This is a genomic window from Anabaenopsis tanganyikae CS-531 (assembly GCF_029891675.1).
Classification (GTDB): domain Bacteria; phylum Cyanobacteriota; class Cyanobacteriia; order Cyanobacteriales; family Nostocaceae; genus Anabaenopsis; species Anabaenopsis arnoldii.
The window spans coordinates 1-47,068 of the sequence record NZ_JANQDF010000006.1 but is presented as its reverse complement, the minus strand read 5'-3'; the positions used below and the strand labels follow the sequence as shown (position 1 = coordinate 47,068).

Here is a 47,068-nt window from a genome sequence, read left to right as displayed (position 1 = left end):
GGTTCCTGTGACTGGTTTCCAGTACCCATAGTCGCTGTAGTCCGCTGTACTCAGGTCTATGGCAGTGTTATTTAATCCTAGATATTCGTATACTTTCCCTGTGGCTGCTTCTCTGACTCTTTCCCCAAATTTCAGGGTTCTTTGCCCTTCGTTGCTGTTATAGTCGGCGGGGATGAGGTTGTTGATTCCCCCTTGTAATAAGGCGGCTCCGCCGTCGTTGGTGGTAATGCTAGAGGATACTATTTTGCTGTTGCTGTGTATGCCTATGTTGTCTTGGGCTGTGATGTCTGTTTTCCCGCCAATGACACCGCTGCCTATGCCATTCTCTATGTAAGCTGCTACTGTTGTGCTGACTCTGTTGCTGGCGAGGATGCCACTGCTTGCCATACTACTAGCTCCATACAGAGATGAGGCAGTAGACTCGGCTGCGTTGCTGACTGTGGCGTTGATTTGCGCTGCTGATGTGGCTAAAATAGATAAATCATCAGCAACAGTAATTGTCACATTTTTCAAGTATGCTTGGACATCTGCTGATTCCTCTGTTATCCCCGCACTGGTTCCTATTAAGTCATTTAGTGTCTTGTTAAACCAATCACTAAGCCAACCAATGGCGTTAAAAGCTATGGATCTTCCTAGTCCAACTCCATCTACGGGTACTAGTGATTGAGATTCTGCAAAGGCACTGATTTGAGCTGTAGCATCAATGATTGAGGTGTCTTGTGCTTGGATGACAATATCCCCAGTGTTCACTGTTTCTAAGGTACTGTCTTCAATGTATGCCCTGGTGTCACCTAATATGGAGTTGGCTGAATATGTTCCATCAAGTTGAATATTGACAGAAATAAGGGGAGTTTGTGAGCTACTATCAGTGATTTGTGTCGCGGGAGTATTGGCTATGGCTTGCTGATTTTTCTCAGCTTTGAGGTTAATATCGCCATCAATAACTCTGATGCCAGATTTTTGAATATACGCTTGTGTTGTACGGTTTAAGGTATTTACTGTTGCTGACCCAGTAAATCCTAATTGCCCTAAACCTGTGTTTATGTCAATGCTAATGCCTGGAGAAATGGCAGTCGCTTTGGTATTATCCTGTGCTATCAGGGATAATCCCCCATTACCAATTTCTATATTATTACTATCAGTTATATAGGCTTGAATATTTCCGGCAATTTCATTAACTACCTGTGATGCTTGTCCTTTGATGTTAGCATCACTTTGAGCTTTAACTGTGAGTGCGGCTGATTGAATGGTACTATTACTAATCCCAATCTCCACTTGTCCCTGGAAACTGTTATTAATAGATATACCTTGATTTTCTGCGGTGATGGTTGTATTTTCTTGAGCTAAAATATTGATATTGTTGGTGGCAATAATGTTGCTATTGCCAATGTTGACTGTGGCAACACCATTGATAGTATTTGTTGCTAGGCTTGCCGATGACTCATATTTACTTGCTCTAATTACCTGTAAATCCAGATTACTGAGATTTAGTGTGGCGTTATCTAGCTGAATAATTGCTTGTTCGCTGGTGTCAATACTCTCAGAAATTAATGTTCCTTCCGTTTGCGTTATCCCACTGAAATTTCGGGCGGTAATTCCCCCGGCTAAGTTGATTTGTGCTGTGGTTATTCCTGCTGCTATGTTGGCGACGGCGCTAAAGGTGATGTTTCCCGTGGTGGTAATTTGCCCACCAGTGTTGAGGGAAATTTTCTCACCTCGCAGAATGAGGTGAGCACTACCTAATTCTATGCTGGAGTCAATGATAATTTCATCATCGCCATCTAGAGTATCTATGGTTAATGACTGGGATGGTTTATCAAAAGTAATACTGGCAAAGGTTGGTATTTCTCCTATATCAATTAAGGTTAATTTACCGGTATCATCTGTTGTTAATTTAAGTTTGTCTCCTAAGTTGGTGAGAGTAATTATGGTGTTAGTGGAATCATTATTGTATAATGGTTCTGGGAGTAAGAGTCCTGAGTAACTGCTAAGTGTTTCCGTATTAAATATGGAAGCCACTTCTCCCGTTTGAAATTCCAGCAGCCAATCACCACCTAAACTTGCATTTCCCGTTAGGTTATCTGATGCTGCTACATCTGCCCCTGTAATTTCACTAATATTTTGTACGAAAGATTCGCCTAATTCACCGGCCGCTACATTGCATCCATAAAATAATAAGTCACCTTGTGGCAGTAGCGTTTCTCCCCAGCCACTTAGCGCATCTTTGTAATTCCATAAGTTATCGTGAGACAAAAAGGCACTACCTAGCTGTAAAGCACCGGCTTGACCATGACTGAAAATATGGATGGCATCTAAATTACTGTAATCTCGTAATTTCTCGGTAATTTGGGTAATGCCACTGTAATTGCTATCTAAAGCGATCGCCTGGATATTTGCATCCAAATTCTCAATTACTGATTGATAATCATATAACTGGGAATCAACAAAGGCAATTTCTCTGATGGCAGGATGGAAAGGATCTTGACTCTGAGATAATGGATATTCTGTATTAAATGGATTAGTGGTAGGTTGGATGATATCCATAATAAAATAGTAATTAAGTTGATGATTGTGATTTGTATTAGTATTTGATATGGGGAATTATCATCGGAAATATACCGAATTGTCACCAAAAACATTGTTTTTGGTAAATACCCCAATTGATCTGAATAAATTTAATTAAAATTAAACAAGTTACCTATAGAAAGAGAGCCGAACCTCTTTCTAGACTTTCTCCGTCAATGTGTTCTTAATGCTGATTTTATTTAGGCAACTTGTTTAAGTGGAACTACTTGATCATCACTAGTGAATCAAGAGTTAATTAAACTGCATTAAAAACACCTAATTTTTATGTAGGAGCGTTAGCAATTTGTACTTCTTTTTCGTCTTGTGCCTTGGTTTCAGATTCCGGTTGTGTTGCGCCAGTCATACTTTCTAACTGCTCATTAGTAACTTCCAGATTCACCATAGTAGTTGGTGCATTATTGAGAAACTCAACTCCAGTTGCTACCTCACGATATGGACGATTTAAGAGATAGTTGAGTAAGGCATCACGCTGTTCTTGTGTAATTAAGTATACTCTTTTTTGAACCTGTGGCATAAATAACTCCTCCTTTGTTGATACAATGACTAAAGTTTTGTTTAACTTGGTCTAACATGGAAGAATATCGCTTACTCCCCATATTCCTGATTGTACAATTTACATCAAAAGTTTTTTATTTCTAAGTAATTGTAATACTAATTTAGATTCCGAGATATGTCTTTCACAAAATTAAGGTAATTGCTGAACGATGTGGGATTATCGCTACGGATACGGATGTCGAAACTCAACAGTAGTGGTCTGGGTGTGACTATTAGGGTGGTCTAGGGTGTGTTGTCCCTGAATACAACGCATCATAGTCAATTTTAGTAGCCTTGGGACTAACGTTGATAACACACCCTACCCAAATCAAAGGTTTTTGCACTGGGGTGTACACCCCAGCCCCTTTGTAATTTACTTCGACTTGTGTGTACATGGTAGGGTGTGACTGGAAAGAAAAACTTCTGTTAGGCGTGGGATGAGCTTACCTGACTGAGAATGCTTGACTAAATCTCCGAGTTACAGGCTCAATAATAAAAGTTAAAACTGACTTTTGACGAGTGACAATTTCACCATTAGCAACCATTCCAGGAGTAAAAGCCACCTTTTCGCCCTGGACATTTATAGAATGTTGAGTTAGCTGTATTCTGGTGGGGAAAACTAAACCCAGTTCCTCATCTATAATTGCATTAGGACTAACTTGGACAACTGTACCATCAATGGTGCCAAATTCCTGAAAGGGAAAAGTTGCCATTTTCACTTTTGCAGTCATACCTGGACGAATAAAGCCAATATCACGGTTACGAACTTTAACTTCTAATAATATTTCTTCCCCTGTAGGTAAGATTGACAGTAGCTCTTCACCGGCCTGTACTGGGCCGGGGGTGGCTTTAACTTTGTAGATTGTACCTGTAACTGGGGCTTTGATAGTTTCCCCTGCTTGCTGTTTTGTTGCTTGTTCAAGTTGACCGTTGATATTGCTGAGTTCTTCTTGGCGCTGTTTGATTTGGGTTAGAATTTCACTTTGGCGCTCAGAGGCTAAACGCTGGGACTGTTGGCGAACTCCTTGATAGGCTTGTTCTGCTTGACGCATTTCTTGGGATTGGGCGGCAATCTCTCTTTTTAAGGATGCTATTCTGTCTTTAATCTCAGTTAATCTATTTTGGGCATTAATTACTTCATCCTTTGCTCTGGTCATGTCTGTATTGGCGCGATTTAATCTTTCTTGCGCCTCTAAGTAGTCAATTCTTGGTAATGCACCCGGAGCAATCAGAGTCCGGAGATTTTCTTCTCTTTCTTGAGCGATCGCCACATTTTTTTCTATTGAAATAACGACATTTTGCGCGTTAAGTAAATTAGTTTGGGCATTTTCAAAGCTGCTTTGAGCGTTGACTAGGTTTTCTTGTAAGCGCAGAGAGCGTTCTTGTATCTGTGCAATAATTGCTTGTTGGCGATTGGCTTCTGCTTGGGTGACAGCTTGACGTGCTTGGTAATCTGCAAGGCGGGATGCTAAAAGTTCATCTTGTAGTTTTGTCCCAGTATCTGTAGTACCAATGCGTTCGGCTTCTAAGCGCTGTAAGTCTTGAGAGATTAATTTTGCTGATTGGGTGAGGCGATTAACATCTGTTTGCTTCAATTCTGGGTCACGTTGAATCAAAACTTGATCTTTAATAACGTGATCGCCCTCTTGTACCTTGACTTTGACAATAGAGCCTCCAGTTAAAGATGTTACTGGTCGCACCTGTGTAGAGGCGATTAATTCCCCCGGTGCGATCGCCACTTCATCTATTTGAGAGAAATTTGCCCAGGCGATCGCTCCAAATACCACCAAGCTCAGTGTTCCTGCCAAAACCCTGGTATATAGTGGGGGCAATTCCTGTACAGCCTTACCCACTTCATAAGATAGTTGGTCTTCTGGTTTAGCAAATTGTTGTTTTGTTTGACGCGCTTGAGCAGCATTTGCGAGTAAGGAATATTTCATAAAATTTTAGATTATGGGGGAATGGGGAATGGGGAATGGGGAATGGGGAATGGGGAGTGGGAAGTTTATTCTTCCCTAGTTCCTGATCTCCATTCACCCACTAATTCAAACTGCAAGATAGCGGCGCAGAAAATTCTCTAAAGTTTCTAAGTGAAAATTGAAAATCCTCTCTAAGTTAGCTATTTCATCTTTTCGACAGAAAAATTCATTGGCCAGCAATGTGCGATAAGTTCCTAGAGCTTGTTGTGCCTGGGTATTAAATAAACCCAAGGTAGACCGTAACCCATCAACAACGAATAGGGGAGAATGAATGACTAAAGGTTCCTTATTGAAGACGCGACTAAAAATGCTGGGAATATCCTCACGCAATAAAATCTCCGGACCTCCCACTGGTAATATTTGGTTGCATGCGCCCTCAACTCTGACTGAATCCACTACTATTCTGGCTAAATCATCAGTACTAACAACCGAACTACGGTTTTTAGGATCACCAACGAGCAGATAAAAACCTGTTTCGCGAAACTGTTCTGCCAATGGTAGTAAATTCGATGCTAATCCAGAGGGGCGTAAAATTGTGTAATTCAAGCCACTAGCTTCTAAATATTTTTCTACTGCTCTTTTGGCTTTGAACACGGGAGCATCTTCATAGCCTCGTTCGGCTCCTAATACTGAGATAAAGACAAAGTGCTTAACTTCATTAGCTTTTGCCTGATCAATGAGTTCAATGTTGGCGCGATAATCCAAATAGAGGGAGTCACTATCAGAACCGTGGGCGCTGATAATGTAATCTACACCGCGACAAGCTTTTGCAATATCCTGGTCTTGTCGCAAATCACCGATGAAGATTTCTGCTCCTCGGTGTTCTAACTCGTTATAACGGGAAGTGAGGCGGACAAATGCTCTCACTGACTTTTCTTGTAAGCGTAGGAGTCGCACTACTCGGCGACCAATTCCTCCCGTTGCTCCAGTTACCAGAAACATAAGGATTTTGGGTGATGAATTCCATCTACACCCTAATCTAAAATTCGACAATTACAGGAGTGTGGTCGCTAGGTTGGGGCAATTTTCTGGGGGTAGGGTCAATGATGCAGCTTTTGGCGCGTTCATAGAGTATTGGGGTGAGATAATGATGGTCAATTCGCCAACCCATATTGCGCCTAAAAGCTGCGGCGCGATAGTCCCACCAACTATAGTGTCCTCCTTGGGTGGTAAACTTACGAAAGGCATCAGCAAACCCCAAATCTAAGATATCTCGTAAAGACTGGCGCTCTGGTTCGGATGCCATGATATGATTGTCTGTATTAGCTTTTTCATGAATGTCTTCGGCAGCTAAGGCAATGTTAAAGTCACCACACATACAGAGTGCAGGTTGTGAAAGTAAAAGGGTGTGTAAATACTCCCTTAGCACCGTCAGCCAGCGCAGCTTAAGCTCGTATTTTTCGCTGCCCACGGCCGAACCATTGGGGACATAGACATTTACAATCCGAATACCATCAATGACTCCTGTAATCACGCGCTTCTGCACATCCCATACTGGGTCAATATTGGGTAGAATTGGTGTGAAACCGGCGGTAATATTGCTAAGTGGTTGACGACTAATCATCGCTACACCATTATAAGCTTTTTGTCCCGAAAAATAAGTATGATAGCCCAATTCTTCTAAAGGCGATCGCGGAAAGTCCGCATCTACAACTTTTGTTTCCTGTAAACAGAGGACATCAATGGGATTTTCCCTTAACCAAAATATCACCTGTTCCAGGCGAGTGCGAATTGAGTTTACATTCCAAGTGGCAATTTTCATTTTCTTATGGAAAAAAATATTAATTTTTGATTAGTTTTGGCAGGAATTATTTTACATGACTCTAGTTAATCTATTTTGGTTAACTTATGGTTAATAAAAATTACAAATATCTGAGATTTTTAGTATGAATAGCTACACCAAATATTATTCTGTAACTGCCAATACAAAAAATACTAACTATGGCATGATCCCCAAGGTAGATGCAACCAGTCTCAATTCAGGTATATTCTAAAGACATGGCTGCTAATTAGCCATTGTTGATCTGGGAAACTCTCTTGGTAATGGTTAATTATACCCTTAACTAACATCGGCTTCCCAAAGGTTAATGCGGTCAATTTATATCAGAAAAAGTAAGTACGAATTTTCTGTTTTGAGAAGCTGATGTAAATACTTATTCTGAGTAATTCTTCACCACGTAAACCGAAACAACTGATGAAGATCGCTCAACTCGTTCCCCGAAGGGAAAGAGTTCCGCTTTGGTATCAACTCCCACCGCCCACATCTTGCACAATCCTTATTATCCGAGATACTCAAAAAGTATTTACCTACTATCGCCAGCAACCTTATGTCAGTATTAGCAAAGCCGGTCAGCGAATTAAACTTAACTATGTCGCTACTTATAAAGGTATAGAAGCTCAGGATTATCCCTTCATAGTCCAACCAGAAAAATCCTATTATCTGGCGTTTTTAGGCCGCTTTTGTGTTGGAAAAGGGTCTTAAACAGGTGATCGCCATTGCTAAACAAACTGGTTGGCCTTTGAAAATAGTTATTTAGATACAGATCAGCTCAGATTTTAACTAAAAATTTTTTTCCAACTTTTAAACAACTTTACTTGAGGAGGATCCTATGAATATGATGTCTAACATCTGTCCGTGTTGCGGTGGTTCCCTCCTGCGTCATATCCGTCATAATGAATTGTATTGGTTTTGCCAATCCTGTCGCCAAGAGATACCTATGTTAACTGTAGCTCGTGTGGTTCGTACGACCGGTGAAACTCACCATGAGGCTGTACCTCAAACTACACTCAGAGACTAGGGAGAATTTCTCATTGTCTGCCACAATCTGATAAAATCAAGTGTAAATAACTAATTAGGTTCCAAGCTGTGTTAGCAGCATTACTCTACGGTCAAGAAGATTTACGCTTAGAACAGGTGGCTGAACCCACCCCCACCACTGGTGAAGTGGTGATGAAAGTGGGTGTAGCAACCACCTGCGGTACAGATTTAAAGGTTTGGCGGCGTGGTGGCCATGCCAAAATGCTGCAACTCCCCACCTTGTTTGGTCATGAGGCTGCAGGGGAAATTGTGGCTGTGGGTGCTGGTGTGAGAGATTGGCAAGTTGGCGATCGCATTGTCGCTAATAATTCCGCACCATGCATGAAATGCTTTTTTTGTCAACGACAGGAGTATTCTTTATGTCCTAATATCACCTGGAATAATGGCACTTTTGCGGAATATCTGAAAATCCCTGCGGCAATAGTACAATATAATATGTTCAGGGTTCCCGATGAGTTGCCTTTATCCTTAGCATCTATGACCGAACCTTTAGCCTGTGTTTTGCATGGTGTGGCTCGTTCTGATGTCAAACCCCATGACCGGGTGGTTGTGTTGGGAGATGGGGCGATTGGGTTGATGTTTGTGGCTGTATTAGCTCAGACATCACAAGTTATCCTGTGGGGAGGTAATGACCACAGACTGAAAATAGGTCAACAACTGGGAGCAACACACACATTTAATTATCATCACATCCCCGATATTCCCGGTGTAGTGAAAGAACTTACTCAGGGATGGGGTGCTGATGTGGTAATTGAAGCTACTGGGGTGCCAACTGTCTGGGAAACCGCCATCACTTGCGCCCGTCCTGGTGCAACTGTGAATTTATTCGGTGGTTGTCCCCGAGACACAACTATTACAGTTGACACAGAAAAGTTACATTATAGTGAATTGACCTTAAAAGGGGTATTTCATAATACACCGGAATATGTGCGGGCAGCCCTTTCACTCATAGCTAGTGGTAAAATACCTTTTGAATTGTTAATCAGTCAAGAGCGATCGCTACAAGACCTAGAACAGGTGTTTTACCAGATGAAAGCCCGTGAGGTGATTAAAGTGGCTATGATTCCTGGTCTTCCCTAAGACAAACCTATATTTGATAGGTAAAATTTATCACTTATATTGTTTTGGCAGTAGCACAACAGTCAAAGTAGGTAGGCGGGGTTGTCAGGATAGCCACACCACAAGATTTATGATATTAGGATATTTACTGGATCGACCAGAAATGCCGTAATTAATATTGTTTTTTGCTTCAACCATGAAAATTTTGACCATAGAAACCCTATGTACTGAAGCTGCAGTGTTTTCAGTCGCTGAGTCTAGACACCCAGAACCATTACTTTACGGTGTTACTGATGGGAAAGCAATTGGAACATATCTAGAGCAGAAATTTAAGCTCTATCTCAAACAGAAGTATGATTTTGTTCAGGGTAATTCAGCTAGTGGTATTGACTTTCCCCAGTTATTAGTTGATATTAAAGTCACAAGCATTAAACAACCACAGTCATCGTGTCCTTATAAATCTGCAAGACAAAAGATTTTTGGACTGGGATATGGACTAATCATCTTTGTTTATGATAAGACAGACAACAGTACAAATCAGACTGCAAATTTAAATATTCAGCACACAATTTACGTCAGTACAGAAAGAACGGCAGATTTTCAGATGACTCGTGGAATTCGGAGCATCTTGGAAAATCAAGGTAATAAAGATGACTTGATTGCTTTTATGTATGATAGAAATTTGCCTGTTGATGAAATTGAAGCATCTAACATCGCAGACGAAATCCTGCTTAACCCTCCCTTGCAAGGATTTTTAACTATTTCTAATGCCTTGCAATGGCGACTACAATATGGAAGAGTTATTGAGCGTGCTGGACAAGAAAAAGGCATAGTTGCTGTTTACAGGGCTAACCAATGATTCAGACTGGTGATCAGACAAAAATAGAATATGGAGATTTCCAAACCCCGGTGGAACTCGCTCAAGAAGTATGTCAGCAGTTGATAGAAATTGGTGTTAATCCAGATGTGATTATTGATCCTACTTGCGGAGTTGGTAATTTTATTAAGACTGCTGCACGTTTATTTCCATCAACTAAAAAGATTATTGGAGTAGAGATAAACTCAGATTATTTACAGAATGCACACACGGAAAAACTATTTTTAGAAGATAACAGGATTGAGCTTAAAAATGCCAACTTCTTTGAGTTTAATTGGTTATCATATGTAAATAAATTGCATGGAAAAATTCTCGTGCTTGGTAATTTTCCCTGGGTGACTAGTTCGCAACAGGGAGGAATTGGTGGCACAAACCTACCCAAAAAAAGTAATTTTCAAAATCACAGAGGCTTGGACGCTATAACTGGTAAGAGTAACTTTGATATTTCCGAATGGATGCTAATTCAGTCTATACAATGGCTACAAGGGCGTAATGCTTACCTAGCAATGCTTTGCAAAACTTCCGTTTCCAGAAAGTTATTGGGCTACCTTTATTCTAATAATCTTAATTTGGCTGACTGTGCAAGTTATAGCATAGATACAAAAAAGTATTTTGATGCATCTGTGGACGCCTGTCTATTCTTCTGTAAATTTGATTCAACCTCTAAAAACTACTGCTGTAATGTATTTAGTAGTTTGAGAAGCTCAGAATATTATACAATAGGTTATCGCCATAATCTCCTCATAAGAGATATAGTTTCTTTTGAAAAATTCAGTCAACTATATGATGTCAATCATCAAAAGAAATGGCGTTCTGGGATTAAACATGATTGCTCGAATGTCATGGAGTTGCGTAAAAATAATAATATTTTTGTAAATGGACTAGGAGAAACTGTTGATATTGAAGAAACTTATGTGTTTCCTTTAATTAAAGGTTCGGATGTGGCTCAAAATCGTATAAAAAATACTGATCGATATCTCCTAGTGACTCAGAAATTTGTTGGTGAATCAACTGACTCTATAAAACATTTAGCTCCTAAAACCTGGAGTTATTTAGAGTCTCATGCAAGTTATTTAGATAACCGCAAGAGTAAAATATACAAAAGTAATCCCAAGTTTTCTATCTTTGGTGTTGGTGCGTATACTTTTGAACCTTGGAAAATTGCAATTTGTGGTCTTTATAAGAGGTTAGAATTTCGGTTAATTAGCCATATAGTTAGTAAGCCTGTCGTTTTTGATGATACTGTTTACTTCCTGAGTTTTGATAATGAGGAGACTGCACACAAGACCTTTGATATGTTGAGTTCTCCATCGGTAATCAAGTTTTATTCATCTCTGATTTTTTGGGATGAAAAGCGACCAATTAAGTCCAGCATCTTAAACAGCTTAAACCTAACACTTGTAATGGAAAAGTTGGATGCAAAATACCTAAAAATGACAAGACTATGAGCAGGGACTGGAATTAGATATGTTGGTTTTTGCAATTCAACCACAGATGAACACAGATACGTAATGTTAACTTCTAACTAGAAATCTGTTAATTCTAAAATTCCGCCTGAATTTGTCTAACTACTGTCAGCGCTGAGTAACTGACCCCAGCTGTACCTTCTCCTGGATGAGTCGAGTCACCAACTAACCATAAATTCTGGATGGGTGTACGATTGGCAAAACCAAAGGGGCCAAAGGTGGGTATTCTTTGACCAATACCACCAACCATACCCCGATCGCGCCCTGTGTAATGAGCAAAGGTGCGGGGTGTAGCAGCTTCTACATGAATAATGGTTTCTGGTTTGAGGTAGAAATATTGGCCAAGACGAGCGATCGCATCTTCTGTATACTGTTGTTTTAACTGTTGATAATTCTCACCTTGCCACCAGGGTGTAGGATCGACAAATGATGAAGCGATAATTGTGGCTTTACCTTCGGGAGCGCGTCCATCTCCGGGGTGACTCACGGAAACAAACAAAGAATTATTTTCACCAATCGGGCCGTTAACATCATACAAAAATTGTAAATGGGGGGGACAACCGGGGGGAATAGCACTTATATCTACCCCTAAATAAACCACAAAAGCTCCCGAAGCTGGGGGTAATTTTTCCACACGCTTTTGATAACCAGCAGGGGCTTTTTCTCCCAATAGTTGCACTAAATTTTGCACTGTGACGTTAGCAACTACATGATCTACTACTTCTGTCCAGACTTCACCTGTTTTCTGGTTTCTAATGACTACAGCATTGGCTTGATCATTTTTTACCTGAATTTGTTCCACAGTATGGCGCATTAATAACTTACCACCATCTCGTTCTAAGGATGTCACCAGGCGATCGCTGAGTACCTGCATACTACCCTGGAGATGGAATAATCCTTGGGGTAATTGAGAGACACTCAACGCCGTTGCAGCATAGAGTAAAGCTGTCTCCTCCGCACTCACCTGGGAATACAGTTTTAATTGCAAATCTAAAAACGTCCTCAGACGCTGGTCCTTACCCAGTCCATAAAACCTTAAAGCATCACCCACAGTAAATAATGTATAGGGTACTGTAATGAATGTACTAGGACGCACCGCTTGAGCTAGTTGCCATAAATCCCACAAATTACGCGGTGGTAATACTGGGTCACGCCCTTGAAATTGCCAACTAGCCTCAAATAACACAGACATCATCTGCCAAAAAGGTTCGCTACCGGGAAACTGTCTTTGGCGTTCCTCTTGCCATTTCTGGGGGTCACGCCAAACATTAATCGGTGTACTTTCTCCGGGTAAATACACAGCACAAGCAGGATCACAGGGTGTCGCATCTGGTAAGTCTATAGCTAATTCCGAGAATATGCGGTGATGAATTCCCCCCGGTTCTAACCCAGCAACCTGAGTCGCCCCCACATCAAAGGTAAATCCTTGACGTTTAAATGTAGAAGCACAACCCCCCGGAACTAAGGCCTGGTCGAGAACTAAAACACTGTAACCCCGATGGGCCAATAAAGCCGCCGCAGTCAGTCCGCCTATACCTGCACCAATAACAGCAACGCGGGATTTAGTTTTGTGACTAGAAATATTGGTCATTGATATTTATCTTTATAATTCTTAATATTACTACTTATAATTTTACTTCATCTGCGAAAAAAAAGCCGCGTGAAATTCATCACCTAAACAGTTTCCTCAAGATACAGATGAAAATTAGTAGATAAGATGAAAGAGTAAAAAGCTGTGACTCTCCTACCACCCATGACCTCAACTCTGGCAAAATTCCCTCGGATAAACGCACCCACACTCCACCAATTACCCAATGGTTTAACCATAGTCGCAGAGCAAATGCCAGTAGAAGCTGTAAATCTCAGCTTGTGGATCAAAGTAGGCTCGGCGGTAGAATCTCATAGGATTAATGGCATGGCTCACTTTTTAGAGCATATGGTTTTTAAAGGCACCGACCGATTAGCAAGCGGTGAGTTTGAACGTCGAATTGAAGAACGGGGTGCTGTGACTAATGCAGCCACTAGCCAAGATTACACTCATTACTACATAACCACTGCTCCCAAAGACTTTGTAGAGCTAGCGCCATTACAAATAGATGTAGTCCTTAATGCCAGTATTCCTGACGATGCCTTTGAACGGGAGCGTTTAGTGGTTTTAGAAGAAATTCGCCGTTCTGAAGATAATCCCCAGCGGCGGACATTCAGAAGAGCAATGGAGACGGCTTTTGAGCATTTACCTTATCGCCGTCCAGTATTGGGACCAGAAGGGGTAATTTCTCAACTGCAAGCCCAACAAATGCGCGACTTTCACGCAACTTGGTATCAACCCCAGTCGATTACCGCTGTGGCTGTGGGTAATTTACCCGTAGAAGAATTAATTGCAACTGTAGCTGAGGGATTTAGTCATAGTCAACACAGAACAATTAATACTCAAGAGTTAAGAGTTAATCCTGAACCTGCGTTTACAGAAATTGTGCGTCGGGAATTTGTCGATGACAGTCTTCAGCAAGCACGTTTAGTCATGGTGTGGCGGGTTCCAGGGTTGGGACAGCTAGATGATATTTATGGGTTGGATGTTTTGGCGGGTATTTTGGGACATGGACGCACATCCAGACTGGTGCGAGATTTGCGGGAAGAACGGGGACTGGTAAGTTCTATTAGTGTTAGTAATATGACTAATCAGTTACAAGGGACATTCTATATTACCGCTAAATGTGCTGTGGAAAATTTACAAGCTGTGGAGGAGGCGATCGCCCAACATATCCGTATACTACATACAGAGTTAGTTTCAGAAGCAGAAATTGGTCGGGTGCGGCGGCGGGTAGCCAATAGGTATATATTTGGTAACGAAACCCCAAGCGATCGCGCTGGTTTATATGGTTACTATCAATCTATGATAGGAAAGTTAGAACCTGCTTTTAATTATCCCTATCATATTCAATCGCAAGATACCACTGACTTAATGCGATCGGCAAAACAGTATCTTTCTCCCGATGCTTATGGGGTAGTGATCTTAAAACCCTACTAATTTCAAAATGTGGACTGAAATTGATACCCATATTAGCCAAGTCACCGGCAAAAAATTTCAAACTCAGCGCCAGCGAGGTGTTAGTGGTGGCTGTATTAATCAAGGTTATGCTATTTCTGATAGAGATTTAACTTACTTTGTGAAGCTAAATCAAGCATCTCAAGTGGGGATGTTTGAAGCTGAGGCCCTGGGCTTACAGGAAATACTAGTTACAAATACCATTCTTGTACCTCAACCCATTTGTTGGGGTACTGCTGGTAACTATAGCTACCTTGTCTTGGAATGGCTGGAAATGGGAGGCGGTAACGGTAAATGGGAAGAAATGGGGCGCAAACTAGCCGCGATGCACAAAGCCATTAGTAGTAAAGGTTTTGGATGGAAAATTAATAATACTATCGGTTCCACACCTCAAATCAACAGTTGGACGGGAGACTGGGCAGAATTTTATACCAAATATCGTTTAAATTATCAATTTCAATTAGCTAGGCGACGGGGGGGTAGTTTTCCTCAACAAGATGGACTACTGGCGGCTATTCCTGATTTATTAGCCGGTCATCAAGTAGAACCATCCTTAGTACATGGTGATTTATGGGGTGGGAATGCTGGTTTTACTGTGTTAGGAGAACCTGTGATATTTGACCCAGCTACTTATTTTGGCGATCGAGAAGTTGACATTGCCATGACAGAATTATTTGGTGGGTTTCCCCCTGGGTTTTACCAAGGTTATAACCAAGTGTTTCCTTTACAGCCAGGTTATCAGCAAAGAAAAACCCTCTATAACCTCTATCACATTCTCAATCACTTCAATTTATTTGGCGGTGGTTATGGTTCTCAAGCCAATCGGATGATTGCGCAGATTTTAGGATAAATTTCACTGGAGAGTCGAAGACCGCTGAAGGTGGGGATGATGTTATGGGAGTGGGATTTAACTTGTGGTTTCAATATCGTATAACTTGCAGAGGTTGCGAACTTTTTCCTTGAGGCGATCGCGCACATTCTCAGGTAGAATTACTACACAGTCTGGACCGTATTGCATCACCTCCCGGCTAAACCAAAAGGTATTTGATACCGTCCTCACAACTCGGCGAACCCCTGGCTGATCTGCTAACCATTCATTGATGTGATCTTCCGGTTTTGCTTGATAACCAAAAGCCAAGCCGCCAAATATATGTATTTCCACCTCTATTGTATCTAACTGAGAATGCCAATTACCAGGGATGGAGGTTACAGCCGCATCTGTAATTCTATCTAAGCGTAAAGTCCAGTTATGAATCAGCTCAGGGATATCAGAGTTTCCTTCTGTTTCCTCACACCAGCAGTTAAGATATTGGCGCTTTTCCTGGGGGGTAATCCGAGCATGGCGCACCGTAAAATTCAGTACGCGCCCTGCTGCATCTTGGTAGGAAAGCTGAAATGGTTGCTGTCGCAGGATGTAGTTATCTATTTGTAACCGCCAAGGTGGGGGGAGATTTTCTAAAAAAGCTTGTATTTCCGTCCGCAATGGTACTGACAGTTCGCTGCGTTCTAGAAGCAAGTTAGCAATAATTTGGGCTTGTTCTACTTGTCCAATGTCGGTTAATGCACCTATACACCGATGTAATGCTCGAATCCTGTCTTCTGTCCAATTGTTATTGTTACCAATGCGTAACTTACGTTGGGCTATGGCTTCTATGAGCTTGGATATGTTCGGGCGATTTCCCCACATCATACCAAATTGCAGAGCTATGGCTTCCAGTTCTGCTTTATCCCGCTCCTTTAAAGACAGAGTTATAGACTGACCTTTCCGACTCATATTTGTACGGACACTTTTATCCAGATATATCTTGCTAACATCTATTTTGCATGGCATGATCAGAAATAACAACAGTTTACGGACACTATTTAAGTGAATGTCGGCAGATTGGAAAATTACTCTCAAGCCTGTTTATTCTCAAACCGTCCCCACACCTGACGGCGTGAAATTACCTGAAAATTGGTCACTTTCTTGGCATCAATTAGCTACCTTAGAAGCACTACGGGATTCAAATATTGACGTAGTGTTCAACACAGCCATGACAGGGGACGGTAAAAGTTTAGCGGCTTATTTAGAAGTGATTCAAGGTCAATCTTCCGCCATTGGACTTTACCCAACTAACGAACTTGCACGAGACCAAGAAACACAAATTAGAGGATATATTGCCCAACTTCAACCAGAAAATGAGCCGCGTGTAGCCAAATTAAGCGGGGCTGACTTAGAAATCTATGCTGAAAATGAAGGACTAAAAAAAGCGGCCGCGATTGCAACTCTCGCAAATCAAAGAGAAGTATTACTGACTAATCCTGATATCTTTCACTATTTGCATAGAGGTGCTTATATAAGTCCGGTTGATAGCCCAGATAAATTATGGGGTAGCATTGATAAAGATTTTGGCTTATTTATTTTTGATGAATTTCATGTTTTTACAGCCCCCCAAATTGCCAGTGTAATTAACACAATGTTGTTAATTCGCTGTACAAATCGGCGTAAAAAATTTCTCTTTCTCTCAGCTACACCAGATCCAAACTTAATTAGCAGACTGCAACAGGCAGGATTTCGCTGTCAATTTATCAATCCCATTGCCGAAAATAAATATCAATTTCCTGCCACACAACAAGAAAAACAGCAACTACAAACACAGGGCTGGCGACAGGTAGCCAGAACAATAACCCTCAATTTTATTCCTTTAGAACCTAGTTCTAAAGCTTCGGAAAATTGGCTCAAAGAAAATAGGGAGTTAATTTTATCTCAGTTTAAAAATTATCCTGGTAGTAAAGGAGCAATTATTCTCAACTCCATTGCAACAGTCAAGCGTTTAACGGCATTTTTTCAGGAATTTTTGCAACCTTATGATCTAACAGTAGGAGAAAATACAGGGCTTTCTGGAAAGGAAATAAAAGAACGCAGTCTCATGGCTGATTTAGTTATCGGTACCAGCACAATTGATGTAGGGGTTGATTTTAAAATCAATTTTCTGATGTTTGAATCATCAGATGCAGGTAATTTTATTCAACGGTTGGGGCGGTTAGGTAGACATGATGGCTATGAGAAAGATGGTCAAATGATTAAGTTTAACCACTTTACAGCTTTTGCTCTTGTGCCTAACTTTTTAGGAGAACGTTTATTTCAGGGAGATTCACCACCCTTACAGGTAGATGGTACGTATGAGCGCCCATTTTTTCACAGCATAATTAATGATAACTATAGAAAAATCAATGATTTTAATGGTTATTATCGCCGCTGGGGTACTGTACAATCATTTTGGCTATGTTACCAATTGAGCGATCGCACAATTAAACAACAGTATGCCCAAAGCCGACAACAATTTCAAACAGCCTGTGAGCAAGTATTTAACAACAGCCTCAAATCCATAGCTGAAGATATTAAGCAATGGGCGGGAGACTGGAAAGCAATCTCAGGTAAATCAGGTAATCCCATTGCTGAAGAAGCTGCTAGTTTTCGGGGTTCTAGTCCCTTGCAATGTGGGTTGTATGACTTAACGGAAGAAAACCCAGCAGACAGGTTTAAAACCTACGATTTACCAGGTATTTTGAGCAATTTAGACATTGAAATGTGGACAGAGGCAGGATTTATGCGGACACTCGCAGAAACCGCACAACGCACAGAGCAACCCATAGCCAAAGGTAGATTTGCTCATTGTCTCGCATTTATTAAGTTGCGTTCCTACCGTGAGGAACGACTGAACTGGAAATTTACCTATCCGGGAGACTTACAACCAATAGCGGAGACTGGGAAAGTTCAGGTTTTAACTGGGGTGGAAATTTCCCAACCCGACAATAAATGGATCAGTGCAATTAACAAACGCCTGAAAACACAGGGTTTAGTTGCTGACATCATTCGTAGACCCGTGTCAGAAGTGCGGATGCGGTTACGACTACCAATGCACTTTCAGATTTACCCCATTTGCGACCAGTACAGCGTTCATGATGCTACTGCACCTTATGCGATCGCTTTTGGTCAGTCAGCACTGTTGCTAGATACCCTCACCTATACGCCCATAACTTGAAAAGCAAAGGAGATGAAATATGGATTGTTTAAGGTTTCTATCCCTGATAGGGATTGTTGAGAAAAAAAGCTTACGGTTTTAAGCACAGACTTATTCTTTTCAATCCCTAATAGGGATTAATTAAGTGGTTACGTGCTCGTAAAGCTTTATCTGATGGAAGTATTTCATAGTCAGGTTGAATATGTCAAGAGCTTTTAGTGTTGAATACGTCTAAGCTTATTAAAATCAGAAAAATTCCTTGACAACAGGTTTCGTTTTATGTAGGTTCAAAACTATACAAATGCTGATGCGTAAATATGTCCAGTATTTGGGCTGCCATGACCATAGGTGTTAAGGAGTATGATATGCCCGTCAAATTAAAAAACCTTGAGAAATTAATTGCAATTCTTAAGGATGGTAAATGGCATTCTAGCGATGAGCTAGCAGCAAATGTGAGTTTCCGATTTGGACACACCATATTTGAAGCTCGTAGAAAAGGCTACCTAATTGAAAAAAAACAAGTTGCTCATAACCAATTTGAATATAGGTTATTAACCGAGTAACCAATGTCATAGACTATCCGATAATTTCTCTACAAGAGGAAAGCACCAGCTTGCGGTATTAAGCTCAGGCGTAAGCAATCTTAATCCCCAACAGCTTGGCTGATGCTTGAATAAGTCACTTAAAAAGCCACATCTTAAGACAGTAAGTTTTACTCCAGCTTTCCTCTTCACAAACTATAAAACCCAATCAGTAATATCTTCCTTACCTGCAACCAATAATTAGTCAATTTGATTATTTGTAGATCATGAATAAAAAAACTCAAGCCATTGCAGACAATCAGCAACTAGATTTATTTGACAATCAAAATCAAGAACTAGAAGAATTAGACGATGATTTGTTTAATCAAGACTTTGGTTTTGATGGTGATTCTTCAGACCGTACCATTGAAACTCAGGGTGAATTACTCACACTTAAACTATTGCGAGAAGCAATTCAGGCGGAAAATCCTCATGACCCAGTAATGGCTGATTTCGCTGAGTATGTTTTACCCAACCTCCTAAATATAGCCATTGGTGTTACAGCCAAAGGCGGTAAATTCTTTGATGAAATTGACCACGAGCGAGCAGTAGCAGGTAAAACTAAAGTTCGGCGAGATAATGCTGCTGACCAATCATTGAATACACATTTACTCAATGGTTTATTTCCGGCTAACTTAATTGAAAAGCGGTTACAACAACTTGATACCACAGTCCGAAGACTCGTTAAAGAAAAAGAACGCCGATTAGTAATTGCAGGCTTTATTTTACATGACTTTGAAAAATTTCCCGATGTCCCAGCAGACTGTCGCCAGTTACCCGTAAAAGAACAGCGCCAAATTATTGATCAAAAAATTCACCAGTTAGGACTTGATAAGTTTATTAACCCAGATAACTGGGAAGCCTATCAGCAATATTTAGATGATTTATTGTGCATAGCTTATAATGCACAACGACGCTGGGATACTAACTGGAATTTTTCGGAATTTGGCTTAAATCCCGTTCTCGAAGATCGCACTATTAAAAGTTTGTGTTATTTAACTTGTTTGGCTGATTCCCTGGCCTCAATTGTCAAACATCCCCAAGATGCGGAACATAACCGACTCAAAGAGATTCTGCATAAATTAAGTGATGGAAAACTAAAATTTACCTATCACAGTATTGCTGAAAATAGAGGTGTTTTAACTAACGTAGTTAATAATGCTTTAATTGACGATCATACCAGTGTGAACACTTATGAAAACATTTACTATCAACCTTTACTGTATTTACCCACAGGTGTAATTTATCTAGCATTGCGTAATGCACCGCCCATTACTAAAGAAAATTTATCAGACCGTGTAGTTAATAGTATTAAGTCACTGTGTGCAGGTCAACTGCGTCTGCGACAAACAGGATTTAGTCGAGATGGTAAAGGGATGAAATATGCGGAATATTACAATTTATTCTTTGAGCATTTAGGTTTAATGCAAGTAGCTTTAGATGCTACATTAAGGATATTAAACTCTAATAAATCTTCTGTTGCTCAAAGTCGCAGTGAAAATCTGATTAAATTTCAGCAACAAAATGTTTTATCTGCTGACCATGACCTCACATTTAAAGATGATATCCGCATCGACCAAATAGCGGAATTTGGTGATTTAGTCACCCGTAAGATTTGGGAAGAGACCGTTAAGCGCATTGATGCTGCGAGAAAGAAAGATAAAAAACTACCAGCATTACCAGATTTAGACTTAACCCACAAAGTCGCGGAGTTGTGGAATTTAACAGCATATTTACCCGCAGTTCGGGAAATTCAACGCATTAACGAAAGTCTGAAGGAAAATAAGTTAAAAGGAAATACTGGGGGAGTACCTTATGAATGGTATTATTTAGCGGCTAAATATTTAGAATCTCATCCGGGGATTGAAAACATCCGCGAAATTTGTCAGCAAATTATCGATTACTTATCAACCTTGATTTCCCCGCTGATTTCTGAGTATGAATTACCCGATGGTTGGGAGGATTTAAGACTGTGGGTAAATCGCGTCGTCATGTTGCCAAATAGCAAGCAACAAGTATCACCTGTAGCTGAAAGTCAGACATTTTTAGACGAATTAAATAGTTACAATGCTGCTAAAAAATCAGGAAGAGGAAAGCAACTTATTTGCTCAATTTCTCATTCAGCTTACACCGTGACTGAGCAAATGGAATCAGCAGTTTTATTTACACCCCAAGTTTATACAAATAAACAAATGTTGGGGGGTTCCAACGCCAAGCGGAACATTTCCAGTATTGCGGGTGTGGAAATGATGCTCAGGCAAATTTTGATGAATCAAACTCAAGCAGTTGGTAAACGATTTGAAGAGGGAAAATACCGCTATCTCTATTTTTACCCAACTTATTATTTCACCCCAGAAACTAATAAGTTTTTACAGAAAGCATACAATGGTATTGCTCAAACTCGCTTTGATACTACCATACGTAATCATTTCATCAGCAAGGATTTACAGGCAAACTTAGAAAAAGCAAATTATCAAAAGGTAGATAGCTTCATCATTGATGAACATATCCAGGCTGGAAAAAACCGCACATTTAAGCTTTCTTATCCTGAAGATCAACCCTTAACATTTTATTTTATGGCACTCCCCCCAGGAAAGGATAGCACCGACACTGAATCTTGGATCATGCCGAGTTGGTTAGCCTTTGCTTTTCCCATGATTCTAGATGTAAAAACAGTGGTTTCTGAGTCGCCAATTCCACCTTTTAATGATGGTGCTGAATTTGAGGAAAGCGTTTTCTTAGATAGTGCGCCCCATGCTTTCCGTGCCTTAGTCAAAAGGGATAGATTCCGTCTTGATTACATTTTAGAAGGTTGGGAAGAAAACAGTATTGAATACCCAGCACCATTAAATGTGTTAACGGCGGCTTATGCTATTCATTTAGATGTCAACGCTAAACAAGGTAAAACTGGTTACGATGCGAATTGGGGTAAATTTGCAGAACTATCTAAGGATTTTGAAACCAGTCCTTTGTATGTTTTTGCTTATCTCAATCGCTGGGTGCGTAACCAAGGAGTAGAAACAGCCCGAATCGAAAAACTTAGGCTTTATACCTATCATTTTTACCCTTGTTTTGACCCTCATGTGAAATTTGATCAAAATATGGAGCAGTTAATTGTGGGAGAACAATCAAGCTTAAATCATCCGCAAAAATTAACAGATTTGTACCGGAAATTTTACCGCGCTAATAAGCGTTATAACCCTAAATCTAATGCTGTGTTGAAACCCATAGATATGGCATCTGAAACTATTCTTAAAGCTGAGTCTAGTGTTTTTCAGGGAGAAACATTAGTAATGGCGGTGGCTGCGGAAGTGTTTAAACTCATGGACCGTGTTCATGCTTCTACTGCTGAAGGACGTTGGGTAACTAGTAACCGTGAACAAGAACGCCAAGCTGTTGTAGATTTTTCCAGATATTTTGTTCAGGAGGTATTTGAGAAATCATTTGCAGGCGATCGCGCTCGTTTAGCAGGTCGTCAAATCAATTTAATTCGAGATACTTGTGAGTTCCTTTACCGCCTTGCAGATGACAAAGAAAACGCCGAAAAATATCCCGAAAAAGATGATGTAAATGAGTAATTAGATATTTCCATTAACCCAATTTCTAACCCAATATCAAACACATTCAATTCTCTGGAGAGATTAATCATGTCATTGTTGAAAACAGTTCCTTCAAAACTATTCCAAGCTGCAATTCCCTACAAACCCATGGGAAAATATGCCCATTTTCTCACTGTCCGCATTACAGAATCTTATCCACTTTTTCAAACAGATGGAGAATTAAATAAAGCCAGGGTGAGAGCTGGAGTGAGAGATAAAGCCACAATCAGCCGTTTATCAATGTTTAAGCGCAAACAATCTACCCCAGAACGTTTAGTTGGTCGGGAATTACTGCGTAACTACGGCTTGATGACTGCGGAGGAATGCGAATATAACGTTAATTTCGCTATGGATAATCCTGATTGTATTATTTACGGTTTTGCCATTGGTGACTCTGGTTCGGAAAAATCTAAGGTAATTGTAGATACAGCATTTTCAATTACCCCTTTTGATGAATCCCACGAAACTTTTACCCTCAACGCCCCCTTTGAAAATGGTACAATGGCATCCAAGGGGGAAAATGGTTCTAAACCCGGTGAAGTTACCAGTCGTATTAATCAGCAAGACCATATTAGACCGCAGGTTTTCTTCCCTAGTATTGTCACCCTCAAAGACCCTACAGAGGCGAGTTTCCTTTACGTTTTTAATAATATTCTCAGAACCCGCCACTATGGAGCGCAAACCACCCGTACAGGTCGCCTGCGTAATGAGTTGATTGGTGTTGTATTTGCAGATGGAGAAATTACCAGTAATCTCCGTTGGACTCAAGCAATATATGACCAAATGAAAGCCCAAAATACCATTCATCCTCCTGAACCTTTGGATGAGGATGATGTAATTACTGCTGCTAAAAGTGCAATTGAGGCTTTAATGGCTGATGAATTTATTGTACATACTGATTTTATTGGTGATGCTTTTTCACCTCTGCTACAGGAAGTTAAGACCCTTACAGGTACAGAAACAGGAATTAAAGCAATTTTAGAGAAAGCTGATGGGGAAGCCAAGGATTATGCTAAAAAGCACATTAGCAAAAAGAAAACAAGTGCTAAGGCTAAGTAACCTCTATGACCATTATCTATCAATGTCAATTGGAACTACATGATAGCCTGTATTTTGCCACCCGTGAAATTGGGCGACTTTACGAAACAGAGCCAATAATTCACAATTACGCCCTCTGTTACGCACTGGGTTTAGTTGATAGTGAAATCCACTCTACTACCGTAGCTGATGAACACTCCTATCGCTACTTTAGCCAGGAACAAGTACCAAAATATGAGGAGCATTTAATACCACTCAACCAGCAGAAAATTTACATTACTCCCGCTAGGGTTTTGCATCATTCCGCCATTCTCAACACCTGGAAGTATGCTAATAATAACTATCATGTCGAGATGGAGAAAACCCAAAAGAATATCCCCAGTTTTGGTAGAACTAAAGAAATTGCACCAGAAAGTCAATTTGAATTTTTCCTAATTGCTGAAAAACCAATTAAATTACCAAAATGGATCCGCTTGGGTAAGTGGATGAGTAAGGCTGAGGTGACAGTTACGGAGTTACATAACTCTCACACTACTGAGGGTTTATTTACTTGTAAATATCCTTTAAACCCTTTAGATGTCATGTTTACTAATCAAGTTATTAGCTATGATGTAGTAAATATGCCTCCTGTTAGTCTGATTCAAAATCTGCAAATGCGAGGTTTATACTATTACTTTGATGATATCCCAGGGTTAAAGCTTCCCGCTCGCATGGAATACCGTTTTGGGAGTTAATCAAGGTCGGTTTTAGCAATATGGAACCACAGATATATACAAATAAACACAGATGATTTATCTAATGTGGTTCCTAATTTTACTTTCTATCGCTTTTTAAACTCACGGTGAAATACTTTCAACAACAGCATAACGCTTTCCCAATGGAGTATCTCAATAACCTATGGGGAGAAATTCAGGCTTGTTCTTACTTTGCGATCAATAACCTTAACCGCGATTTTGTCGCCACTAAGGGATTTTCTCTAGTGTTTAGGCGATCGCACATCTCCACTGTAGAACAAAAATTCCCCTACTTCAAGCCCTACTTAGATTTGGCTCTCCAACCTAGTTGTAATGCTTTTTACCTCAATCCCTTACAGCTTCAACAAGGTTCCCGTGTAGACCCCCACATTGACCGCTCCTTGCGTTCTTACTGCAAAACCATAGAACCACCTATGTTTGTGAGTGTTCTGTATGTACGCTTACCTGAAGATATGGTAGGGGGAGAACTAGTACTCAAGTCTCATAAACGCCAACTGGGACAAATTAAACCCCAGGTGAATACTTTACTTTACTTCCAAGGTGATTTGACTCACTCCGTTAACGCAGTGCAAACCCCAGGAAGTCGGTTGAGCTTGGTTTGTGAACAGTATAGTTTAAGTCAATCTGAACTAGCAGAAATACCAGACTTTACCATTGAATCAAGAGCTACCAAGTCTAGCACAAAAAAACGCAAGTAAAACGCCCCAATAAAACAGCAAAGTAAATTGTTGAGTTTTTATTGACTTTGGCTATATCTCCCAATTACAAATTACCTTTACCTCACCCCTCCCCACCAAACACAAAATATTCCTAACTATTAAATATGCCTCATAGCTTAATTCTTAATCTACTTCCTTTGTCGCCTATCCCTCCCCAGTTTCTCACAGGAAGACATCTGCACGCACTATTTTTAACCCTTGTCAGTTCCGTAGACCGCACATTAGGCGATCGCCTACATAATCCTAGTGCTGATAAAGCCTTTACCCTCTCACCCCTACAAACTAATTTCCTTCAGGGAACTAGAGGAATGTCTAAACTACAACATACACATCAAGAAGCCATCCCCCCAGGAAAGCCTTGCTGGTGGCGCATCTCCCTGTTAGATGACACACTCTTTAGTCAACTTACCCAACTCTGGCTCAATCTTAACCCCAATCACCCTTGGCATCTAGGCCCCGCTGACTTGTATATTACCAGCATTCAAGGTACACCCCAATCTACCCAGCCTTGGGCTAATACTATACCCTATAGTCAATTATATCAGCAAGCCAGCGATCGCTATCGCAATGTTCACTTTACTTTCTCCACACCCACCGCTTTCCGTCAAGGAAAATATGACAGCACCCTCCCCACCAGAGAATGTATCTTTAATTCCCTACTTTCTCGGTGGAATAAATATAGTGGAATCGAAATTAGTCAACTTGTCCTAGAGTCAATATTCCCCTCATTCTTCAACATTCGTACAGAAATTGTCGCAGACTCTCGTAGTAAATTTATTGGATTTGTAGGAGAAGTGAGCTATCAACTCTTAGGAGAAATTGAACCTATAGAAATCAAAAAAATTAACGCCTTAGCTGATTTTGCCTTATATGCAGGGGTAGGACGGAAAACACCAATGGGTATGGGGATGATGCGGCGAACATATCAATCAAAATTAACCAAAAATTATGAATAATAATACCGAATATATCCAGATTGCGGCCTTGAACCAATACGCCTATTGTCCTCATCGCTATTGATTGATTTCGGTGGTTGAGCGAAGTCGAAACCACGATCCCCCCAATAGTCTCTAAAATCTCTTGCGGTTCTCTTAACCTCGACTTCCTCCCCCTTATATTGTTCCCTTCGACTTCGCTCAGGGAACATATTGATTTCGGTTTTGCTCCTACTATCAAATATTGTTTTACCCCACGCTAACCCTCCCCTTGTAAGGAGAGGGGACTGGATTTAATCAATTAAATGGGGTGAAGATGTGATGAAAATTACGGCTGAAAAATTATCAAACAACCTCTAACATTAACCAACTATCTCAGGCGATCGCATCCTTAGAAAAAGCCACATCAATTAATTCCATCAGAGGTTATGAAGGTGCAGGAAGTGCAGCATATTTTGGCTGTTTTAATCAATTGATTCGCGTCGATAACTTTAGCTTTTCCACCCGGAACCGTCGCCCTCCCACAGACCCGGTTAACTCACTCCTGAGTTTAGGTTATTCCTTACTCCGCCACGACATCCAAGCAGTTTTAAATATTGTCGGCTTTTACCCTGGTTATGAAATAAATTAAACCTTATGTTTGTAGTTATTTCCTACGACATACTAGAAGATAAACGCAGCAATAAAATTCACAAAATTCTTAAATCCTATGGACAGTGGATGCAGTATTCTGTATTTGAGTGCGATTTAACCCAGACTCAGTATGCTAAACTGCGATCGCGTTTATCTAAAGGGATTGAAACCATCATCCATTGCCATCGCTCTTGTACCTCTTCTTTGTGTGACAATTACCTATAATCCCTATCAGGGATTGAAACTTGTCCCCTCGTATTACAAGGGGAGGGCTGGGGTGGGTTTATGTTACAATCACCTACAATCCGTGACCAGAAGGTTGCAAAAAACCTAAGAAAATCAGATATCCAGATTAAAAACTACTTTCAACAATCGGAACTATAGGCTCAAATGGTGGAGGCTCAGGATTAAGTAACTGCTCCCAATTCTTAATTTGCTGCTGCGCTGTATTATAAGCAGAACTACCTCGGGGAATTAACTTCGCCGTCTCAATCGCCCTGGCAAGATTAGAATTACTCTGAGAATTAGCAATGCTTAATAACTGCTGACTCCATTGGTTAACGGCAAAATTCACATCCATCCGTAAAGTGCTACTTCTGGGAACACGATTCGCTATGGCGATCGCTTGAGATAAAGCTTCTGGCGTACCCCCAGCTGCTACCTGTTGCGCCCTAGCCCAGTTTTCTCTAGCACGGATTTGTCCTTGCCAATTACGTATATTGTTCCTAGCTTCCCTAGAAAGCGATCGCCCCGATGATGCAATCGGTTGTATTGTATTAATAGCAGCAGTAAAATTACCACCTTGGGCTAACATTCTGGCTCTATCTAAATATGGCTGATCTTGTGTGCGCTCAATGGTATCTGTCCACTGCCTAATTCTGCTCTGTGCCTCAGAATACAAGGCCCGACCCTCACGGATTTGTCTAGCTTGAGATATTGCGGCTTGCAAAGCATTAATATCATTTGAAGGCCATGCTAATTGTTGAGCCCGTTCTAAAATCGGTCTATCTTCAATAGTCTGAACTTGGTCACGCCAACGGTTAATCTCCGTCCTCGCTTCCGCAGCCCGGGGACTATTACCTGAAACTAACTGCGCTTCAGCAATAGCGGCTGTCAAGTCTTCGATTGTCCCTGGACTAGCAAGTGTCCTGGCTCTTTCCAAACGTGCCAGATCTTCAATTTCCACTTGCCAACTAGCAATTAACGCCTGTGCTTCACCATAAATTGCTCTGGAAGCATCAACTTGTTGCGCCTCAAAGATTGCTGTTTCTAAACCAGACACAGTACCAATCCATGCATTCCTTTTAGCCTCAGTTAAAGTAATAAAGTCTTTCACTTCTACCTGCAATTGGGCATTATCTGGGATTTGTCTGGCAATATCTATAGCTTTTCCCGCATCCCTCCTATCCAGGCTTGCTTGTGCCAAATCCAGCATTTTTCGCCCAATTTCAGGAATCAACTCTTGTGCTTGTTGATAAAGGTAGCTTTCCGGACTGAGGGACTCAGAAAGTTCAATCGCTTTTAATAAGTTATCTGAAACTCTGGTATTTGCTAAACGTTCCGCATTTGCTAACTTATCAGCATCTTCCCTTGTTGATGTAATTAATTTATCTAATTGATTATACTTAACGCCAGACCAGTACTCATTATCTACACCCATTAATTGAGCGGCTAGCATAGATGCTGATTGCCAACGCTGTTTTTTTAGTTCCTCTTCAGTCTGCTTATATATGTCTTCCGCCTGAGACCAAATTAACTCCCATTTACTAACTTGTTCATCTACTAATTTATAAGCTGCCAAATGTTTAGGTATCTGACGGACAGTAGCTATGGCATCCTCTAAATTACCTGACTGAAAACTCTCGTCTGCAATCCGTAAAATGTCTTTCGACCATTCGGCAACAAAACGGTTAACTTCTCCCGCCAATGGGTGATCCTCTGATATTTTACTCACCAAAGCGATCGCTCGCAGTAAATCATCCACATTTTGCCCAGCAGCTAACTTCTGAGCGCAGTATAACCTCACTGAAGCGCTGACAAAAGGTCGAGAAATTGCAGTACAAGTGGGACTACTTGGTAGTTTCAGCAACACTGTCATTGCTACGAACCCGATACTGCCAGGTATCAATGTTAATATTAATCCCCACAAAAACCAGTTTTTCATCCAGCCGGGGGATTTCCCAGACTTTTGACCGGGTACACTAGTTGCGGCTGACTGCTGATGTAAAGGTAATTCGTAACTGTCTTGTTGTTGTCGATTCACTGACTTAGAGGTTGAACCATTAGCCTGCACACCAAATGCTTGAGTTTCAGCGAATTGTGGCGTTGGGGATAACCTTATCATATCATCTGGCTCTCCTGCTTTAGATGGAGGCCAATTTTCTGGAATATCCCGCTGTGTCATCTCTCACACCAAAGTAGTTGAATAGTTAACTGTTCTATGCTGATAATTCCGATGCCGTCATAGTAACTCGTTGATAATTCCAAAGGTACCTGATTCAATATTCTCCGACCACAGATACCATGAAAATTATCATCTTTTTGTATTATTATACACTTGAACCAGAAACCGAAGATTCTGTTTCCAAATCAACAATTAATTTAGCTAGCTGATTGCTACTTGCTTGATAAACCTCGCCGCAAAACTCACAAGTTGCTTCTGCACCATTATCTTTAATTATCATATCTTGCAATTCCTCGGCTCCCAGCATTTTTAATGCTCCTAGTACGCGGTCAAAAGAACAACCACAGTGGAAGCGCAACATTTGACGTTCCGGAAATATTGACAGACCCATGTCTCCGAGTAAGTCATCAAAAATTTCTGGTAAAGTCTTACCAGCTTGTAATAATGGGGTAAATCCGGATAAACTAGATACACGAGACTCCAATGTTTCTACTAGGGCTTCATCTCTAGCAGCCTTCGGTAAAACTTGCACTAGCAATCCCCCAGCAGCAGTTACACCACTTGCTCCTACAAACACCCCTAAAACTAAGGCTGAAGGTGTTTGTTCAGAATTAACTAAGTAATGCGCCACATCATCCCCTATTTCCCCCGATACCAGCTCTACGGTACTAGAGTAAGGGTAGCCATAACCAATATCTCGCACTACATAGAGATAGCCCTTACCCACTGCACCACCAACATCCAACTTACCTTTTTCATTAGGAGGCAATTCTACAGATGGGTTGGCCACATAGCCCCGTACTGTTCCATCTAAACCAGCATCTACAAGGATACCACCCAGAGGACCATCGCTCTTGATGCGGACATTCACTCTAGAACCAGGTCGCTTCATACTAGAAGCCATCAACAAGCCACCCGCCATAGTCCGCCCTAGTGCTGCTGTTGCCACATAGGACAGCCCATGACGTTGCCGTGCTTCTTCTGTTAAACGATTAGTAATAACACCTACAGCACGAATACCACCATCGGCAGCTGTGGCACGAATTAATTGATCAGCCATGAAAAACCTTACGTTTCTTAATAAGCCTACATTCTCTATTTTAAGTAGAAAACGACTCTCTGATTACGCCCCGTCCCATGCAGAATATGATTGTATTTGCAATACTAGAACTACAATGCACCGAAATTCGGACTTAAACCTTAAATAATTATTAAGAAATGCTTGGTAATTTTCAAAAAAGTCAACTAAGAATAGAAATCACAGCCTCCGCCAGTGCAATTCGTAATAGTTTGCAACACCCCGATAAACTAGCCCAATGGCTGGTAGGACAAACTTTTACCCCAGGAATGCCAGAAGAACTGCACACTGGCTTTCAGTTTACAACCTGGACTGGCCCAATTGCAATTCATCATCAAGTAGATGTGGCGAAACCTAATTGTTTGCGGTTGCTACTTAGTGGAGGTATTGATGGCTTTCATGAATGGTACTGGGGAGAAGGTTGGGTTCAGTCCCGCTTGGAAGGGGTTTCAATTCTTCCTTTAAATCTAGGTCATACCCTAAGTTTGTTAAGTTTGCGGCAGTTTTTAGTCAATTAATTAATGCGAAAGAGGCCTTTAATCGCTTTTACACAAAAGCCCGTGATTAATCGCCTCCAGGAAAAACTGATCCTTAAATTTTACCCCATGTTCCTTAACTGCTTGTCAGGTTGGTTTCACCACGAACACCGAACAATTAGCCTCCTCCACTACTTGAGTGCTCACAGAACCCAAAACAATTCGCTTCATCCCAGTTAACCCGCGACTACCAATGATAATTAGATCCGCCTTGTAAATGTTAGCAAGACGAATAATTTCTTCGGCAGGATCTCCTGTTACCAATTCTAATTCACTCTTAAATGTTAATTTTTCCTTATAATTTAACAGTAGTTTTTCAATATGGAAATCAGGCAGGTTGGAAGATTCTCGATGATCGCTATCTGTGGATAGTTGCATCTTTGACTCTGGCGTGGGAAATACATGACACAGAATGACCTTGGTATCACCGGAAAACACCAAGTCATTTAAACTGTCAATGACTCGTTCTGCAATTTCCGATCCGTCAAGAGCTACCAAAACATTTTTTAGCACCACTGATCTCCTCAAAGGTATAACCCTTTAATATAATTCCCTGATACAAGTTATTGTCACTTATAACCCTGCTCTATTGTGGCTACTGAGTGACAATCTTTTATTGTGCCTCCACTGAGTAAGTTTTTACAATAGATTATCCAAAAAATCAACATTGATAATTACTCTTGCTGCTGAATTCTCCGTCGCACTGAATCTCTATGAGATGGTAGTCCTTCCATTGTTGCTAAAGCGTCAATTGCCCCAGCTACCTTTTCCAGTGCTCTCTGTGAGTATTGAATAATACTGGAATGTTTCAGAAAGGTTTCTACTCCTAAAGGTGAAGCATAACGAGCAGCACCGGAAGTCGGCAAGATATGGTTAGGCCCGGCCAAATAGTCTCCTAGGGCTTCTGGTGTTGAGTCCCCTAAGAATATTGCCCCAGCGTGGCGAATATCCGCAAGTAATCCCCAGGGATCTTGAACTTGTAATCCTAAGTGTTCTGGGGCAAATTCATTAGAAAATGCTGCTGCTGCCGATAACGATTCTACAACTACAATTAAACCATAGTGGGCGATCGCCTTCTCCGTGTCTATCCGTCGTGGATGATCTACTAACTGTCTTTCCACCGCTACTTGTACGTTTTTGGCTAAAGCTGTATCTGTGGTCAACAAAATCGCCGCCGCCATTGGGTCATGTTCTGCTTGGGCTAACAAGTCCACCGCCACATTTACAGGATTTGCTGTTTCATCGGCAATAATTAAAACTTCACTCGGACCGGCTAGGGAATCAATGCCGACAGTGCCGTAAACTAGTTTTTTCGCTAAGGTGACATATATATTGCCCGGACCGGTAATTACGTTCACTTTCGGAATCGTATCTGTACCATAGGCTAAAGCCGCGATCGCTTGTGCCCCTCCCACACGATAAATTTCTCTTATCCCCGCTTCTTGTGCGGCCACCAAAACAGCCGGGTTAATTGCTTTTCTGTTCCCCTGTGGTGTTACCATTACTACACGCGGTACACCAGCCACTTTAGCTGGAATAGCATTCATAAGCACAGTACTCGGATAAGCTGCGCGACCGCCATGAACGTATAAACCAGCACAATCTACCGGGATATAGCGTTTGCCCAGCACGACATCATCATCACCAAAGTGTACCCAACTTTTCGGCACACGCTGCCGGTGAAATGCTTCAATCTTGCAGCTAGCCAACTGAATCGCCTGGAGTAGCTCCCTCGATACTTGTTGGTAGGCTGCATCCATTTCCGAGCCAGTAACACGCAACTCCTCTGGTTTCAGGGTTTGGTTATCGAATTCAGCTGTATAATGCAAAACAGCTTTGTCGCCTTGGCGCTTCACTGCTTGCAGTACTTCGCGCACAGTTGCTTCTTTGTGAAGCACGTGTTCATCGTGAGTACGGTTGCAGATACGTTGCAGTTCTGATACAACATCTGCCTGCTGAGTAATGATTCGCAGCATGGAGTAAGGATAATGCCAAAATTTAGGATATTCCCGCCTGAGAATTAGTCTTAACTCTTCAACCATCAGGTTATCGAGATCGTCCTAACTCTCTTCTATAGCTTAACCTGGATTTTTTTTAATACTTCCAAGGCTACCAACAGTAGTTTTCACTTAAAGTCTAAGCCTAGCTTACTGGCTACTTTTCACCTGAAAAGACCACGGTGGTTTTAACCACTAAGTCGCTTCCCTCTCAGGGCTAAAGCCGCTGAGTTTCCCGCTTACCGCGATATTTTTATTAGTACCTTATCTTAACGCATTTTAGCCAATGAGTACACGCCAACGGTAAAGTTGTCAAGGATACTTTAATTGATCATCAGGCTTTGTGGAGTAACGCAGCAGACCACACTACCCCTGTCTGTTCCATAGTCGTAATCCTACTTGCCACTCTCTACTGCCCATAGCGATAGCGTGGCGTTAGCCATAGAAAAAGTTTTTTTTGATAAATTCTGACATTGGCAGTATGAGTGCTATATTAGTAAGTCTAGTAGTGTGTGTACATATTAATAGTATTTCTGGAATTGACCGTGGCGAATACAAAATCTGCTCTTAAACGCGCCCAAATCGCAGAACGCAATCGTCTGCGGAACAAAGCTTACAAATCAGCAGTAAAAACGCTGATGAAAAAATACTTTAGCGCTGTAGATGTCTATGCAGCTAATCCTAACTCAGATTTAGAGAAAGAGGTACAGGTGCGGCTGTCCGCGGCTGTCAGCAAAATTGACAAAGCGGTCAAGCGCGGTGTTCTACATCCGAACAATGGCGCTAGAAAAAAATCAAGACTGGCTCGGAAACTCAAGCCACTCACCCCAGCATCTGCTGAGTAGTTCAAGTGTATGGCTTACGCCACGCTACTCTATCAGTAATCAGTTACTCTGACTGATTACTGGTCAGGGAATCATAAAAACCGATCTAGCATCAGGGTAGCCCTTGGCGTTGCGACATAAGAACTCATGAGCAAAAAGGACAATGCAAGCCTCCCGCCCACGGGTGGTCTAATTTTGATTGATACTCACGTCCATCTGAATTTTGATACATTCAAGGGGGATTTAGAAACAGTGCGATCGCGATGGCAAGAAGCAGGTGTAGTGCGTCTAGTACATTCGTGCGTCGAACCGTCAGAATTTTCGGGGATCAAATCCTTAGCGCACCAGTTCCCGGAACTCAGCTTCTCCGTTGGTTTACATCCTTTGGATGTTGACAAGTGGGGGAGCGATACAGCCGCGCAAATCAAATCTTTGGCTAGTTCTGAAGCGAAGGTGGTAGCCATTGGGGAGATGGGTATGGATCTCTATAAGGCAGATAACTATGCAGCACAGCGCATAGTGTTTGAAGCACAATTGGCGATCGCCAGCCAACTCAATTTACCGGTGATTATCCATTGTCGTAATGCCGCGCCGGAAGTGAGGGAAATATTGCTACAGTGGCGGGAAAATAGGGGAGAAATCCCCAGAGGTGTCATGCATTGTTGGGGTGGAACACCAGAAGAAACTCAATGGTTTGTGGACTTAGGTTTCTATATTAGCTTTAGCGGGACGGTAACATTCAAAAATGCCAAAGCCATACAGGCTTCCGCCGCGATGGTCAGAGGCGATCGCCTACTAGTGGAAACAGACTGCCCATTTTTGTCCCCTGTCCCTAAACGGGGTGAAAAGCGGAATGAGCCAGCCTATGTCCGTTATGTGGCGGAAAAGGTAGCCGATTTGCGTGGGGAGACTTTAGAAGCCATTGCTACTCAAACTACTGAAAATGCTTGTAAATTATTTGGATTAGTGGGGGTGACCGGGTTCCCAGATGTGAAACATAGATATCACCTACCATAAATGGGGATATTACTAAAGCCGCCCCTGGTGAAATTCCTCCCTTTTTGTGTGGGAGGCGGCTCTGATCAAGGTCTAACTCCGGCAGGACAAAGTTATGCTAAGATGAATCCCTCCAAAACTTGAATAAGTCATAATCAAAAAAAAGGAAGGAATTACAAACTCTTAAGCTTGATTTTGTAATGTTATCAACTTGATCATCCTTCTCCTCTCTACAAGTGGATGTTCTGATTTTATGACTGGTTTAGCAGTTCGACTCTCACCGGTGACTTTGCTCAAAACAGCGCATGGAGCCATACTCAACCTATAGAAAATTGTTAAAAGTAAATCATGTCGCGTGCGATAGCGCCAGCGCTGCTGCTAAAGCAGGTCGCGTAGCGTGGCCTAGTCCATGGAAAAACGAGCAAAATAGAGCAACGAGGTGACAAATCAAACTTAACCAAGTACTATGCTGTTTACCTGTGTAGAAACAGACAACTGTAACTATAAACCGTGCATTGATCGCACCAAGAGAGCTTAGAGAAGTCTAGGCATATTCATGATAGCGTAGCGTGGCGTAGCGTGGCGTAAGCCATGGGAGCAAATTAATATCTGGATTTTAGCGCAGCCACAAGAGAAAATAAGGGCGATTAGCCCCTTGTCAAAAACTCTCTTTCTAGCTTAAATGGCAGGGTTTGTCTAAGTGTAGAAATAGATGGGATAAAGAAACAGGTGTTCCTAAGAGTGATAGACATATACGCCTAATTGGGGAACACGCAAAAACCAGACACTAGCAGCGTCCAATAAACAAATTTAACCAGGTTGACGAAGGTAAGGGCATGACTACAGATAAATATATGGAATCCGCCTTTTTATTACCCGACTTGATTGAAATCCAGCGCTCGAGTTTTCGCTGGTTTTTAGAAGAGGGGCTGATAGAAGAACTAAATTCCTTTAGTCCAATTACAGACTACACAGGCAAACTAGAACTACACTTTTTAGGACATAACTATAAACTCAAAGAGCCCAAATACAGCGTTGAGGAGTCAAAACGGCGTGACAGTACCTACGCGGTACAGATGTATGTACCTACACGTCTGCTGAACAAGGAAACAGGAGATATTAAAGAGCAAGAGGTATTTATTGGCGACCTGCCTTTAATGACAGACCGTGGGACATTTATTATCAATGGAGCCGAACGGGTAATCGTTAATCAAATAGTGCGATCGCCCGGAGTTTACTACAAATCAGAAATAGACAAAAACGGACGACGTACCTATTCAGCTAGCTTAATCCCTAATCGGGGGGCTTGGCTGAAATTTGAAACAGACCGTAATGATTTAGTCTGGGTACGCATCGACAAAACCCGCAAACTCTCAGCCCAAGTGCTATTAAAAGCCCTTGGCTTATCCGACAACGAAATATTTGACGCCCTGCGCCACCCCGAATATTTCCAAAAGACCATTGAAAAAGAAGGTCAATTTTCCGAAGAAGAAGCCCTGATGGAATTGTACCGGAAATTACGCCCCGGTGAACCACCCACAGTACTAGGCGGACAACAGCTGTTAGATTCCCGCTTCTTCGACCCTAAACGTTATGATCTCGGTCGAGTGGGTCGCTATAAACTCAATAAAAAATTAAGACTTTCTGTTCCTGACACCACCCGCGTATTAACTCCCGTAGATATTTTAGCCGCAGTAGACTATCTGATTAACCTAGAATATGACATTGGCAATATCGACGATATTGACCACCTAGGTAATCGTCGCGTCAGAAGCGTCGGCGAACTGCTACAAAACCAAGTAAGAGTCGGCTTGAACCGCCTAGAGCGGATTATTCGGGAACGGATGACAGTATCTGATGCCGAAGTTCTAACCCCAGCTTCCCTAGTTAACCCTAAACCATTGGTAGCAGCAATCAAAGAATTCTTTGGCTCTAGTCAACTAAGTCAGTTCATGGATCAAACAAATCCCTTAGCAGAACTGACCCACAAACGCCGCCTTAGCGCACTCGGTCCAGGTGGTTTAACACGTGAACGGGCTGGGTTTGCAGTGCGAGACATTCACCCTTCCCACTATGGCAGAATTTGCCCCATTGAAACACCAGAAGGACCCAACGCAGGGTTAATTGGGTCTTTGGCTACCCATGCGCGTGTTAACCAATATGGATTTTTGGAAACGCCATTTAGACCTGTGGAAAATGGGCGGGTACGCTTTGACCTACCGCCAGTTTATATGACTGCGGATGAGGAAGACGATTTACGTACAGCCACGGGTGATATACCATTAGACGACAATGGCTACATTAAAGGACCGTCTGTACCTGTGCGCTACCGCCAAGACTGGGCAACCACTACCCCTGAACAGGTGGACTATGTAGCAGTTTCGCCCGTGCAAATTGTTTCAGTAGCTACAAGTATGATTCCATTTTTGGAACATGATGACGCTAACCGCGCTCTTATGGGTTCCAATATGCAACGCCAAGCTGTACCGCTGTTAAAGCCGGAGCGTCCTTTGGTGGGTACTGGTTTAGAAGCTCAAGGTGCAAGGGATTCGGGGATGGTGATTGTTTCCCGCACGGATGGAGAAGTTACCTATGTGGATGCTACGGAAATTCGGGTTAAGCCTTTCAATGACTCTCCAGAAATTAAGTATCGCCTGTCTAAATACCAAAGGTCTAATCAGGATACTTGTTTAAATCAAAAACCTCTGGTTAGGATTGGCGAGCGGGTGATCGCCGGTCAAGTGCTTGCGGATGGCTCTTCTACCGAAGGTGGGGAGTTAGCGTTGGGTCAAAATATCATTGTCGCTTATATGCCCTGGGAGGGTTATAACTACGAGGATGCGATTTTGATTTCGGAGCGATTAGTGCAGGATGATGTTTATACTTCGATTCATATTGAGAAATATGAAATTGAGGCCAGACAAACTAAACTAGGACCCGAAGAAATCACTAGAGAAATTCCCAACGTGGGGGAAGATGCTCTACGCCAACTAGATGAGCAGGGAATTATTCGGGTTGGTGCTTGGGTCGAATCCGGAGATATACTAGTTGGAAAGGTTACACCAAAGGGAGAGTCTGACCAACCCCCCGAGGAGAAGCTTTTACGGGCTATTTTTGGCGAGAAAGCGCGAGACGTGCGGGATAATTCCCTACGGGTTCCCAATGGAGAAAAAGGACGAGTAGTTGATGTCCGTTTATTCACAAGGGAACAAGGTGACGAATTACCGCCAGGTGCTAATATGGTGGTGCGCGTATATGTAGCCCAGAAACGTAAAATCCAGGTCGGGGATAAAATGGCCGGTCGCCATGGGAACAAAGGGATTATTTCCCGGATTTTACCAGTCGAGGATATGCCTTATTTGGCTGATGGTTCCACCGTGGATATTGTGCTTAATCCTTTAGGTGTACCTAGCCGGATGAATGTAGGTCAAGTCTTTGAGTGTATGTTGGGCTGGGCTGCTCACACATTGGGAGTGAGGTTTAAAATTACACCTTTTGATGAGATGTATGGTGAGGAGACCTCCCGGACATTGGTACATGGGAAGTTACAGGAGGCAAGGGATGAGACGGGTAAGGACTGGGTGTATAACCCTGATAACCCCGGTAAAATTATGGTATTTGATGGTCGGACTGGCGAAGCTTTTGACCGACCGATTACAGTGGGGGTGGCTTATATCCTGAAGCTTGTACATTTGGTTGATGATAAAATTCATGCGCGCTCTACAGGTCCATATTCCTTGGTAACTCAGCAACCTTTGGGGGGTAAGGCTCAACAGGGTGGGCAAAGATTTGGAGAGATGGAGGTTTGGGCATTGGAGGCTTTTGGGGCGGCTTATACGTTGCAGGAGTTGCTGACAGTCAAGTCTGATGATATGCAGGGACGGAATGAGGCCTTGAATGCGATCGTGAAGGGTAAGTCAATTCCTCGACCTGGAACGCCGGAATCATTCAAGGTTTTAATGAGAGAGTTGCAGTCTCTAGGTTTAGATATTGCTGTCCATAAGGTTGAGACCCAATCTGACGGTAGTTCCTTGGATGTGGAGGTAGATTTAATGGCGGATCAATCTGTCCGACGTACACCTCCTCGTCCTACCTATGAATCTCTGACTCGTGATTCCTTAGAGGAAGACTAAAAAACCTGTACAGATGACGGTTGACGGTTGACTGTTGACGGTATTTTTCAGTTAACACTGAACTGTCAACAGTGAACGCATTTAAGGATTTACTCATGACTAAGGAAATATGAGAACAATACAGTCAAATCAGTTTGATTATGTCAAAATCGGTTTAGCATCACCAGAACGCATTCGCCAGTGGGGTGAGCGAACCCTACCTAATGGTCAGTTGGTGGGGGAAGTCACTAAACCTGAGACTATTAATTACCGTACTCTCAAGCCGGAGATGGATGGCCTATTCTGTGAGCGGATTTTCGGACCGGCTAAGGATTGGGAATGTCACTGTGGCAAATACAAACGAGTCCGTCACCGTGGTATTGTCTGCGAACGCTGCGGCGTGGAGGTAACGGAGTCGCGAGTGCGTCGTCACCGCATGGGATATATAAAGCTGGCTGCGCCTGTGGCTCATGTTTGGTATCTCAAGGGTATTCCGAGTTATATTTCGATTCTGCTGGATATGCCTTTACGGGATGTGGAGCAGATTGTGTATTTCAATTCCTATGTGGTGCTTAGTCCTGGTAATGCGGAAACTTTAAGTTATAAGCAGTTGCTCAGTGAAGACCAGTGGTTAGAAATTGAAGACCAAATTTACAGCGAAGATTCGACGCTGCAAGGGGTAGAAGTAGGTATTGGAGCAGAAGCCTTGCTGCGTTTATTAGCTGATATTAACTTAGAACAAGAAGCCGAAAACCTGCGGGAGGAAATCGCCGGGGCTAAGGGTCAGAAACGAGCCAAGTTAATTAAACGACTGCGAGTCATTGATAATTTTATTGCCACTGGTTCTAAACCTGAGTGGATGGTTATGTCTGTGATTCCTGTGATTCCCCCAGATTTACGCCCCATGGTGCAGTTAGATGGTGGGAGGTTTGCTACTAGTGACCTCAATGATCTGTATCGCCGGGTGATCAATCGGAATAATCGGCTGGCGCGATTGCAAGAGATTTTAGCCCCGGAGATTATTGTGAGGAATGAAAAGCGGATGCTGCAAGAAGCAGTGGATGCTTTAATTGACAATGGTCGGCGGGGTCGGACTGTGGTGGGGGCAAATAATCGCCCTCTGAAGTCGCTGTCTGACATTATTGAGGGTAAACAAGGGCGTTTCCGCCAAAATTTGTTAGGGAAGCGGGTAGATTATTCGGGACGTTCGGTAATTGTGGTGGGTCCGAAGTTGAATATCCACCAGTGCGGTTTACCTAGGGAGATGGCTATAGAACTATTTCAGCCTTTTGTGATTAATCGGTTAATCCGCAGTGGGATGGTGAACAATATTAAGGCTGCGAAAAAGTTGATTTCTCGTAATGACCCTAGTGTGTGGGATGTGCTAGAGGAGGTAATTGAGGGACACCCCGTGATGTTAAACCGAGCGCCTACCCTCCACCGTTTAGGTATTCAGGCTTTTGAGCCTGTGTTGGTCGAGGGTAGGGCGATTCAGTTACATCCTTTAGTTTGTCCGGCTTTTAATGCTGATTTTGATGGTGACCAGATGGCGGTGCATGTGCCTTTGTCTTTAGAAAGTCAGTCTGAGGCGCGACTGTTGATGTTGGCTTCTAATAATATTTTATCTCCGGCTACGGGGAGACCGATTATTACCCCTAGTCAGGATATGGTGTTGGGAGCGTATTATTTAACTGCGGAAAATCCTAGGGCGACTAAGGGGGCGGGTAGGTACTACGCTTCTCTGGATGATGTGATTATGGCTTTCCATCAAGGGCAGGTTGATCTACACAGTTATATTTATGTCCGCTTTGATGGGGATGTGGAAACAGAGAAACCAGATGTAGAAGCCCTGGAAGTGACGGAAAATGGTGATGGTACACGGACTGTGATGTATAAGTATCGCCGAGTCAGGGAGGATGCCCAAGGTAATTTAATGTCTCAATATGTCCGCACTACTCCGGGTCGGGTGATTTATAACAAGGCGATTCAAGAGGCTTTGGCTGTATAAACTCTTGACTGTTGGGTGTTGACTGTTGACTGTTGACTGTTGGCTGTTGACTGTCAACCATCTTTTTTACAAGATAGGGAATTACTAATAATGACTAAAGAACAGGCTGTTTTTCGGAATCGGGTGGTTGATAAGGGTCAATTGAGAAAGTTAATTTCTTGGGCGTTTACCCATTATGGGACGGCGCGGACTGCGGTGATGGCAGATAAGTTGAAGGATTTGGGGTTCCGCTATGCGACTAAGGCGGGGGTGTCTATTAGTGTGGATGATTTGATGATTCCCCCGACTAAGCGATCGCTGTTGGAGGCAGCGGAGGAAGAAATCCGGTCCACGGAGAACCGCTATCAACGGGGCGAAATCACCGAAGTGGAAAGGTTCCAAAAAGTAATTGATACTTGGAACGGAACTAGTGAGGCCCTCAAGGATGAGGTAGTAGTGCACTTTAAAAGCACTGACCCTCTCAATTCTGTATATATGATGGCTTTCTCTGGAGCGCGGGGGAATATTTCCCAGGTGCGCCAGTTGGTTGGTATGCGGGGTTTGATGGCTGACCCGCAGGGGGAAATTATTGATTTACCGATTAAGACCAATTTCCGGGAAGGTCTGACGGTAACTGAGTATATTATTTCTTCTTACGGTGCGCGTAAGGGATTGGTAGATACAGCTTTACGGACGGCGGATTCTGGTTATCTGACCCGGCGGTTGGTAGATGTTTCCCAGGATGTAATTATTCGGGAAATTGACTGCGGTACTACCAGGGGTATTCCTTTACGTGCCATGACGGAGGGGGGTAAGATTTTGATTCCTCTGTCTCAACGGTTGCTAGGGCGGGTAATTGCTGAGGATGTGGTGCATCCTGAAACAAGAAAAGTAATTGCGCCCCGGAATACTCCGGTGTCGGATGAGTTGGCGGATAAAATCCATGAGGCTGGGGTGACTGAGGTGGTAGTGCGATCGCCTTTAACCTGTGAAGCTGCGCGTTCTGTGTGTCAACATTGTTACGGCTGGAGTTTAGCCCATGCCAAAATGGTAGACTTAGGGGAAGCTGTGGGCATTATTGCGGCCCAAAGTATTGGAGAACCAGGGACACAGTTAACAATGCGTACTTTCCACACCGGGGGTGTGTTCACCGGTGAAGTGGCGCAGCAGGTTCGTTCTAAGAGTGACGGTACTATCCGGTTCCCCCGGAAACTCCGCACCCGTACTTATCGCACGCGACATGGTGAAGATGCTTTATATGTTGAAGCTAATGGAGTCATTCATTTACACTCAGACCATGAAAGCCAAGTCGCCCAAGAAATCAACGTTACCCAAGGCTCTACTTTATACGTCCAGAATGGTCAGCAGGTAAAAATCGGTCAATTACTGGCGGAAGTGGCTCTAGGTGGACGGACAACCCGCTTGAATACGGAAAAAGCGGTAAAAGATGTAGCTTCAGATTTGGCGGGTGAAGTGTTATTTGCAGAAGTTGTACCTGAGCAAAAGACAGACCGCCAAGGAAACACAACTACGACGGCTGCCCGGGGTGGATTAATTTGGGTATTATCTGGAGAGGTTTACAATTTACCACCGGGGGCGGAATTGGTGGTAAAAAATGGTGACCGAATTTCAGAAAACGGCGTTTTAGCAGAAACCAAGTTAACCACACAACATGGGGGAGTAGTACGGTTACCGGAAAATCTCCCCGGAAAGAATGCTAGGGAAATTGAAATCATCACAGCTTCTGTAGTCTTAGACCAAGCTACAGTCACCGTAGAAAGTTCCCAAGGTCGTAACCACTATTTAATTACAACTAGTAATAACCAAGTTTTTAACTTACGGGCGACCCCAGGTACAAAAGTCCAAAATAGTCAAGTAGTAGCTGAACTAATTGATGACCGGTATCGTACAAATACGGGTGGTTTTCTTAAGTTCGCGGGTGTAGAGGTTCAGAAGAAAGGTAAAGCGAAACTAGGTTATGAGGTGGTTCAAGGGGGTACACTTTTGTGGATTCCTGAAGAAACTCATGAGGTGAACAAAGATATCTCCCTACTTTTAGTGGAAGATGGGCAATTTGTGGAAGCTGGTACTGAAGTTGTTAAAGATATTTTCTGTCAAACCGGTGGAGTGATAGAAATCACCCAGAAAAACGATATCCTCCGGGAGGTGGTGATTAAACCCGGTGAGTTGCTGCTGATGGATGCGGGACTTACTACTGCTGACGCGGGGGATTTGGAAGAAATTATGGGCGTGGATAATACTTTTGTCCAACCCGGTCAGGAGTTTCGCGGTGCAGTGGCGACTGAGTTACGCTACGTTCAGTATGTGGAAACTCCAGAAGGTCCGGCTTTATTAAGCCGTCCGGTGATAGAGTTTCCAGTACCTAATCATCCAGATGTTCCTTCAACAACATCTATTAATCAACAAACTGGGCGCTCTATACAAATGCGGGCAGTGCAGCGCTTGCCTTATAAGGATTCTGAACGTGTTAAGTCTGTGGATGGGGTGGAACTTTTACGAACTCAGTTAGTTTTGGAGATTGAGCAAGATGGGGAACAAGACCATGGTGGTTCTCCTTTGGCTGCGGACATTGAGTTAGTACAAGATGCGGAAAATCCAGCCGTGCAGCGTTTGCAGCTGGTGATTCTGGAGTCTTTGGTGGTGCGGCGGGATATAGCGGCGGATGCTACTCAAGGGAGTACGGAAACTAGTTTGGAGGTTGAGGATGGGGACTGCATAGCGCCTGGGTCTGTGGTTGCGCGTACTAAGATTCTTGCTAAAGATGGCGGAATTGTCCGGGGCGTGAGAGAAGACCTGGAAACCGTGCGGCGCTGTTTGGTTTTGCGTGATGTTGATAAGGTGGTGGTGAGTAGCTGCAGCCAACCCAAGGTTAAGATGGGTGACTTGTTGGTAGAAGGGGCGGAGCTAGCTCCGGGGGTGTTTGCGCAGGAGTCGGGGCAGGTTTGGTCTGTGGTTCAGAGGAAGACAACTGCTGCGACTGGTGAGGATTCGGCTCTGGCTGGGCAGGAATATGCTGTTTATATCCGGGTGGGTCGCCCTTACCGTGTGAGTCCGGGGGCTGTTTTGCAGGTGGAAGATGGGGATTTGGTGCAACGGGGGGATAATTTGGTTTTGCTGGTGTTTGAACGGGCGAAAACTGGGGATATTATCCAAGGTTTGCCCCGGATTGAGGAGTTACTGGAGGCTCGTAAACCTAAGGAGGCTTGTATTTTAGCTCGGCGCTCTGGGGAGTTGCAGGTGGTTTATGGTGATGGGGATGAGGCGATCGCCGGGAGGGTAGTTGAGGCGAATGGGGTGGTGACTGAGTATCCCCTAGGACCAGGACAAAATTTAATGATTCCAGATGGAGGGGCTGTTACAGCTGGAGAACCACTGAGCGATGGCCCTTCTAATCCCCATGAAATACTAGAGGTTTTCTTTAGTCTAGGTTCAGAGGAGGGTGTTTATGCTTGTGCTAGTCATGCTTTGCAAAAGGTACAGACTTTTTTAGTCAATGAAGTGCAGATGGTGTATCAGTCCCAGGGGATTGATATTGCTGACAAGCACATTGAGGTAATTGTCCGCCAGATGACTAACAAGGTCAGAATTGATGATGGTGGAGATACTACGATGCTTCCTGGGGAGTTAGTGGAACTGCGACAAGTAGAGCAGGTGAACGAGGCGATGTCGATTACAGGGGGGGCGAAGGCACAATATACGCCCGTGCTGTTAGGGATTACTAAAGCCTCTTTAAATACGGATAGTTTTATTTCTGCAGCTTCGTTCCAAGAAACTACTAGGGTATTAACTGAGGCAGCTATTGAGGGGAAATCTGATTGGCTGCGGGGGTTGAAGGAGAATGTGATTATTGGGCGCTTGATTCCGGCGGGGACTGGTTATAACACTTACGAGGAGCCGGGGGCTTTAGATGAATATGGGACACTAGAGGGTAGCGGTGTTTTAGATGAGGTGGATGACCCGCTGGATATGGTGTTAGATGACCGCACAGCGCGCAGTTATAACCTGGATGTTTCTGGTTTAGGGGAGGGTACTTTTGGTACTCGTCGCTCTGAAAGGTCAATATTAGATGAGGAGGATGAATTAATTGCGGATGACATAGTCAACGACTTGGTGGCTGACGATGATGAATATGAAGATGATATGGATGAGGATGAGGATTTTTAAAACCTTGCACTCTCAGATCTAGTATCCGGGGGTTACCCATCCCCCAACTCCTCCCCTTGCAACGTAAGGGGGTGTATATAGAATGGCGCTATCCCATCTTGTCAAGATCATCAAATACATGATCTTCGGTGTCACACAGAGCCCCGACTTCTGGACAAATTATATTAGATTATCCCAATTATGTAAGAAGTCGGGGATATTACTCATGGAGGTGCGATCGCCTATAGCTTCGCCCTTCTGATTAGGTTTGACCCCACCCCCAACCCCTCCCCTTGCAACGTAAGGGGGGTATATAGAATGGCGCTATCCCATCTTGTCAAGATCATCAAATACATGATCTTCGGTGTCACACAGAGCCCGGACTTCTAGCTAAATTAGCCTAGATTATCTCTGATAATGTGAGAAGTCGGGGATCTTGCAGCTACAGAGAGTTTAAAAGCGTAATTGTTCGTTGATAACCATCGGGATCATCTTGAGTGAGGTATAATTGCCCTGCTCGTTGTAGGTTTTCCCTGGCTTTGTTGATGTCTCTGAGATAAACATAAACAGCACCGCGATACAAGTAAGCATAAGCATCATTAGGATCAATCGCAATAGCTTTGTTGTAATCAGCCAGTGCTAAATCCCATTTCTGCTGCTTACGGTAAACATTACTGCGAGCGATATAAGTCACTGTATCGCTATGGGATATCTGCACAGTTGGGGGTAAAGAGTCAGATTTCCAAGTAATGATTCTCTGGTATTTTCCTCCTGGTTCAGGTGTTAACCCCAAGGGTGTGGGAATTTTCTCCACACAACCGGGGTAGCGAGTTGAGAGACAAGTAAAGCTGTTTTGATTAGTTTTAGTTTGACTCCAAGTCTGGGTAGCACTGAGGGTAAATGTCAGTGTTGTTAAGGCTACAGCGCTAGTTAGTCCTATTCAGTACATGGGTCTTACCTGTGACAGTTGATAGATTATTTAACATAATACTTAGAAATACAGAAGCTGTTGACTTATACGTATTGGAGATTATTTCTGATTTTTTTTGGTTAAACTATAGCATTTCCCATGCTCGTGAGGTACATTTTTTTTTAGTTTGAGGGAATAGGGAATTGGTGTGTACTTCATGAGCCTGAAAAAGGCTATATCACTTATCAGAGGAATAGATGGGAATTTTAGCCAATAATTAATCCCCAATCCCCCCACTAACTGATTAAATGGACTGGTGGACTGTTAATGATACAATTGGGAGATTAATTCCTCTCAATGCTCCAAGGATTTTTTATGAGCGAAGTATTAACAAATACGAATTACAGAAATTAGCCGTCCGCCTTTATTAGCTGGCGTTACATAGTCCCCAAAGTATACTATCAGTGATAGAATTGGGTATTTAACAAATGACCATTGAAACCAACTTTTCCAGTTTATCCGCAATAGAATACGTACCTTATATTGATATAAACGGAGAATTGCCTCAAGTATTTTCTGGCAAAATAGGCGTATACGCTATTTTTGACCAGGCTAAACAACTACAATTTGTCGGCTATTCTCGGGATGTTTACTTGAGTCTTAAGCAACATTTAGTCCGTAAACCAGAACAATGTTATTGGGTCAAAGTGCAAACAATTGCAAGTCCTAAACGTGCAATTTTAGAAAGTATTCAAAATGCTTGGATAGAGGAAAATACTACTATTCCTTTAGGTAATGCAGATGATCGGGAAAGCTGGACACAGGCTATTAATGTGCTGCAATTAATGACACCTGAGGAAGAAGAAAAATATCATCACCCAGCTAATGATGAATTGGCGCAAATCAAAGTACTGAAAAATATAGCCCGGCGAGTAGAAGCAGAAATTTTACTAGTATTGAAAAACCGCGGTTTACAAGAACAATTACGGTTTAATCCCAAATTGAAAGAGCAAGGATTATTAGATTTAAAGTAAGTTGATGGCCTTAGCCGATATTTGTCAAGTCATGATTAGTGTATCAAATATTGTTTGACCCCACCCTAACCCTCCCCTTGTAAGGGGAGGGGACTGGATTTTATTGTTTATTGTGTGTTCGGTGTGTTCCCCATTCCCCATTCCCCATTCCCTGATCCGGTGTTCCCTTTTCCCTAAGATAAAAATTACCTGTTGAAAACTTATCAAACATCCTCTTATCGGATATTTGAAAAAAGATGATCCTGCATCAAAGATTTCTTTAGAGTTTGTGAAATTATAGACAAATCTACAAAGTCACTTTACCAGGGGTAAACCTGATTGGAGTTACTCCTAACCCCTCTATCCCGTCTGCAAAAGCGTTCAGGACTGCTTTTCTTAATATGTTGTACGCCCCATT

Annotated in this window: 32 protein-coding genes and 3 pseudogenes; 23 read left to right on the top strand and 12 right to left on the bottom strand. The window is 42.5% G+C overall.

The window, feature by feature from the left end; translation table 11 throughout:
• The 5 genes from NWP22_RS00790 to xth all read right to left on the bottom strand — a co-directional run.
• Positions 1-2,544: DUF4347 domain-containing protein (locus NWP22_RS00790; RefSeq protein WP_280801399.1), on the bottom strand; the 2,544-nt coding region annotated here is incomplete at its 3' end.
• A 304-nt stretch (positions 2,545-2,848) separates the two neighbouring features.
• On the bottom strand, positions 2,849-3,100 hold the full coding sequence (locus NWP22_RS00785) for a hypothetical protein (protein WP_271734686.1): 252 nt from the start codon (positions 3,098-3,100) through the stop codon (positions 2,849-2,851).
• Positions 3,101-3,563: 463 nt separating this feature from the next.
• Complete coding sequence (locus NWP22_RS00780; RefSeq protein WP_271734685.1) at positions 3,564-5,060, bottom strand: beta-barrel domain-containing protein; 1,497 nt, start codon at positions 5,058-5,060, stop codon at positions 3,564-3,566.
• Between the two features lie 105 nt (positions 5,061-5,165).
• Positions 5,166-6,041, bottom strand: coding sequence for an SDR family oxidoreductase (locus tag NWP22_RS00775; protein WP_280801398.1), 876 nt, complete (start codon positions 6,039-6,041; stop codon positions 5,166-5,168).
• A 37-nt stretch (positions 6,042-6,078) separates the two neighbouring features.
• Positions 6,079-6,861 (bottom strand): exodeoxyribonuclease III, encoded by a 783-nt coding sequence (xth, locus tag NWP22_RS00770; RefSeq protein WP_280801397.1) that lies wholly within the window; start codon positions 6,859-6,861, stop codon positions 6,079-6,081.
• Between the two features lie 432 nt (positions 6,862-7,293).
• Here xth and NWP22_RS00765 point away from each other — a divergent pair, with 432 nt between their 5' ends.
• From NWP22_RS00765 to NWP22_RS00745, 5 genes are all read left to right on the top strand, one after another.
• Entirely contained in the window at positions 7,294-7,581 is a 288-nt protein-coding gene (locus NWP22_RS00765; protein WP_271734682.1) for a glycosyltransferase family protein, read from the top strand.
• Positions 7,582-7,708: 127 nt separating this feature from the next.
• Positions 7,709-7,897, top strand: coding sequence for a hypothetical protein (locus NWP22_RS00760; RefSeq protein WP_271734680.1), 189 nt, complete (start codon positions 7,709-7,711; stop codon positions 7,895-7,897).
• A 68-nt stretch (positions 7,898-7,965) separates the two neighbouring features.
• Positions 7,966-8,997: a zinc-dependent alcohol dehydrogenase gene (locus NWP22_RS00755; RefSeq protein ID WP_271734678.1), complete on the top strand. Its 1,032-nt coding sequence runs from the start codon at positions 7,966-7,968 to the stop codon at positions 8,995-8,997.
• A 175-nt stretch (positions 8,998-9,172) separates the two neighbouring features.
• Positions 9,173-9,835, top strand: a complete 663-nt coding sequence (locus tag NWP22_RS00750) for a type II restriction-modification system restriction endonuclease (protein ID WP_271734677.1) — start codon at positions 9,173-9,175, stop codon at positions 9,833-9,835.
• On the top strand, positions 9,832-11,301 hold the full coding sequence (locus NWP22_RS00745; RefSeq protein ID WP_271734676.1) for a class I SAM-dependent methyltransferase: 1,470 nt from the start codon (positions 9,832-9,834) through the stop codon (positions 11,299-11,301). The genes NWP22_RS00750 and NWP22_RS00745 overlap by 4 nt, the downstream gene beginning before the upstream one ends.
• A gap of 94 nt (positions 11,302-11,395) precedes the next feature.
• Here NWP22_RS00745 and crtD read toward each other — a convergent pair whose 3' ends face one another.
• Positions 11,396-12,910, bottom strand: coding sequence for a C-3',4' desaturase CrtD (gene crtD / locus NWP22_RS00740; RefSeq protein ID WP_271734675.1), 1,515 nt, complete (start codon positions 12,908-12,910; stop codon positions 11,396-11,398).
• A 162-nt stretch (positions 12,911-13,072) separates the two neighbouring features.
• Here crtD and NWP22_RS00735 point away from each other — a divergent pair, with 162 nt between their 5' ends.
• Entirely contained in the window at positions 13,073-14,347 is a 1,275-nt protein-coding gene (locus NWP22_RS00735) for a M16 family metallopeptidase (RefSeq protein WP_271734691.1), read from the top strand.
• A gap of 7 nt (positions 14,348-14,354) precedes the next feature.
• On the top strand, positions 14,355-15,215 hold the full coding sequence (locus NWP22_RS00730; RefSeq protein WP_271734673.1) for a fructosamine kinase family protein: 861 nt from the start codon (positions 14,355-14,357) through the stop codon (positions 15,213-15,215).
• Positions 15,216-15,272: 57 nt separating this feature from the next.
• Here NWP22_RS00730 and NWP22_RS00725 read toward each other — a convergent pair whose 3' ends face one another.
• Positions 15,273-16,139 (bottom strand): helix-turn-helix transcriptional regulator, encoded by an 867-nt coding sequence (locus NWP22_RS00725; protein WP_271734671.1) that lies wholly within the window; start codon positions 16,137-16,139, stop codon positions 15,273-15,275.
• Between the two features lie 97 nt (positions 16,140-16,236).
• Between NWP22_RS00725 and cas3 the strand changes: the two are divergent.
• From cas3 to cas2, 9 genes and pseudogenes are all read left to right on the top strand, one after another.
• Positions 16,237-18,422 (top strand): annotated as a pseudogene (gene cas3, locus NWP22_RS00720) (type I-D CRISPR-associated helicase Cas3').
• A gap of 264 nt (positions 18,423-18,686) precedes the next feature.
• Positions 18,687-18,932, top strand: coding sequence for a hypothetical protein (locus NWP22_RS00715; protein ID WP_271734669.1), 246 nt, complete (start codon positions 18,687-18,689; stop codon positions 18,930-18,932).
• A 245-nt stretch (positions 18,933-19,177) separates the two neighbouring features.
• Positions 19,178-22,528 (top strand): type I-D CRISPR-associated protein Cas10d/Csc3, encoded by a 3,351-nt coding sequence (cas10d, locus tag NWP22_RS00710; RefSeq protein ID WP_271734668.1) that lies wholly within the window; start codon positions 19,178-19,180, stop codon positions 22,526-22,528.
• A 69-nt stretch (positions 22,529-22,597) separates the two neighbouring features.
• On the top strand, positions 22,598-23,608 hold the full coding sequence (gene cas7d, locus NWP22_RS00705) for a type I-D CRISPR-associated protein Cas7/Csc2 (protein WP_271734667.1): 1,011 nt from the start codon (positions 22,598-22,600) through the stop codon (positions 23,606-23,608).
• A 5-nt stretch (positions 23,609-23,613) separates the two neighbouring features.
• Positions 23,614-24,321: a type I-D CRISPR-associated protein Cas5/Csc1 gene (gene cas5d, locus NWP22_RS00700; RefSeq protein ID WP_271734666.1), complete on the top strand. Its 708-nt coding sequence runs from the start codon at positions 23,614-23,616 to the stop codon at positions 24,319-24,321.
• A gap of 107 nt (positions 24,322-24,428) precedes the next feature.
• A complete protein-coding gene (locus NWP22_RS00695) occupies positions 24,429-25,040 on the top strand; it encodes a 2OG-Fe(II) oxygenase (RefSeq protein ID WP_271734665.1) in 612 nt (203 codons plus the stop codon).
• A 125-nt stretch (positions 25,041-25,165) separates the two neighbouring features.
• A complete protein-coding gene (gene cas6 / locus NWP22_RS00690) occupies positions 25,166-26,017 on the top strand; it encodes a CRISPR-associated endoribonuclease Cas6 (RefSeq protein ID WP_271734664.1) in 852 nt (283 codons plus the stop codon).
• 334 nt (positions 26,018-26,351) lie between these two features.
• A pseudogene (gene cas1, locus NWP22_RS00685) lies at positions 26,352-26,609 on the top strand (CRISPR-associated endonuclease Cas1); the annotation flags it as partial.
• Positions 26,610-26,632: 23 nt separating this feature from the next.
• Entirely contained in the window at positions 26,633-26,854 is a 222-nt protein-coding gene (gene cas2, locus NWP22_RS00680; RefSeq protein WP_271734662.1) for a CRISPR-associated endonuclease Cas2, read from the top strand.
• A 127-nt stretch (positions 26,855-26,981) separates the two neighbouring features.
• Here cas2 and NWP22_RS00675 read toward each other — a convergent pair whose 3' ends face one another.
• Entirely contained in the window at positions 26,982-29,033 is a 2,052-nt protein-coding gene (locus tag NWP22_RS00675) for a chromosome segregation ATPase (protein WP_271734659.1), read from the bottom strand.
• A 145-nt stretch (positions 29,034-29,178) separates the two neighbouring features.
• The gene (gene hslO / locus NWP22_RS00670) at positions 29,179-30,093 is read right to left on the bottom strand and encodes an Hsp33 family molecular chaperone HslO (protein ID WP_271734656.1); all 915 of its coding nucleotides are present in this window, start codon (positions 30,091-30,093) and stop codon (positions 29,179-29,181) included.
• 158 nt (positions 30,094-30,251) lie between these two features.
• On the opposite strand from hslO, the gene NWP22_RS00665 reads away from it, so the two are divergent.
• On the top strand, positions 30,252-30,629 hold the full coding sequence (locus NWP22_RS00665) for a hypothetical protein (RefSeq protein WP_271734655.1): 378 nt from the start codon (positions 30,252-30,254) through the stop codon (positions 30,627-30,629).
• Positions 30,630-30,734: 105 nt separating this feature from the next.
• Here NWP22_RS00665 and NWP22_RS00660 read toward each other — a convergent pair whose 3' ends face one another.
• Both NWP22_RS00660 and hisD read right to left on the bottom strand, forming a co-directional pair.
• Positions 30,735-31,160, bottom strand: coding sequence for a universal stress protein (locus NWP22_RS00660; RefSeq protein WP_271734654.1), 426 nt, complete (start codon positions 31,158-31,160; stop codon positions 30,735-30,737).
• Positions 31,161-31,321: 161 nt separating this feature from the next.
• Positions 31,322-32,623: a histidinol dehydrogenase gene (hisD, locus tag NWP22_RS00655; RefSeq protein ID WP_271734689.1), complete on the bottom strand. Its 1,302-nt coding sequence runs from the start codon at positions 32,621-32,623 to the stop codon at positions 31,322-31,324.
• 566 nt (positions 32,624-33,189) lie between these two features.
• On the opposite strand from hisD, the gene rpsT reads away from it, so the two are divergent.
• The 5 genes and pseudogenes from rpsT to NWP22_RS00630 all read left to right on the top strand — a co-directional run bounded on the left by rpsT (position 33,190) and on the right by NWP22_RS00630 (position 44,989).
• The gene (gene rpsT / locus NWP22_RS00650) at positions 33,190-33,489 is read left to right on the top strand and encodes a 30S ribosomal protein S20 (RefSeq protein ID WP_271734652.1); all 300 of its coding nucleotides are present in this window, start codon (positions 33,190-33,192) and stop codon (positions 33,487-33,489) included.
• 126 nt (positions 33,490-33,615) lie between these two features.
• Positions 33,616-34,485 carry a TatD family hydrolase gene (locus tag NWP22_RS00645; protein ID WP_271734651.1) on the top strand — a complete coding sequence of 290 codons (870 nt, stop codon included), beginning with the start codon at positions 33,616-33,618 and terminating at the stop codon, positions 34,483-34,485.
• An 815-nt stretch (positions 34,486-35,300) separates the two neighbouring features.
• On the top strand, positions 35,301-38,597 hold the full coding sequence (gene rpoB / locus NWP22_RS00640) for a DNA-directed RNA polymerase subunit beta (protein WP_271734649.1): 3,297 nt from the start codon (positions 35,301-35,303) through the stop codon (positions 38,595-38,597).
• A 109-nt stretch (positions 38,598-38,706) separates the two neighbouring features.
• Positions 38,707-44,748: pseudogene (locus NWP22_RS00635) on the top strand (DNA-directed RNA polymerase subunit beta''); the annotation flags it as partial.
• A gap of 82 nt (positions 44,749-44,830) precedes the next feature.
• Positions 44,831-44,989, top strand: a complete 159-nt coding sequence (locus tag NWP22_RS00630) for a hypothetical protein (RefSeq protein ID WP_271734648.1) — start codon at positions 44,831-44,833, stop codon at positions 44,987-44,989.
• A 180-nt stretch (positions 44,990-45,169) separates the two neighbouring features.
• Here NWP22_RS00630 and NWP22_RS00625 read toward each other — a convergent pair whose 3' ends face one another.
• Positions 45,170-45,541, bottom strand: a complete 372-nt coding sequence (locus NWP22_RS00625; protein WP_271734647.1) for a tetratricopeptide repeat protein — start codon at positions 45,539-45,541, stop codon at positions 45,170-45,172.
• A gap of 584 nt (positions 45,542-46,125) precedes the next feature.
• On the opposite strand from NWP22_RS00625, the gene NWP22_RS00620 reads away from it, so the two are divergent.
• Positions 46,126-46,671, top strand: coding sequence for a GIY-YIG nuclease family protein (locus tag NWP22_RS00620; protein WP_271734646.1), 546 nt, complete (start codon positions 46,126-46,128; stop codon positions 46,669-46,671).
• The last annotated feature ends 397 nt before the right edge of the window (positions 46,672-47,068 follow it).

Coding starts and splice junctions, on each gene's coding strand:
- NWP22_RS00785 (WP_271734686.1), bottom strand. CDS start 3,100: ATGCCACAGGTTCAAAAAAGAGTATACTTAATTACACAAGAACAGCGT.
- NWP22_RS00780 (WP_271734685.1), bottom strand. CDS start 5,060: ATGAAATATTCCTTACTCGCAAATGCTGCTCAAGCGCGTCAAACAAAA.
- NWP22_RS00775 (WP_280801398.1), bottom strand. CDS start 6,041: ATGTTTCTGGTAACTGGAGCAACGGGAGGAATTGGTCGCCGAGTAGTG.
- xth (WP_280801397.1), bottom strand. CDS start 6,861: ATGAAAATTGCCACTTGGAATGTAAACTCAATTCGCACTCGCCTGGAA.
- NWP22_RS00765 (WP_271734682.1), top strand. CDS start 7,294: ATGAAGATCGCTCAACTCGTTCCCCGAAGGGAAAGAGTTCCGCTTTGG.
- NWP22_RS00760 (WP_271734680.1), top strand. CDS start 7,709: ATGAATATGATGTCTAACATCTGTCCGTGTTGCGGTGGTTCCCTCCTG.
- NWP22_RS00750 (WP_271734677.1), top strand. CDS start 9,173: ATGAAAATTTTGACCATAGAAACCCTATGTACTGAAGCTGCAGTGTTT.
- NWP22_RS00745 (WP_271734676.1), top strand. CDS start 9,832: ATGATTCAGACTGGTGATCAGACAAAAATAGAATATGGAGATTTCCAA.
- crtD (WP_271734675.1), bottom strand. CDS start 12,910: ATGACCAATATTTCTAGTCACAAAACTAAATCCCGCGTTGCTGTTATT.
- NWP22_RS00735 (WP_271734691.1), top strand. CDS start 13,073: ATGACCTCAACTCTGGCAAAATTCCCTCGGATAAACGCACCCACACTC.
- NWP22_RS00730 (WP_271734673.1), top strand. CDS start 14,355: ATGTGGACTGAAATTGATACCCATATTAGCCAAGTCACCGGCAAAAAA.
- NWP22_RS00725 (WP_271734671.1), bottom strand. CDS start 16,139: ATGAGTCGGAAAGGTCAGTCTATAACTCTGTCTTTAAAGGAGCGGGAT.
- NWP22_RS00715 (WP_271734669.1), top strand. CDS start 18,687: ATGTCCAGTATTTGGGCTGCCATGACCATAGGTGTTAAGGAGTATGAT.
- cas10d (WP_271734668.1), top strand. CDS start 19,178: ATGAATAAAAAAACTCAAGCCATTGCAGACAATCAGCAACTAGATTTA.
- cas7d (WP_271734667.1), top strand. CDS start 22,598: ATGTCATTGTTGAAAACAGTTCCTTCAAAACTATTCCAAGCTGCAATT.
- cas5d (WP_271734666.1), top strand. CDS start 23,614: ATGACCATTATCTATCAATGTCAATTGGAACTACATGATAGCCTGTAT.
- cas6 (WP_271734664.1), top strand. CDS start 25,166: ATGCCTCATAGCTTAATTCTTAATCTACTTCCTTTGTCGCCTATCCCT.
- cas2 (WP_271734662.1), top strand. CDS start 26,633: ATGTTTGTAGTTATTTCCTACGACATACTAGAAGATAAACGCAGCAAT.
- NWP22_RS00675 (WP_271734659.1), bottom strand. CDS start 29,033: ATGACACAGCGGGATATTCCAGAAAATTGGCCTCCATCTAAAGCAGGA.
- hslO (WP_271734656.1), bottom strand. CDS start 30,093: ATGGCTGATCAATTAATTCGTGCCACAGCTGCCGATGGTGGTATTCGT.
- NWP22_RS00665 (WP_271734655.1), top strand. CDS start 30,252: ATGCTTGGTAATTTTCAAAAAAGTCAACTAAGAATAGAAATCACAGCC.
- hisD (WP_271734689.1), bottom strand. CDS start 32,623: ATGCTGCGAATCATTACTCAGCAGGCAGATGTTGTATCAGAACTGCAA.
- NWP22_RS00645 (WP_271734651.1), top strand. CDS start 33,616: ATGAGCAAAAAGGACAATGCAAGCCTCCCGCCCACGGGTGGTCTAATT.
- rpoB (WP_271734649.1), top strand. CDS start 35,301: ATGACTACAGATAAATATATGGAATCCGCCTTTTTATTACCCGACTTG.
- NWP22_RS00630 (WP_271734648.1), top strand. CDS start 44,831: ATGGCGCTATCCCATCTTGTCAAGATCATCAAATACATGATCTTCGGT.
- NWP22_RS00620 (WP_271734646.1), top strand. CDS start 46,126: ATGACCATTGAAACCAACTTTTCCAGTTTATCCGCAATAGAATACGTA.